This is a genomic window from Azospirillum sp. B2RO_4 (assembly GCF_051124815.1).
GTDB lineage: Bacteria > Pseudomonadota > Alphaproteobacteria > Azospirillales > Azospirillaceae > Azospirillum.
The window spans coordinates 400,251-457,921 of sequence record NZ_CP118488.1 but is presented as its reverse complement, the minus strand read 5'-3'; the positions used below and the strand labels follow the sequence as shown (position 1 = coordinate 457,921).

General features: G+C 66.2%; 46 protein-coding genes (1 of these 46 only partly in view). 29 read left to right on the top strand and 17 right to left on the bottom strand.

Annotation, left to right across the window (positions count from 1 at the left end; translation table 11 throughout):
• Positions 1-188: 188 nt before the first annotated feature.
• Positions 189-821: an MBL fold metallo-hydrolase gene (locus PWS46_RS22700; RefSeq protein WP_434623125.1), complete on the top strand. Its 633-nt coding sequence runs from the start codon at positions 189-191 to the stop codon at positions 819-821.
• A gap of 183 nt (positions 822-1,004) precedes the next feature.
• Here the strand turns inward: PWS46_RS22700 and PWS46_RS22695 are convergent, their stop codons facing one another.
• The gene (locus PWS46_RS22695) at positions 1,005-1,826 is read right to left on the bottom strand and encodes a ParB/RepB/Spo0J family partition protein (protein WP_434623124.1); all 822 of its coding nucleotides are present in this window, start codon (positions 1,824-1,826) and stop codon (positions 1,005-1,007) included.
• 443 nt (positions 1,827-2,269) lie between these two features.
• Here PWS46_RS22695 and PWS46_RS22690 point away from each other — a divergent pair, with 443 nt between their 5' ends.
• The 3 genes from PWS46_RS22690 (at position 2,270) to PWS46_RS22680 (ending at position 5,923) form a co-directional block, all read left to right on the top strand.
• Complete coding sequence (locus PWS46_RS22690) at positions 2,270-2,746, top strand: class I SAM-dependent methyltransferase (RefSeq protein WP_434623123.1); 477 nt, start codon at positions 2,270-2,272, stop codon at positions 2,744-2,746.
• A gap of 12 nt (positions 2,747-2,758) precedes the next feature.
• Positions 2,759-4,075 carry a class I SAM-dependent methyltransferase gene (locus tag PWS46_RS22685; protein ID WP_434623122.1) on the top strand — a complete coding sequence of 439 codons (1,317 nt, stop codon included), beginning with the start codon at positions 2,759-2,761 and terminating at the stop codon, positions 4,073-4,075.
• Between the two features lie 282 nt (positions 4,076-4,357).
• Entirely contained in the window at positions 4,358-5,923 is a 1,566-nt protein-coding gene (locus PWS46_RS22680; RefSeq protein ID WP_434623121.1) for a hypothetical protein, read from the top strand.
• A 165-nt stretch (positions 5,924-6,088) separates the two neighbouring features.
• On the opposite strand, the gene PWS46_RS22675 is transcribed toward PWS46_RS22680, so the two are convergent.
• Positions 6,089-8,254 carry a malate synthase G gene (locus tag PWS46_RS22675; RefSeq protein ID WP_434623120.1) on the bottom strand — a complete coding sequence of 722 codons (2,166 nt, stop codon included), beginning with the start codon at positions 8,252-8,254 and terminating at the stop codon, positions 6,089-6,091.
• Between the two features lie 159 nt (positions 8,255-8,413).
• Positions 8,414-9,574 (bottom strand): hypothetical protein, encoded by a 1,161-nt coding sequence (locus PWS46_RS22670; RefSeq protein ID WP_434623119.1) that lies wholly within the window; start codon positions 9,572-9,574, stop codon positions 8,414-8,416.
• 207 nt (positions 9,575-9,781) lie between these two features.
• Between PWS46_RS22670 and PWS46_RS22665 the strand changes: the two genes are divergently transcribed.
• From PWS46_RS22665 to PWS46_RS22610, 12 genes are all read left to right on the top strand, one after another.
• Entirely contained in the window at positions 9,782-10,783 is a 1,002-nt protein-coding gene (locus tag PWS46_RS22665) for a hypothetical protein (RefSeq protein ID WP_434623118.1), read from the top strand.
• A complete protein-coding gene (locus PWS46_RS22660) occupies positions 10,780-11,205 on the top strand; it encodes a phage holin family protein (RefSeq protein ID WP_434623117.1) in 426 nt (141 codons plus the stop codon). The genes PWS46_RS22665 and PWS46_RS22660 overlap by 4 nt, the downstream gene beginning before the upstream one ends.
• 11 nt (positions 11,206-11,216) lie before the next feature.
• Positions 11,217-12,206, top strand: a complete 990-nt coding sequence (locus PWS46_RS22655) for a hypothetical protein (protein ID WP_434623116.1) — start codon at positions 11,217-11,219, stop codon at positions 12,204-12,206.
• Positions 12,207-12,514: 308 nt separating this feature from the next.
• Entirely contained in the window at positions 12,515-12,985 is a 471-nt protein-coding gene (locus PWS46_RS22650) for an SUF system Fe-S cluster assembly regulator (RefSeq protein WP_434623115.1), read from the top strand.
• Between the two features lie 45 nt (positions 12,986-13,030).
• Complete coding sequence (gene sufB, locus PWS46_RS22645) at positions 13,031-14,515, top strand: Fe-S cluster assembly protein SufB (protein WP_434623114.1); 1,485 nt, start codon at positions 13,031-13,033, stop codon at positions 14,513-14,515.
• Positions 14,516-14,590: 75 nt separating this feature from the next.
• Complete coding sequence (locus tag PWS46_RS22640) at positions 14,591-14,884, top strand: GIY-YIG nuclease family protein (protein WP_434623112.1); 294 nt, start codon at positions 14,591-14,593, stop codon at positions 14,882-14,884.
• 193 nt (positions 14,885-15,077) lie between these two features.
• Positions 15,078-15,830 (top strand): Fe-S cluster assembly ATPase SufC, encoded by a 753-nt coding sequence (sufC, locus tag PWS46_RS22635; protein ID WP_434623111.1) that lies wholly within the window; start codon positions 15,078-15,080, stop codon positions 15,828-15,830.
• A complete protein-coding gene (gene sufD, locus PWS46_RS22630; RefSeq protein ID WP_434623110.1) occupies positions 15,830-17,200 on the top strand; it encodes a Fe-S cluster assembly protein SufD in 1,371 nt (456 codons plus the stop codon). Before sufC ends, sufD begins: the two co-directional genes overlap by 1 nt.
• Positions 17,201-17,202: 2 nt before the next feature.
• Positions 17,203-18,465 (top strand): cysteine desulfurase, encoded by a 1,263-nt coding sequence (locus tag PWS46_RS22625; RefSeq protein ID WP_434623109.1) that lies wholly within the window; start codon positions 17,203-17,205, stop codon positions 18,463-18,465.
• Entirely contained in the window at positions 18,462-18,929 is a 468-nt protein-coding gene (sufU, locus tag PWS46_RS22620) for a Fe-S cluster assembly sulfur transfer protein SufU (RefSeq protein WP_149199056.1), read from the top strand. Before PWS46_RS22625 ends, sufU begins: the two co-directional genes overlap by 4 nt.
• 16 nt (positions 18,930-18,945) lie before the next feature.
• The gene (locus tag PWS46_RS22615; protein ID WP_434623108.1) at positions 18,946-19,410 is read left to right on the top strand and encodes an iron-sulfur cluster assembly protein; all 465 of its coding nucleotides are present in this window, start codon (positions 18,946-18,948) and stop codon (positions 19,408-19,410) included.
• A 22-nt stretch (positions 19,411-19,432) separates the two neighbouring features.
• Positions 19,433-19,777 (top strand): HesB/IscA family protein, encoded by a 345-nt coding sequence (locus PWS46_RS22610; RefSeq protein ID WP_109865217.1) that lies wholly within the window; start codon positions 19,433-19,435, stop codon positions 19,775-19,777.
• A gap of 193 nt (positions 19,778-19,970) precedes the next feature.
• Here PWS46_RS22610 and PWS46_RS22605 read toward each other — a convergent pair whose 3' ends face one another.
• Positions 19,971-20,861, bottom strand: a complete 891-nt coding sequence (locus PWS46_RS22605) for a pirin family protein (protein WP_434623107.1) — start codon at positions 20,859-20,861, stop codon at positions 19,971-19,973.
• 32 nt (positions 20,862-20,893) lie between these two features.
• Positions 20,894-21,220, bottom strand: coding sequence for an antibiotic biosynthesis monooxygenase family protein (locus PWS46_RS22600; RefSeq protein WP_434623106.1), 327 nt, complete (start codon positions 21,218-21,220; stop codon positions 20,894-20,896).
• Between the two features lie 507 nt (positions 21,221-21,727).
• Between PWS46_RS22600 and PWS46_RS22595 the strand changes: the two genes are divergently transcribed.
• Positions 21,728-24,718 carry a bifunctional diguanylate cyclase/phosphodiesterase gene (locus tag PWS46_RS22595; protein ID WP_434623105.1) on the top strand — a complete coding sequence of 997 codons (2,991 nt, stop codon included), beginning with the start codon at positions 21,728-21,730 and terminating at the stop codon, positions 24,716-24,718.
• Positions 24,719-24,742: 24 nt separating this feature from the next.
• On the opposite strand, the gene PWS46_RS22590 is transcribed toward PWS46_RS22595, so the two are convergent.
• Positions 24,743-25,852 carry a branched-chain amino acid ABC transporter substrate-binding protein gene (locus tag PWS46_RS22590; RefSeq protein WP_434623104.1) on the bottom strand — a complete coding sequence of 370 codons (1,110 nt, stop codon included), beginning with the start codon at positions 25,850-25,852 and terminating at the stop codon, positions 24,743-24,745.
• 225 nt (positions 25,853-26,077) lie between these two features.
• Here PWS46_RS22590 and PWS46_RS22585 point away from each other — a divergent pair, with 225 nt between their 5' ends.
• The 7 genes from PWS46_RS22585 to PWS46_RS22555 all read left to right on the top strand — a co-directional run bounded on the left by PWS46_RS22585 (position 26,078) and on the right by PWS46_RS22555 (position 32,622).
• Positions 26,078-26,908 carry an IclR family transcriptional regulator gene (locus PWS46_RS22585; protein ID WP_434623103.1) on the top strand — a complete coding sequence of 277 codons (831 nt, stop codon included), beginning with the start codon at positions 26,078-26,080 and terminating at the stop codon, positions 26,906-26,908.
• A complete protein-coding gene (locus tag PWS46_RS22580) occupies positions 26,893-27,942 on the top strand; it encodes a 2-dehydro-3-deoxygalactonokinase (RefSeq protein WP_434623102.1) in 1,050 nt (349 codons plus the stop codon). Before PWS46_RS22585 ends, PWS46_RS22580 begins: the two co-directional genes overlap by 16 nt.
• Positions 27,939-28,592: a 2-dehydro-3-deoxy-6-phosphogalactonate aldolase gene (locus tag PWS46_RS22575; protein WP_434623101.1), complete on the top strand. Its 654-nt coding sequence runs from the start codon at positions 27,939-27,941 to the stop codon at positions 28,590-28,592. The genes PWS46_RS22580 and PWS46_RS22575 overlap by 4 nt, the downstream gene beginning before the upstream one ends.
• A gap of 65 nt (positions 28,593-28,657) precedes the next feature.
• Positions 28,658-29,647: a tripartite tricarboxylate transporter substrate binding protein gene (locus PWS46_RS22570; protein ID WP_434623100.1), complete on the top strand. Its 990-nt coding sequence runs from the start codon at positions 28,658-28,660 to the stop codon at positions 29,645-29,647.
• A 66-nt stretch (positions 29,648-29,713) separates the two neighbouring features.
• Positions 29,714-30,250 (top strand): tripartite tricarboxylate transporter TctB family protein, encoded by a 537-nt coding sequence (locus tag PWS46_RS22565; protein ID WP_434623099.1) that lies wholly within the window; start codon positions 29,714-29,716, stop codon positions 30,248-30,250.
• 51 nt (positions 30,251-30,301) lie between these two features.
• Positions 30,302-31,828: a tripartite tricarboxylate transporter permease gene (locus tag PWS46_RS22560; protein ID WP_434623097.1), complete on the top strand. Its 1,527-nt coding sequence runs from the start codon at positions 30,302-30,304 to the stop codon at positions 31,826-31,828.
• Between the two features lie 17 nt (positions 31,829-31,845).
• Positions 31,846-32,622 (top strand): SDR family NAD(P)-dependent oxidoreductase, encoded by a 777-nt coding sequence (locus tag PWS46_RS22555; RefSeq protein WP_434623096.1) that lies wholly within the window; start codon positions 31,846-31,848, stop codon positions 32,620-32,622.
• A 91-nt stretch (positions 32,623-32,713) separates the two neighbouring features.
• Here PWS46_RS22555 and acnB read toward each other — a convergent pair whose 3' ends face one another.
• Together acnB and rraA are read right to left on the bottom strand one after the other, a co-directional pair.
• Positions 32,714-35,305 (bottom strand): bifunctional aconitate hydratase 2/2-methylisocitrate dehydratase, encoded by a 2,592-nt coding sequence (gene acnB, locus PWS46_RS22550; protein ID WP_434623095.1) that lies wholly within the window; start codon positions 35,303-35,305, stop codon positions 32,714-32,716.
• Between the two features lie 202 nt (positions 35,306-35,507).
• The gene (gene rraA / locus PWS46_RS22545) at positions 35,508-36,053 is read right to left on the bottom strand and encodes a ribonuclease E activity regulator RraA (RefSeq protein ID WP_434623094.1); all 546 of its coding nucleotides are present in this window, start codon (positions 36,051-36,053) and stop codon (positions 35,508-35,510) included.
• 204 nt (positions 36,054-36,257) lie between these two features.
• Here rraA and PWS46_RS22540 point away from each other — a divergent pair, with 204 nt between their 5' ends.
• Positions 36,258-36,635, top strand: a complete 378-nt coding sequence (locus tag PWS46_RS22540; RefSeq protein WP_434623093.1) for a hypothetical protein — start codon at positions 36,258-36,260, stop codon at positions 36,633-36,635.
• A 272-nt stretch (positions 36,636-36,907) separates the two neighbouring features.
• Here PWS46_RS22540 and PWS46_RS22535 read toward each other — a convergent pair whose 3' ends face one another.
• Positions 36,908-37,816 (bottom strand): MurR/RpiR family transcriptional regulator, encoded by a 909-nt coding sequence (locus tag PWS46_RS22535; protein ID WP_434623092.1) that lies wholly within the window; start codon positions 37,814-37,816, stop codon positions 36,908-36,910.
• A gap of 395 nt (positions 37,817-38,211) precedes the next feature.
• On the opposite strand from PWS46_RS22535, the gene pflB reads away from it, so the two are divergent.
• Both pflB and pflA read left to right on the top strand, forming a co-directional pair.
• Positions 38,212-40,497: a formate C-acetyltransferase gene (pflB, locus tag PWS46_RS22530; RefSeq protein WP_434623091.1), complete on the top strand. Its 2,286-nt coding sequence runs from the start codon at positions 38,212-38,214 to the stop codon at positions 40,495-40,497.
• A 185-nt stretch (positions 40,498-40,682) separates the two neighbouring features.
• On the top strand, positions 40,683-41,444 hold the full coding sequence (gene pflA / locus PWS46_RS22525; protein ID WP_434623090.1) for a pyruvate formate-lyase-activating protein: 762 nt from the start codon (positions 40,683-40,685) through the stop codon (positions 41,442-41,444).
• Between the two features lie 22 nt (positions 41,445-41,466).
• Here pflA and PWS46_RS22520 read toward each other — a convergent pair whose 3' ends face one another.
• The 5 genes from PWS46_RS22520 to nifJ form a co-directional block, all read right to left on the bottom strand.
• Positions 41,467-42,990, bottom strand: coding sequence for an FAD-binding oxidoreductase (locus tag PWS46_RS22520; RefSeq protein ID WP_434623089.1), 1,524 nt, complete (start codon positions 42,988-42,990; stop codon positions 41,467-41,469).
• A gap of 104 nt (positions 42,991-43,094) precedes the next feature.
• Positions 43,095-44,159, bottom strand: coding sequence for a LacI family DNA-binding transcriptional regulator (locus PWS46_RS22515; protein ID WP_434623088.1), 1,065 nt, complete (start codon positions 44,157-44,159; stop codon positions 43,095-43,097).
• A 49-nt stretch (positions 44,160-44,208) separates the two neighbouring features.
• Positions 44,209-44,505, bottom strand: coding sequence for a hypothetical protein (locus tag PWS46_RS22510; RefSeq protein ID WP_434623086.1), 297 nt, complete (start codon positions 44,503-44,505; stop codon positions 44,209-44,211).
• A gap of 65 nt (positions 44,506-44,570) precedes the next feature.
• On the bottom strand, positions 44,571-46,076 hold the full coding sequence (locus tag PWS46_RS22505) for a tagaturonate reductase (protein WP_434623085.1): 1,506 nt from the start codon (positions 46,074-46,076) through the stop codon (positions 44,571-44,573).
• A 308-nt stretch (positions 46,077-46,384) separates the two neighbouring features.
• Positions 46,385-49,918 carry a pyruvate:ferredoxin (flavodoxin) oxidoreductase gene (nifJ, locus tag PWS46_RS22500; protein WP_434623532.1) on the bottom strand — a complete coding sequence of 1,178 codons (3,534 nt, stop codon included), beginning with the start codon at positions 49,916-49,918 and terminating at the stop codon, positions 46,385-46,387.
• 826 nt (positions 49,919-50,744) lie between these two features.
• Here nifJ and PWS46_RS22495 point away from each other — a divergent pair.
• Positions 50,745-52,028, top strand: a complete 1,284-nt coding sequence (locus PWS46_RS22495; RefSeq protein WP_434623084.1) for an MFS transporter — start codon at positions 50,745-50,747, stop codon at positions 52,026-52,028.
• A 278-nt stretch (positions 52,029-52,306) separates the two neighbouring features.
• Here PWS46_RS22495 and PWS46_RS22490 read toward each other — a convergent pair whose 3' ends face one another.
• Together PWS46_RS22490 and PWS46_RS22485 are read right to left on the bottom strand one after the other, a co-directional pair.
• Positions 52,307-52,477, bottom strand: coding sequence for a hypothetical protein (locus PWS46_RS22490; RefSeq protein ID WP_434623083.1), 171 nt, complete (start codon positions 52,475-52,477; stop codon positions 52,307-52,309).
• 262 nt (positions 52,478-52,739) lie between these two features.
• On the bottom strand, positions 52,740-53,438 hold the full coding sequence (locus PWS46_RS22485) for an HAD family hydrolase (protein WP_434623082.1): 699 nt from the start codon (positions 53,436-53,438) through the stop codon (positions 52,740-52,742).
• A gap of 254 nt (positions 53,439-53,692) precedes the next feature.
• On the opposite strand from PWS46_RS22485, the gene PWS46_RS22480 reads away from it, so the two are divergent.
• The gene (locus PWS46_RS22480; RefSeq protein ID WP_434623081.1) at positions 53,693-54,169 is read left to right on the top strand and encodes a MarR family winged helix-turn-helix transcriptional regulator; all 477 of its coding nucleotides are present in this window, start codon (positions 53,693-53,695) and stop codon (positions 54,167-54,169) included.
• A gap of 37 nt (positions 54,170-54,206) precedes the next feature.
• Here PWS46_RS22480 and PWS46_RS22475 read toward each other — a convergent pair whose 3' ends face one another.
• Positions 54,207-57,671: the final stretch of a tandem-95 repeat protein gene (locus PWS46_RS22475; RefSeq protein ID WP_434623080.1), read on the bottom strand. 12,993 nt of this gene lie beyond the right edge of the window; the window shows 3,465 of its 16,458 coding nt (coding positions 12,994-16,458); its start codon lies off the right edge, out of view — the gene reads right to left on this strand; the stop codon is at positions 54,207-54,209.

The window sequence follows — 57,671 nt, the reverse complement described above, 5'->3', positions numbered from 1 at the left end:
ACATTTCGTACCGGCGCGGTATTCCACCCAAAAGCGCATTCCCGCCGGACGCCCGGACCTTAGCCAGTTTCTCCGGCCAATGCGACCGGCTTTGCGCGAATGGTTTGCGGCATCCGGCGCGGGCGCGCTAAGGTCGCCCTGCCCATGGGGTCATTTCATCATTTTCCCGCAGAGCCGAAGGTCAGGACATGCAGTACGCCATCGTTCCGGTCACCCCGTTCCAGCAGAACTGCACGGTGCTCTGGTGCCCCGAGACGATGAAGGGCGCCGCCATCGATCCGGGCGGCGACCTGGACCGCATCCTGGCCGCGGCGAAGGCGAAGGGCGTGACGCTGGAGAAGATCCTCGTCACCCACGGCCACATCGACCATGCCGGCGCCGTCGCCGATCTGGCCGACAAGCTGTCGCTGCCGATCGAGGGGCCGCACCGCGACGACCAGTTCTGGATCGACGGCATGCCGATGCAGAGCCAGATGTTCGGCTTCCCGCCGGTCCGTTCCTTCACGCCCGGCCGCTGGCTGGAGGAAGGCGACACGGTGACCGTCGGCAACCAGACGCTGGAGGTCCGCCACTGCCCCGGCCACACCCCCGGCCATGTCGTGTTCATCCACCGTCCGTCGAAGCTGGCCATCGTCGGCGACGTGCTGTTCCAGGGCTCGATCGGCCGCACCGACTTCCCCAAGGGCAACTACGCCGACCTGATCGCCTCGATCCGCGACAAGCTGTTCCCCTACGGCGACGACATCGCCTTCATCCCCGGCCATGGCCCGATGTCGAATTTCGGGGAAGAGCGGCTGTACAATCCGTTTTTGAACGATTGATTGAACTGCGTTGCCCCCTCCCCATCCCTCCCCCGCTCTCGGCCGGCCGAAGGCCGGTCCGATCGAGGGAGAGGGGGTAGGACGCTTGTCAGCGTGGCTAAATTGTCAGGACGGCGGCAGTCCCCTCTCCCGCCGAAGGCGGGGGAGGGTTAGGGAGGGGGCAAACCGCCCCAACAACTCCCCTCAATCCACCATCGGATCGTCGCCCAGCAGCAGGTCGATGCGGCGGCGCAGGCTGATGAGTTCGCGGCGCTGCATGTCGTCGACATAGGCGCGGTGCTCGCGCGGGTCGCCCAGCCGGGCGGTCGCGCGGCGCAGCGCGTCGAGAAAGCGGCCGACCGCCGACATGGTGCGCAGCGACGGTTCCTTGGCGGCGTCCTTGCGGCTGCGGGCAGCCTGCACCGTCCCATCGCCCGCCTTCACCTGCTCCCACAGCGCCATCTGCTCGTCCAGATCCTTGATCCAGGCGATCTCGATCAGGGTTGAGCGCGAGACGTCGTGATGGGCGGCCGCATATTCCTGCTTGATCGATTCCGGCAGGCTGTTCAGCCGCAGGGTATGGCTGACGTTGCTCTGGCTCTTGCCGATGATGCGGCCGAGCTGTTCCTGGGTATAGCCGAAGCGGTCGATCAGGCGGGACAGCGCTTCCGCCAATTCCAGCGCATCGAGATCGACGCGCTGCACATTCTCCACCAGCGTCAGCTCGTCCGGATTGCCGGAGGTGACCAGCGCGTAAATGGTCGCCAGCCCCAGCATTTCATGGGCCCGCAGCCGCCGTTCGCCGGCGACCAGCCGATGGCCGCCCACGACCTCCTGCACCAGGATCGGCTGCTTCAGCCCGTAATGCGCAATCGAGTCGGCGAGACTCTGCATCTCCTGCGGGTCGAAATGGCGGCGCGGCATGCCCGGATTGCGCATCACCCGTGCGACGTCGAGTTCCAGCAGCCGGGGCGGCTTGCCCGTATCGTCGAACAGATCCGAATGATCGGGTGCGAGCGTCGGCATGTCCTGTTCCGGTCCCCTGGTCCCCTGTCCGTCCGGCGTCCTTCCGGTTCCGCAACGGTGCCCGGCGGTCACGGCCCTGTCAACGGTCCAGTGGAAGAAAAGGAGAACATTGCCGCTGCGGTTCGCCGGAGCGGGCATGACCCGGTCCACTCCCACCATTCCGGCTAAGCCGTTGGGTGATGCCCAATCGAAATACTCGGTGAAAAGGATCCGTCACCGCGCCGTCACCGTTTTGTTAAACGATCATTCAAAATCCATTCGGCTGGCGCAATGAAACGTAACTCAGTAGAAAGGGTTTAAGCAGAGCCGAGGAATTGATCCGGCGTCTGTTGGGAGGTCGGTCGATGTCACTTGCTGAACGCAAGCTTTTTGTCGAGCGCTGGATTCGCTCACCCCTTAAGGTCGCGTCGGTAACTCCAAGCGGTCCTGAACTGTGCCGGGCCATGGCGAAGGCCGCCCAATGCGATCCCGGTCGCCGCGTTGTGGAATTGGGGCCGGGCACCGGTCCGGTCACCTCCGCGCTGCTGGCCAACGGCGTCACTCCCGACAATCTGCTGATGGTCGAACTCGACCCCGCCTTCGCCGACCATCTGTCGATCCTGCACCCCAACGCCACGGTTGTGCGCGGCGACGCCACGCGGGTCCACCGCATCGTCCAGGCCCATGGCTGGGAGACCTGCGACGCGGTGGTGTCGGGCCTGCCGCTGATCGCCATGCCGCTGTCGGTCCAGGCCCGGATCGTGCGCGGCGCCTTTTCTGTGCTGGCGCAGGACGGCGTTTTCGTGCAATTCACCTATGGTCCCTTCGCCCCGGTGAATCCGGAACTGATCCGGCGGCTGCGGCTGAAGCCGCGGCGCCATGCCTGGATCGCCCGGAACCTGCCGCCGGCGTCGGTCTGGACCTTCCGCCGGCTGCCCTGACGACGAGTCATTTTGACCGCTGACACTGTTTTGCATGAGGCGCGCGCCCTGATCGACGCGCGCCGTTACCGCCCCGCCCTGCGCCTGCTGCGCGGCGAGGCCCTTCCCCACGGGCTGGCCAACGGACTTGAGCAACTCCACTTGCTCGGCCTGGCCCATCTCGGCCATCGCGACGCCCCGGCGGCCATCGCCTGCCTGCGCCGCGTCCTGGCCGACCGGCCGGACGATCCGGAGCTGCTGTCGGCCCTGGCCCGGTCCCATCAGGCCGACAACGCCCCCTTTCCCGCCGTCCGCTGGTTCGAGCGCGCGGCGCGCGTCACGCCCGGCAATGCCGCCCTCACCGCATCCCTCGCCGGCGCCCTGCGCCGCGATGCCCGCTATGTCGACGCGCTGGCTCTGGCCCGGACGGCGATCCGCGGTGGCGACCTCTCGCCCGACATCCGCTATGAGGCGGCGATGGCCGCGGCCTACCTCGGCGAGGATGCGGAGTCGCTGGCCCATTTCGACGCCCTGCTCGCCGACGATCCCGAGCATGCCGCCGCCTGGTTCGGCAGCCATGCCCAGGCCCTGCACCACCATGGCCCCGAGGAAGCCCTGCGCCGCCTGCGCCGCGCCACCCGCTGCGGCGGCGCCAACGGCAAATACTGGGGCTATCTCGCCGCCACCCTGCGGCTGCTGGGCCGCAGCGCGGAGGCCGATGCCGTCGAGGATGCCGAGATCGGCGACAATCCGAAGCGCCGGCCGCTTCCCGACGGCGCCAGGGCGCTGCTGCCGAAGCTCTCCTCCGACTTCCGCCTGTTCGGCAACAGCGGCCGGCTGCTGCGCCACGCGCTGGCCTGCGCCGGGACTTCCGGTCTGGTGCTGGAATTCGGTGTGCGGCGCGGCACCTCGCTCGACCACATCGCCGATGTCGCCGGGCAGGAGGTCCACGGCTTCGATTCGTTCGAGGGCCTGCCGGAGGGCTGGGTCAACTCCCCCCGCGGCGTGCTGACCACCGGCAGCCAGCTGCCGCCGGTGCGTGACAACGCCCACCTGCATGTGGGCTGGTTCGAGGACAGCCTGCCGCCTTTCCTCGCCGCCCATCCCGGGCCGGTGCGCTTCGTCAATGTCGACAGCGACATCTACGCCTCGGCCCGCACCGTTCTGACCGCGCTGGCCGACCGGGTGCGGCCGGGGACCGTCATCGTCTTCGACGAGTATATCGGCAACCGAAGCTGGCGAGACGACGAGTACCGGGCATTCCAGGAATTCGCTGCCGAGAACACGGTAAGGTACGAGTATTTCGCGGCCAGCCCCTACACTAAACAAGTGGCGTTAATAATCATATAATTGCGTACGTGACTTTTGTCAAAGGAAGCTTTAATCATTTTCTAGTTTTGTTCTGTGCTCGGTTAATTTTTATTTAGCCGTCAATATGTTGTGCTTTATCAATCATTGACTGCAGCTAGATATTGATATATTCTTTCGGTTAGTAATAATTAAAAGTAGTTCAAGGCTTTGCGCATTTTTCGCTTTGTCCGTCCGGAGAAGTTGTCTAATCTGCCACCTATGCACTTCCGTCGTCTCGCATTCGCAACTGCCTTGAACTTTTAATTGTAATAGGACTCCGCCATGTTTGGATGGGACATTTCTAATATTGGATTCCTGCGTCCGGAGCCTCGGACGACAGGTAGAACGGAATCGGAAAGATTTCTCTCGCAAATTTGTCAGAAGACATTTTTGAGCCTTTGGAGTTTCCCGAACCCATATACTGATCGAGGAAAATCGCTAAAGAATGAAAATGGCAAGGAACTCTGCGATCTTCTTGTTGTATTTGGAAAACATGTTATAATTTTTTCGGATAAATCGTGCTCGTTTCCTGATACAGGAAACTTAGACTTGGATTGGTCGCGTTGGTTTAAGCGAGCTATAAAGAAGTCTTCCGATCAACTATATGGGGCAGAACGCTGGATATTAGATCACCCAGATAGAATTTTTTCAGATCCAAATTGCAGCAAGAGGCTTCCTCTTCAACTCCCCCCGCCAAATCAGATTATTTTCCATCGTATCGTGATTGCACTCGGAGCGAAATCCAGAGCTGAGTCCCATTTCGGAAGCGGAAGTAATGGCAGCCTTATATTAAACAACTACATCAAAGATGAAGATCACATTAAAAATGAATTTCAGCTTTATTGTCCATTCTCTGTCGGGATAATCAACAGTAAAAAAGGGTTTGTGCACGTATTTGATGATATTACAACGTCATTAATTATCAATGAACTTGATACTATCAGCGACTTTGTTGAATATCTGTCAGAAAAGGAAATGCTTTTCAAGAGAGATGTCCCTTTGTGTGTATGTGGAGAAGAAAATCTTCTGGGCTTTTACATGCGTCATAGGCATGAAGGAGGCTTTAATTCATTTTTTTCAGGAGAGCTTGGGAAGATAGCAAGAGATTGCTCGATTGTAATTCCGGAGAATGAGTGGGAAAGTTACAAAGCAACATCCATTAGCCACATAATTGACGCCTTAAAGGAAAAGAGCAAATTTTGGGATGAACTTATAGAGCATGTCACTCAATGTATATTCGATGGTTCAATTAATAATATACAAGAAGATAATCTTCAATATCATGAGCAAAACTTAAGGTTTCTTGCGCAGGAGCCCAGGTTATCTAGAGCACAATTATCCCAGGCAATACAATACAAGATCTCCACCACCCCACGTGACAAGAGATCAGGAATGGTATTGTCTTCATCAAACAAAAGCATTGGATTTGTATTTCTAGTGTGCCCGCGGATAATTAATGGTCGCTTCGTTGAAGACTATGACGAGTACAGGGAAGAAAGAAGAAAGGCCTTAGAGATATATTGCGTCGTCGCTAAATCAAAGTCCAAGATATTCAAGTATATAGTTGGAATTGCTGTTGACCCTTTGAATTCAGGAGGGCGGTCAGAGGATATAATGACCTTTGATTTCACAGACTGGAATGCGGATCAGGAAAAACAAGCTAAAAAAATTTCCAAAATCCATGGAATTCTTAGCACCCACCGAACAGTTGGTTTTGGGGACATGTACCGAAAAGAAATAGAAAAGGAATGGCAGAAATCTACGTTAGGAGAAAGTTACAACTCTATGACACGTGCGCAAAGGCGATCTCTAAAAGCTCGAGCACGCAAGAAGAAAAAATTTACTTGATCGTCGCTCCAGCATTTCTTGCAAATTATCTTTATATGCAATATCCAACTTTATTGGCAAAGACGTTTCGCAATGCGTTAGCTCAAGCCGGTCGTTGATTCACTCTAATCTTTAAGCCCCCGCCTTAATCGAAGGCGGGGGCTTAGTCCTATAAAGCTAGCCTCATCAAACTCTATCCGCCGCCTTCACCTGACGGCGGCGCGCATGCAGGACCGGCTCGGTGTAGCCGTTCGGCTGGACGCGGCCCTTGAACACCAGATCGCACGCCGCCTGGAAGGCGATGCTGCCGTCGAAGTTGCCGGCCATCGGCTTGTACAGCGGGTCGCCGGCATTCTGCTTGTCGACGACGGCGGCCATGCGCTTCATGACTTCCATCACCTGCGCCTCGGTGCAGATGCCGTGATGCAGCCAGTTGGCGATGTGCTGGCTGGAGATGCGCAGGGTGGCGCGGTCTTCCATCAGCCCAACGTCATGGATGTCCGGCACCTTGGAGCAGCCGACGCCCTGGTCGATCCAGCGCACCACATAGCCGAGGATGCCCTGGGCGTTGTTCTCCAGCTCCTGCCGGATCTCGTCCTCCGACCAGTTGGGGCGGTCGGCGAGCGGGATGGTCAGGATGTCGGACAGGGCAGCGGCCTGCCGCTTGGCAAGCTGGTCCTGCACCTCGGCCACGTTCACGGCGTGATAATGGGTGGCGTGCAGGGTGGCGGCGGTCGGCGACGGGACCCAGGCGGTGTTGGCGCCGGCCTTCGGGTGCCCGATCTTGGCGACCAGCATGTCGGCCATCAGGTCGGGCATCGCCCACATGCCCTTGCCGATCTGGGCGCGGCCCTTCAGCCCGGCGCGCAGGCCGACATCGACATTGTTGTCCTCATAGGCCGAGATCCACTTGGTGGCCTTCATCGCCGCCTTGCGGACGACCGGGCCGGCCTCCATCGAGGTGTGGATCTCGTCGCCGGTGCGGTCCAGGAAGCCGGTGTTGATGAACACCACGCGGTCCTTGGCGGCGCGGATGCACTCCTTGAGGTTGACGCTGGTGCGGCGCTCCTCGTCCATGATGCCGACCTTGAGGGTGTTGCGGGCCATGCCCAGCAGGTCCTCGACACGGCCGAACAGCTCGTCGGCGAAGGCGACCTCTTCCGGCCCGTGCATCTTCGGCTTCACGATGTAGACCGAGCCGGCGCGGCTGTTGCGCAGACCACCCTCGGCCTTCAGATCGTGCAGCGCGATCAACGAAGTGAACACGCCGTCGAGGATGCCTTCCGGCGCCTCGCTGCCGTCGGACAGCTTGACCATGTCGATGGTCATCAGGTGGCCGACGTTGCGGACCAGCAGCAGGCTGCGGCCATGCAGGGTGACGCTGCCGGTCGGCGTGGTGTAGACGCGGTCGGGGTTCAGCTTGCGGACGACGGTCTTGTCGCCCTTGGGGAAGCTGGCCTCCAGCGTGCCCTTCATCAGGCCCAGCCAGTTGCGGTAGGCGACGACCTTGTCCTCCGCATCCACGGCGGCGACGGAATCCTCGCAGTCCTGGATGGTCGACAACGCCGCTTCCAGCACCACGTCGGCGACGCCGGCCGCGTCGTCCTTGCCGATCACGCTGTTGCGGTCGATGCGGATTTCGATGTGGGTGCCGTTCTGGACCAGCAGCACCGCCGACGGCGCCGACGCCTCGCCCTGCCAGCCGACGAAGGCGGCCTTGTCCTTCAGGCCGGTCTTGCCGCCGCTCTTCAGCGTCACCGCCAGCGTGTCGCCCTCGACCGCGTAAGCAGTGGCGTCGGCATGGCTGCTCTCGGCCAGCGGAACGCTGTCGTCCAGGAACTTGCGGGCCCAGGCGATCACCTGCGCGCCGCGGGCGGCATCATAGCCGCCGGCCGCCGGGGTGCCGGGAATGGCATCGGTGCCGTACAGCGCATCGTACAGGCTGCCCCAGCGCGCGTTGGCGGCGTTCAGGGCATAGCGGGCGTTGGTGATGGGCACCACCAGCTGCGGGCCGGCGAGATAGGCGATTTCCGGATCGACATTGCCGGTGCCGACGGCGAAGTCGCCGCCCTCCGGCACCAGATAGCCGATCTCGCGCAGGAAGGATTCGTATTCGGCCTGATCGAAGACCTTGCCGCGGCGGGCGGTGTGCCACGCGTCGATCTGTTCCTGCAGGCTGTCGCGCTTGTCGAGCAGAGCCTTGTTGCGCGGCGCCAGCTCGTGCAGGAGCTGGTCGAGGCCGGTCCAGAGACGGTCGGCGTCGACACCGGTCCCCGGCAGCGCCTCGTCATTGATGAAGTCGTACAGCGGTTGGGCGATTTCGAGGCCGCCACGGCGGATCCAGTTGCTCATCTCGTTGCGTGTCCCATTCTCTTGCGCTCGGTTCGCAGACTCCTCTCCGGGAGTCTTGGTTCATCGGTTATCGCGTCTTCCGATTGACCCGGTCAACACAATGTCGCACCGCAGCGTATGGAGAAATGGTAGCAGGCGGCCTATGCCGCTCAGCCGCGGTCAGGCCAGCAGATTCAGCGCCGCGGCCGGCTGAGCGCCCGAATCGGCGGCCCCCGAACCGGCGGCCGACAACAAGACCGGCATCGCCGCGCTCTCCGCATCGCTGCCGAGCAATCCGGCCACACCAAGCTCCTTGCTGGACCCGAACGCTGCGGCGCGCAGAGCGTTGACCTCCTTCTGTGCCGCTTCCACCATCTTGTCGTCGGCCTTGAAGCCCTCCCGCCGCTCACGCCGACGCTTTTCCGACTCATCCAGCATATTGGCTGCCTTGGCCTCGCCGATGATGCGCTTGGAGGTGGCGAGCACCCCTTCCACCCGCTGGCCGAAGGCGTCCGCCTCGCGATAGCGCGACATCTTCATGGCGTTGTCGGACATCAGCTGCTGGATCATCGCGCTGCGGCCGCCGGTGCCGGCGGTGGCGTTGGATGCAGGATCGGCCGCCGCCAACCCGCCGCCGCCCAAACCGCCCCCACCCAAACCGGACAGCACATCCTCCACCAGCCGTGCGATGTCGTCGGGCAGCGTCCCGACCTGCGCCGCCATCCCGGCCGCACTGTCCGCCTCCGCTCCGGCGTCGGCCGCCATCAGATCGGCGGCACCTTCCGCCGTGGATCCATCCCCCGTCGAAATGCCGATGGTCAGCGTCACTTCGGTCTGCTGCAGGGTCAGGCTGGTGGTGCTGCGGGTGATCGTCGTCTCCGACGACAGCATTGATCCGCCGGTGGCGGCACTGGCATCACCCGGAAGCCCCATCTCGGCCGCGGCCTTGATGCCCGCGCCATATTCCTTGGCGGCACGCCCGGCCTCCCGTGCCAGCAGCGCCGCCTCCCGCGCCAGGGACGCCAGCTTCTGCGGATCGCCCTGGGCGAAGCGCATCGCCAGCTTCAGCTGTTCGATCTTGCGTTCGACCTGCTCCAGCCGGGCGGCGGCAGCCTCCTTGGGCCCGCCGACCCGCCTCGCTTCCTCCAGCGCGGCCTTGGCGGAGGCATGGTCGCTCTGCCACTTGGCGAGCGGCTGGGTCAGCGCCTGAGCCCGCTCCGCCTTTTGGGTGAGCTGCCCATGGCCGTCCTTCGCCTGAAGGTCCTTTTCCCACGGCTTCTTCGCCTGCTGCAGCCGAAAAAGTCCGGCCTGTCCGTCGGCCACCACGCTGAAAACGCTCATGCCGCCACCCTCCGGCCGGGCCGCACCAGGATATTCCCGGCAAAGTTTAGCACATTGGTGGTGACTGTCCATTTCGCGCATCGCCTGCGTGGAACCCCGAAGGCTTGGCTGGTGTTTCCCTTCCCGACACCCGATTCCGCAACGGGCGGTTTGATGCCGCTGGCGCGGAGCCGCGGAATACCGGAATTCCCGAGGAGGAAAGACAAGATGCCGAACCGCGACATGACCGGCACCGGCGGATCGAACCCGGCCGGCTCCACCACCGGAAGTTCGACTGCCGGCAGCTCCACCAACGGCAACACAATGTCGGGCGGACGCAGCGGCGTCGAGGATATCAAGCAGACCGTCAACCGCGCCGCCGACGAAGCGATGGCCACCGGTCGGGAGACGCTGGGCAATGCCCAGGGCCGCATCCGCTCGCTGCTGGAACAGCAGACCGGCCGCGCCGCCGACCAGTTGGGCGGGGTCGCCAACGCCCTGCACAAGGCCGCCGAGCAGTTGAACGAGGAGAACGGCGGCGTTGTCGCCGATTACGCCGAGCAGGCGGCCAGCCGCGTCGAGCGGGTCGCCGACATGCTGCGCGACGCCAATGTCGACGACATCGTCGGCGAGGTCGAGGGCTTCGCCCGCCGCCAGCCCGAGGTGTTCATCGGCGCTGCCTTCGCCGTCGGCTTCCTTGCCGCGCGCTTCATCAAAAGCTCCGGCGAGCGGCGGATGCATCGCGCCTCGACGTCGCTGCGCGGGAATAGCCACCCGTCGCAGTCCGTGCGCACAGCGCGCGGTTCGGCCTACGATGCCAGTCGCGGCTCCGGCCCCAGCCGCGGCATGGCCGGCGGCATCGGCGAGCCCGTCAGCCGATCCATCCCGTCGCGCAGCGCTGATACCCCGACCACCGGCACCTCCAGCGTCAACACCGGCAACCTGACCGGACGTATGGAGTCGGAGCGCGCGTCGGAGCGGCTGGGTGAGCCGAATCCGTCGGCCGGCCGCATCGGCATGCCGCTGTCCACCGCCCCGGCCTCCGTCACCGGCCGCGGCACCGGGCCCTCGCCCGACACGGCGCTCGGCACCAGCACGGTCGGTACCCCCGGCGGCACTTCCGGGACGACCGGCAGTGCCGGCAGCACGATGAACTCCGGCACCACCGGCGGCGTCGGCACGCCGGGCGGGACCTCCTCCACCTCCAAGCCGCAGGGACAGCGTCCATGAGCGCCGCCGAGAACCGCTATGACGAGCCGCGGGATCCGCGGCAGGACCGGCCGCTCGCCGGCCTGTTCGCCGATCTCGCCCGCGAATCCGCCAACCTTGCCCGATCCGAGATCGCGCTGGCGAAGGCCGAGCTGACCGACAAGGCCTCCGAGGCGGCCGGCGGCGTGGCCTTCATCGCCGTCGGCGGACTGATCGCCTTCGCCGGCGTGCTGGTCCTGCTTGCCTCCGCGGTTCTCGGCCTGTCCAACGTCCTGGCCCCGTGGCTGTCCGCGCTGATCGTCGGCGTGGTGGTTCTGCTGGTCGGCAGCATCCTGGCCTATGTCGGCAAGAACCGGCTGAGCCCCGCCAACCTGCGCCCCCGCCGCACGATCAACACGCTGGACGAGGACAAGCGCTGGGCCAAGTCCCAGCTTGCCCGCTGAGGGGCCGGCCGATGACGGACGACGTTCGTAATCCGCAGGATCTCGACGCCCTGGAGGGCGACATCCGCGCCAGCCGCGCGCGCATCGGCGGCACCGTCGAGGCGCTGCGCGACCGCAGCTCCCGTCTGCGCGACAGATTGGCTCGGTGGTCTCCCCAATCCCTGATGGAGAATTCCATGAAGCACACCTATTCGCCCTCGCAACCGTCCGACCGCTATGAGAGCGGCCAGACCGTCCATCATCGGCAGTCGCAGTCCCGCCCGTCGGGCTCGGTTCTGGACAGCATGACCAGCAATCCGATCCCGCTGGCCCTCGTCGGCATCGGGCTCGGCTGGCTCGCCCTGTCCAGCACCGGCTATGACCGCCGCATCGCCCGGTCCAGCACCGTCCGCAACGCCCGCCACCGCATGGGCGACGCCGTGGATTACGCCCGCGAATCGCTGAGCGACGCCACCGACAGCGTCCGCCACGCCGCCAGCTCCGCCTATGACAGCGCCTCGGGCGCGGTCGGCTCCGCCTACGACAGCGCGTCGGGCACCGTCAAGGGCGTGATGGGCGGTTCGCACAACGACGATGTGACTGGCGGTGGCGATATCCATACCCCGCGCCAGTCGCAGAGCTACGCCAGCCGCGGCATGTCGCGCCTGTCCTCCATGGCGCCGTCGCGCGAACACCTGCGCCACCGCGCGCATGACATGTCGACCGGCTTCTGGGACCTCGTGGAGGATCACCCCATCGTCGCCGGCGCCATGGGCGTGGCGCTGGGTGCCGCCATCGGCGCCGCCCTGCCGGGCACCCGCTACGAGAAGCAGTGGGTCGGCGACTATGCCGACGAGGCGACCGAGCGCGCCAAGACCATCGCCATGGACGCGCTGGACCGCGGCACCCGCGCCGCCCAGGCGGCCGCGGACACGGTGGTCGAGTCGGTGAAGGAAGACCTGCACGATGTCGTGTCGGACGCCACCGACGCCGCCCGCGCGGAAGTGAAGAAGCCCGGCTGACCACCAGCCCGGACTTCGCCGGACCAACCCCGCGCCCCACCGGCGCGGGGTTTTCCGCATTCGGGGCATGGCTCAATCTGCGGCAAACCGCCGCACCACCCCTCGCCGACGGCAGCTTCGCTGTAGCGTGGTGACGGGAGCGGCGCTATAACCAAGCAGCGTTGGCGGGTATTGCCGGCGCATCAGCCATGCACGCTCGCCAACCGGCAGAAACCCTGCATTTTAATCGACAAACGCCCCTTGCCCCCCGGAGCAATCAGGACTAAATTGGTCCTGTATTCGAAACCGGGGTGAAACGGGGTGCGGGCATGATCCGGCTGAGCAAGCTGACCGACTATGCCATCGTCGTGTTGAGCGAGATGGCGCGCCAGGTCGGCGCGGTCCACACCGTCGCCCATCTGGCCGACCGCACCGGCGTTCCCGCCCCCACCGTCGCCAAGCTGATGAAGGCGATGACGCCGGCGGGGCTCACTACCTCGCAACGCGGCGCCGCCGGCGGTTATGCGCTGAGCCGGGCGGCCGATGCAATCTCCATCGCGGAAATCATCACGGCGCTCGACGGTCCCATCGCGCTGACCGCCTGCGTCGACGGTGCCGACAGCCAATGCGGGGTGGAGCAACTTTGCCCCATGCGCGGCGGTTGGGAAAAGGTGAACCGCGCCATTCGCGGCGCGCTGGAGGAGGTGACGCTGGCCGACATGATGGCCCCGATCACCTTCCCGGCGCCGTCGGCCGCAACGACTTCCACAGCCGCCCAGCCGGCCCGCCCTGCGCACTGAACGGCGCGAACCGAACAGCATTCTTGAGAAGGACGAGGCAAAGCCATGGCCGCCCAACCGGAAACCGTCGAGCAGGTCCGCGCCGTCACGGAGCAGAAGTACAAGTACGGCTTCACGACCGACATCGAATCCGACGTCGCGCCCAAGGGCCTGAACGAGGACATCGTCCGCTTCATCTCCGCCAAGAAGGAGGAGCCGGAGTGGCTGCTGGAATGGCGCCTGAAGGCTTTCCGCGTCTGGCAGACGATGGAGGAGCCGCAGTGGGCCGCCGTCAGCTTCCCGCCCATCGACTATCAGGACGCGCATTACTATGCCGCGCCGAAGAAGAAGGCCGGGCCGAAGTCGCTGGACGAGGTCGATCCCGAACTGCTGAAGACCTACGAGAAGCTGGGCATCCCGCTGCGTGAGCAGGAGATCCTGGCCGGCGTCGAGGGGTCGGAGGGCAAGAGCCCGGCGATCGCCGTGGACGCCGTGTTCGACAGCGTGTCCGTCGCCACCACCTTCAAGGCGAAGCTGGAGGAGATGGGCATCATCTTCTGCGCGATCTCCGAGGCGGTGCAGAAGCACCCGGATCTCGTGAAGAAGTATCTCGGCTCGGTGGTGCCCTACACCGACAACTATTATGCGACGCTGAATTGCGCGGTCTTCACCGACGGCAGCTTCGTCTACATCCCCAAGGGCGTGCGCTGCCCGATGGAGCTGTCGACCTATTTCCGCATCAACCAGGCCAACACCGGCCAGTTCGAGCGGACGCTGATCATCGCCGACGAGGGCGCCTACGTCAGCTATCTGGAAGGCTGCACCGCGCCCCAGCGCGACGAGAACCAGCTGCACGCCGCCGTGGTCGAACTGGTGGCGCTGGACGACGCGACCATCAAGTACTCGACGGTCCAGAACTGGTATCCGGGGAATGCCGAAGGCGTCGGCGGCATCTACAACTTCGTCACCAAGCGGGGCGCCTGCCGCGGCAGGAACTCCAAAATCTCCTGGACGCAGGTCGAAACCGGCTCGGCGATCACCTGGAAGTATCCGAGCTGCATCCTGCAGGGCGACAATTCGGTGGGCGAGTTCTATTCGGTCGCCATCACCAACAACTTCCAGCAGGCCGATACCGGCACCAAGATGATCCACATTGGCAAGAACACCCGGTCGACCATCGTGTCCAAGGGCATCTCGGCCGGCAAGGCGCAGCAGACCTACCGCGGGCTGGTGAAGATCCTGCCCAGAGCGGAAGGCGCGCGCAACCACACCCAGTGCGACAGCCTGCTGATCGGCGACAAGTGCGGCGCCCACACGGTCCCCTACATCGAGAGCCGCAACCGTTCCGCCCGCATCGAGCATGAGGCGACGACGGCGAAGATCAGCGAGGACCAACTCTTCTACTGCCGCCAGCGCGGCATCTCGGAGGAGGACGCGGTGTCCCTGATCGTCAACGGCTTCTGCAAGGAGGTCCTGAAGGAACTCCCCATGGAATTCGCCGTGGAGGCGCAGAAGCTGGTGGGCATCAGCCTGGAAGGCAGCGTGGGCTAGGAAAGCTGCAGTCCATGGGAGCGTCATCCCCGCGAAGGCGGGGATGACGGGTAGTGGAGAGAAGGGGTTATCGGGATGGAGGAGCGGTTCTTCGTCTACATCCTGGCAAGCCAAAGAAATGGAACCTTGTATGTCGGTGTCACGTCGAACCTCGGACGCCGGATGATGGAACACCGGGATGGCATCATTCCGGGCTTTACGGAGCGATATGGTGTGAAGCGCCTTGTCTATCTGGAGCCCTATGCCACTGCCGAGGAGGCCATCACACGCGAGAAGAGGCTGAAGAAGTGGAACCGGGACTGGAAGATCCGTCTGATCGAGGAACACAACCCTGACTGGGCGGATCTTTATGAGAGGTTGAACGCATAGGCGAGTTCCTGATTAGGCCACGTCATCCCCGCGAAGGCGGGGATCCAGACTTGGGCCAGGATGCACTCACCGGGACGCCTGGATCCCCGCCTTCGCGGGGATGACGTCCGACCAAATGATGGTGTGGATTTAGCAAGAGAACGCTCGGAACCGGACGTGCCGGCGGCCTGAAGAAGACAACGAGGCGAAGACGATGATCGAAATCAAGAACCTGCACGCCACCGTGGACGGCAAGGAAATCCTCAAGGGCGTCGACCTGACCATCCGCCCGGGCGAAGTCCATGCCATCATGGGGCCGAACGGCGCCGGCAAGAGCACGATGTCCTACGTCCTGGCCGGCCGCGACGGCTACGAGGTCACGGAAGGCTCGGTCACCTATTACGGCAAGGACCTGCTGGCGATGGAGCCGGAAGAGCGGGCGGCGGAGGGCGTCTTCCTGGCCTTCCAGTATCCGGTCGAAATCCCCGGCGTCGGCAACACCACCTTCCTCAAGACCGCGATCAACGCCATCCGCAAATATCGCGGCGAGAAGGAGCTGGACGCCATGCAGTTCCTGAAGCTGATCCGCGAGAAGACCAAGGCGCTCGGCATGAGCGACGAGATGCTGAAGCGCGCGGTCAATGTCGGCTTCTCCGGCGGTGAGAAGAAGCGGAACGAGACGCTGCAGATGGCGGTGCTGGAGCCGAAATTCGCCATCCTCGACGAGACCGACAGCGGCCTCGACATCGACGCGCTGAAGATCGTGGCCGAGGGCGTCAATGCCCTGCGCTCGCCCGACCGCTCGATGCTGGTCATCACCCACTATCAGCGCCTGCTCGACTACATCGTTCCCGACCATGTCCATGTGCTGGCCGCCGGCCGCATCGTGAAGTCGGGCGGCAAGGAACTGGCGCTGGAGCTTGAAAAGAACGGCTACCGCGACTTCGGCGCGAGCGAGGCGGCGTGATGACGGCGCAGCACCCCTCCCCCCTTCACCCGATGACCTACTCGACGCGCGGCGCCGATCCGGCGACGGCGCCGGCCTTCCTGGCGCCGCTCGACCAGATGGGCTCCGGCCTGCCCGGCAGCGGGCTGTCCTGGCTGAACGAGCTGCGCACCGCCGGGCGTGAGCGCTTCGCCGCCGTCGGCCTGCCGACGATCAGGAACGAGAGCTGGCGCTACACCAACCTGCGCGATCTCGCCAAGCTGACCTTCCAGCCGGCCGCTCCCGCCGCCGCCGCGATCGACCTGCTGCCGACCGTGCGGGCCGAGGGGCAGGACGGCCCGCGCATGGTCTTCGTCGACGGCCGCTTCCGCGCCGACCTGTCGTCGGTCGACGGGCTGCCGCCGCGTGTCGATCTGCTGAGCCTCGACGCCGCGCTGACCACCCATTCCGGCCTGCTGGCCGACCACCTCGGCCGCCTCGCGGCGGCAGACGACCGTCCGCTGGTGGCGCTGAACAGCGCCTACCTCGCCGACGGCGCGGTCCTGCATGTGCCGGCGAACGTCCAGGTCGACCGGCCCATCGAGCTTGTCTTCGTTTCCGTCGGTTCGGAATCGCAGGCGACCACCTGCCATCCGCGCATGCTGCTGATCGCCGAGGCCGGGTCGAAGGCGGTGGTGGTCGAACACCATGTCGGCCGCGGCGCCGGCACCACGCTGTCGAACCACGTCACCGAGGTGTTCGTCGGCGAAGGCGCCACCCTGCACCATTACAAGTCGCAGCGTGAGGGCACCGGCGCCATCCACCTGTCGCACATCGCGGCGACGGTGGCGACCGGCGGCTGCTACGACAACTTCATCCTGACGACGGGCGCGAAGCTGTCGCGCAACGAAGTGGTCAGCCGCCTCGACGGCACCGAGGCGCGGACGCATGTCAGCGGCGGCTATCTGGTGCGCGGCACCCAGCATGCCGACACCACCACGCTGATCGTCCACGCCCAGCCCAACGGCACCAGCCGCGAGGTCTACAAGGGCGTCATCGACGACACGGCGCGCGCGGTGTTCCAGGGCAAGATCACCGTCTGCCCGGACGCGCAGAAGACCGACGGCTATCAGCTGAACCGCGCCCTGCTGCTGTCCGACGGCGCCGAGATCGACAGCAAGCCGGAACTGGAAATCCATGCCGACGACGTGAAGTGCAGCCACGGCTGCACGGCGGGCGAGCTGGACGACGACGCTCTTTTCTACCTGCGCGCCCGCGGCATCGACCGCGACACCGCCCAAGGTCTGCTGATCGGCGCATTCCTGTCGGAATCCCTTGAGGAGATCGCCGAGGAGTCGATCCGCGACGCCTTCCAGGGAATCATCGCCGGCTGGCTGGAGGAGCAGAAGTAACCATGTCCGATGCCATCCTGAACCAAGCCTACGACGTGCAGCGGGTGCGGGAGGATTTCCCCATCCTCGCCCGCAACGTCCACGCCAGGAAGGGAAAGCCCGGCAAGCCGCTGGTCTATCTGGACAGCGGGGCGTCCGCCCAGAAGCCGCGTCAGGTCATCCAGGCCATGACCCGCTTTCTGGAGGAGGACTATTCCAACATCCATCGCGGCGTCCATTTCCTGTCGCAGACCGCCACCGACCAGTTCGAGGCGGTACGTGCCAAGGTCGCGCGCTTCCTGAACGCGCCCAGCGACCGCTGCATCGTCTTCACCCGCAGTTCGACCGAGGCGATCAACCTCGTGGCCAGCAGCTATGGCCGGACCTTCCTCAACGAAGGCGACGAGGTCATCCTGTCGATCATGGAGCACCACGCGAACATCGTTCCGTGGCAGCTGCTCCAAGCCGAGAAGAAGATCGTCATCAAGGTCGTGCCCTGCGACGAGGACGGCGTCCTCGACATGGACGCCTACAAGGATCTGCTGTCCGACCGCACGAAGCTGGTGGCGATCACCCATTGCTCCAACGTGCTGGGAACCGTCACCCCGGCCAAGACCATTGCCAGGCTGGCGCATGAGCGCGGCGTCCCGGTGCTGTTCGACGGCAGCCAGGCGGTGGTGCATGGCACGGTGGACGTGCAGGACATCGACGCCGATTTCTACGTCTTCACCGCGCACAAGCTCTATGGACCGACCGGTCTCGGCGTGCTGTACGGCAAGTACGACCTGCTGAAGAAGATGCCCCCCTACCAGGGCGGCGGCGACATGATTGAAAGCGTCAGCTTCGAAGGCACCACCTTCAAGGCGCCGCCGTCGCGCTTCGAGGCCGGCACGCCGCCGATCACCGAGGTCATCGGTCTGGGTGCGGCCATCGACTATGTCGAGGCTCTCGGCCGCGACGCCATCGCCGCGCACGAGCACGACCTGCTGCAATACGCCACCCAGCAGCTGTCGCAGATCGACGGGCTGCGCATCGTCGGCACCGCGCCCGGCAAGGGACCGATCATCTCCTTCGCGCTGGAGGGCGTCCATCCGCACGACGTCGGCACCATCGTCGACCAGTATGGCGTCGCCGTGCGCGTCGGCCGCCATTGCGCCGAGCCGCTGGCCGAGCGGTTCGACGTCGGACCGACCGTCCGCGCCTCTTTCGGCCTGTACAACACCCGGGAGGAAGCCGACGCCCTCGTCCAGTCCCTCCAGGCGGTCAAGGAGTTCTTCGGAGCATGATGGACGATCTGCGCGAGCTGTATCAGGAAGTGATCCTGGACCACGGCAAGAATCCCCGCAACTTCCGCCATCCCGACGACGCCAATCGCGAGGCGAAGGGCGAGAACCCGATGTGCGGCGACCGCTTCATGGTCTATCTGACCCTGAAGGACGGGGTGGTGGACGACGTGGCCTTCCAGGGCCGCGGCTGCGCCATCTCCACCGCCAGCGCCTCGATGATGACGGAGCTGGTGCGCGGCAAGAGCGCGGCCGAGGCGGAAAAGCTGTTCCACGCCTTCCACGAGCTGTGCACCCAGGACGAGCCCGACATCCCCGAGGGTGTCGATGACGAGACCATGGAAAAGCTGATGGTGATGTCCGGCGTGCGCCAGTTCCCGGTGCGGGTGAAGTGCGCGACGCTGGCTTGGCACGCGATGAACGCCGCGCTCCATGGCGAGGCTGCGGCCTCCAGCGACCAGTTTTGAGGGAAGGGGGATCGAAATGCCCGATGAAACCCTGACGCAGCGCCCGATTGCCCCGAACCCGGCCGAGGCCGAGGCGCAGTTGAAGGCCCAGACCGCGAGCGAACCCCGGGCGACCGAGGACTCCGAGTCCAAGGACTTCGCGCCGATGCCGAAGCCGCCCGAGGGTTACGACCCGCGGGAGGAGATCATGGATCGCGTCGTGGCGGCCATCAAGACCTGCTACGACCCCGAAATCCCGGTCGATATCTGGGAACTGGGCCTGATCTACCGTGTGGACATGGATGGCCAGCACAATGTCGAGATTGATATGACGCTGACCAGCCCCATGTGTCCGGTGGCCGGCGAACTGCCCGAGCAGGTGCGTCAGGCCGTGCTGGGCGTCGAGGACGTCAACGAGGTCAAGATCGAGCTGGTGTGGGAGCCCCCGTGGCACCAGGGCATGATGTCCGAGGAAGCCCGCCTGCAACTGGATATGTTCTGAGCCGTATTAGGAGACCGTCACCATGGCCCGTTCCCTGCCCAAGGCGCTCACGATCACCGACGCCGCCGCGGAGCGCGTCAAGGCGCTGATGTCCAAGGCCACCGACGACATGGTCGGCCTGCGCATCGGCGTGAAGGCGCGCGGCTGCTCCGGCCTCAGCTACGACGTTCAGTATGCCAAGGAGAAGATGAAGTTCGACGAGGTGGTGGAGGACAAGGGCGTCACCATCCTGATCGACCCGGCCGCCGTTATGTTCCTGATCGGCAGCGAGATGGACTACGTCGACGACAAGTTCCAGACCGGCTTCGTCTTCAAGAACCCCAACGAGAAGGGCCGCTGCGGCTGCGGCGAGAGCTTCCACGTTTGAACAGCCTTAAGGGGACAGGAGACAGTGCCCTCTCCCCCCCGGGGAGAGGGTTAGGGTGAGGGGGGCGCGAGGCGAGGTTTTTCAAGAGTCGCTCACCGCCCGGTCCTCACAGAATCCACCCGATGCGTCCCCCTCACCCCGACCCTCTCCCCAGGGGGGAGAGGGAGAGTTGAGAGGGAAATCCAATACCCCCTCACGACATCGGATTGGCCGGCTTCGGCATCTCCGGCAGCGGGATGAACTCGCCGTCGTCCAGATCCGGCAGCTTCATCCGGCCGGCCCGCCAGTCGGCCTTGGCCTGTTCGATGCGCTCCTTCGACGACGACACGAAGTTCCAGTCGATGAAGCGCTGACCCAGCGGTTCGCCGCCGATCGCCATCACGATGGACTGCGTAACGGCGGTCAGCAGCGCCGGCTGGCCGGGGGCGAAGACGATCATCCGACCGGCTTCGACACGCTGACCCTCGGCCTCCACACTTCCCGCCACCACATAGGCCGCGCGCTCCCATTCGTCTTCCGGCAAGGACACGCGGACACCGGGGGCGAGGTCCCAGTGGATGTAGAACAGCGGCGAATGGGTCTTCACCCCCGCCTTGGCGCCGAAGGCATCGCCCGCCACCAGCCGGCCGCGGACACCGCCCTCCTCGAAGACCGGCAGGTCGCCGGTGCCGTAATGCGTGAAGGCCGGATCGGTTTCCTCGTCCGCCTCGGGCAGGGCGACCCAGGCCTGAATGCCGTGCATCCGCCCGCCTTCCATCCGGGCGCGCTCGAAGCGTTCGGAATGGGTGATGCCGCGCCCGGCGGTCATCCAGTTGACCTCCCCCGGCCGGATCGCCTGTTCCGAGCCCACGCTGTCGCGGTGCATGATCTCGCCCTCGAACAGGTAGGTGACGGTCGATAGTCCAATGTGCGGGTGGGGGCGCACGTCGACGTCGCGGGGAAGGCCCGGCTCGAAGTCGACCGGCCCCATATGGTCGAAGAAGACGAAGGGGCCGACCATCCGCCGCTGAACGAAGGGCAGGATCCGCCCCACTTCGAATCCGCCAAGGCTCTTTCGGCGCTGCTCGATCACCAGCTCCAGCATGGGTCTTCCTCCCGACGATCGGTGTTTCGTGTTCAGGCGTTCGGATCGCGCGGCACGGTCTGGATCACCTCGAACCCCTCGAATTCCGGCGGCCCGACATACAGCGGCTTGCGGGCGCCGGCATTGCCATGGGCATTGCGGAAGGCCTCCGACCGCGTCCAGTCCTGGAAGGCGGCTTCCGACTCCCACACGGTGTGGGAGGAATAGAGCCGGTACTCCTCGCGGTCGGGGCCGCGCAGCATGTGGAACTCGACGAAGCCCGGCACCTTGTGCAGATGGACCTCGCGGTTCAGCCAGACCGCCTCGAACTCCTGCTCGGCCCCGTGGCGCACCTTGAAACGGTTCATCGCGATGAACATGCGGTTTCCTTCCCGATTGCCCTTCCCAATTGGTCGACAGGCCCGACCCGGTCGAGGATAAGGGCGGAATCCTCCACCGGCAATCGGCCTGTCGCCGCTCCCCCATATGGCCGACCGGCACCGGATCGACGACATGCGGCCACCGCCGGACAAACGTCATTAATCTTTATCTTACAGTCGCTTGCAGAGGATTTTCTCTGCCGCGCCCACACGCCTTCACCGGCTGGGATAGAATGCGCTCCCCCTCCCCTACCCAGAAGGCCGCCCGCATGCACCACATCCGCCAAGACCCGACCTCCCCCGCCGATCCGGGCGGATGGAACATTGAACAGTCGCCTCAGGGATGTTTCACGGTGTTTCAAACTTCCCGAAAGGCCGAAGGCGACGGAGCATGGACTGCCAATACCGTTAAGCTCTAATATACGCAAAAGGGGTATAAGCACCGCGAGCCGGGCGACAGACCAAGCGGCCAGGGGGGACGGAATGACTTCAACAGGTCCAGCGAACATGGGGGCGCTGCAGGGTCGCACGAAGCCGCCCGGCGCCATCGCAACGCTCATCATCCTCTCCATTCCTTTCCTGCTGGTCCTGCAGGCCGCACGCCTACCCGGTGCGATGGAAATCGCGCATTACCTGCCGCTGCACAGCTTCTTCGAAACCTTCGCCATCGCCGTCGCCGCCCTGATCTTTGCCATCGGCTGGCATTCCCACACGTCCGACACCCCGCCCGCCCTGCTGGCCTTGTCCGCCGGATTCCTCGGGGTGGCGCTGCTCGATTTCGGTCATCTGCTGTCCTATGCCGGGATGCCCGATTTCGTGACGCCGTCGGGGCCGGAAAAGGCCATCGCCTTCTGGCTCGGCGCCCGGGCGATGGCGGCGGTTTCCCTGCTGATGGCGGCAACCCTGCCGTGGCGTCCGGGATCGGCGGCGCTGCGCTATCCGCTGATCGGCGGGGTGCTGCTGGCGACCGCCGCGGCGTTCGTCGCCATATTGTGGTACCCGGACCTGCTGCCGCGCACCTATCTGCCCGGCGAAGGGCTGACGCCGCTGAAGGTGGCGGCCGAATATGCGCTGGTATTTCTCTATGCCGGCGCCGCCCTGATTTTCCACCGCCGCCGGCGCGAGACACAGACGCTGGACGTCCCTCGCCTGGTCATCGCCGCCGTCGCCATCGCCATCAGCGAGATGTGCTTCACGCTCTATCTCAGCGTCTACGACCTCGCCAATGTGGCCGGACACATCTACAAGGTCATCGGCTACTGGTACCTGTACCGGGCCGTCTTCGTCACCGCCGTGCACCACCCGTATGACGCCCTGCACAGCTCCCAAAGCGAACTGTGGCGGGAGAAGGAACAGGCGCGCGTCACACTGCTGTCGATCGGCGACGGGTTGATCGCCACCGACACCGCCGGCCGCGTTTCCCTGATGAACCCGGTGGCGGAACGCCTGACCGGCTGGACGGTGGCCGAAGCGGTCGGCCGCCCGGTTGCCGAGGTGTTCGACATCGAGAATGCCGAGACGGGACAGCGGGTGCCGGTGCCGGTCCAGCAGGTGCTGGAGAACGGCCAGATGGTCGGGCTCGCCAACCACACGGTGCTGGTGGCACGCGGCGGCGTCCGCAGCCACATCGCCGACATGGCCTCTCCCATCCGCGACCGCGACGGCACGCTGCACGGCGTCGTCATGGTCTTTCAGGACGTGACCGAGACCTATGCCAGCCGAGAGGCGCTGAAGGACAGCCTGTCGCTGAACACCGGCATCCTGGAGAGCGCGGCCTGCGGCATCATCGCCACCACGCTGGACGGCGTCGTCCGCGTCTTCAACCGCGAGGCGGAGCGCATCTTCGGCTATCCGGCCGAAGAGATGGTCGGCACCACCGACCTGCCGCGCCTGTATGACCGGGACGAGCTGCGCGCCCATGCCGACGCTCTCGCCGCGGAACTCGGCCGGCCGGTGCGTGCGGGTTTCGAAGCACTGGTCGCCCGCACCTGCGACAGCGGCCGGCCCGAGCCCGGCGAATGGACCGGGCTGCGCAGGGACGGCGCCCGCATATCCGTTTCCACCCTGACCAGCATGCTGCGCGACAGCGGCGGCTCGGTACGCGGCTACCTGACCGTGGTGATGGACGTCACCGAACGGAAGCGGGCGGAGCGGCAGATCGAAAATCTCGCTTTCTACGACCCGCTGACCAACCTGCCGAACCGCCGCCTGCTGCTGGAACAGCTTGACGGCCATCTGCGGGTGGCGCGCCAGACCGGCCGCTATGGCGCGCTGATGTTCCTCGACCTCGACGACTTCAAGGGACTGAACGATGCCCGCGGCCACATCGTCGGCGACATGCTGCTGCGCGAGCTGGCGGCGCGGCTGAACGCCACCCTGCGCAAGGGCGATCTGGTCAGCCGGCTGAGCGGCGACGAGTTCGTCATCCTGCTGCCCGACCTGGGTGCGGCGGCGGACGAGGCGGCGGAGATTGCCCGGCGGGTGGCGGAAAAGCTGCGGCTGGCGGTGGCCCAGCCCTTCCAACTCGACCGCTGCGAACACAGCATCTTCGCCAGCATCGGCCTGACGGTCTTCCCCAAGACGCCGGACGAGTCGGTGGAGGACCTGCTGAAACAGGCGGACACCGCCATGTATGCCGCCAAGGACGGCGGACGGAACACCATCCGCGACTATGACCCAGCCATGCTGGTGGATGCCCAGGCCCGTCTGCTGCTGCAGCAGGATCTGCGCAAGGCGGTCGATGCCGGGGAGTTCACCCTGTTCCTGCAGCCGCAGACCCGGGCCGACGGCACGCTGGTCGCGGCGGAGGCGCTGATCCGCTGGCAGCATCCGCAACGCGGCTTCGTCGCCCCCGGCGCCTTCATCGCGGTGGCGGAGGAGTCCGGCCTGATCCTGCCGCTGGGCGACTGGATCCTGATGGAGGCCTGCCACGTGCTGCGCCGGCTGGCCGATGCCGGCAGCGACTGCCACCTGTCGGTCAACATCAGCCCGCGCCAGTTCCGTCAGCAGACTTTCTGCGCCGGCGTCATCGGCGCCCTGCGCGCCACCCGCACCGATCCGCGTCGCCTGACGCTGGAGATCACCGAGGGCATCGCCGTCGGCGACTGCGCCGACACCGTCGCCAAGATGTCGGAGTTGGCAGCCTTCGGGATTTCCTTCTCGCTGGATGATTTCGGCACCGGCTTCTCGTCGCTGTCCTATCTGAAGCGGCTGCCGGTGGGAGAGATCAAGATCGACCGCTCCTTCGTTCAGGATGTCGACCGCAACAGCCACAATGCCGTTCTGGTGGAGACGATGCTGTCGATTTCCAGCCGGCTCGGCCTGAAGGCGGTGGCGGAGGGGGTGGAGACGGCAGCCGAACGGGACTTCCTGGAAGACCGCGGCTGCACGATCTTCCAGGGATATTACTTCGACCGGCCGATGCCGGTTGAAGACTTCATCCGCAAATACGTGACAACACCGGAACTCACAGGCAAAGAAGAGCCGGCCCATGCCTGAGAGCGGGCCGGCTCCAGACCATCGTTACTTCTGGGCAATCATCTTGGGCTGACCGTTGCTCCAGACATACATGACGTAGTTCGGCTTGACGATGTCACCCTTCTTGTCGAATTCGATCTGGCCGACGACGGTGTCGAAGCTGTTGGCATGCAGGGTCTTCGCCAGCTTGCCGCTGTCGGCGCTGCCGGACTTCTGCAGACCCTCGGCGATGACCTGGACCGCGGCGTAGCTGTAGAAGGCGAAGTTGCCCGGTTCCGGCAGACCAGCCTTCTTGAAGGAGGCGATCAGTTCCTGCGCCTTGGGATCGCTGGCCGCCGACGGGCTGTCGGTGTAGAGCGTGCCCTCGCCGGCCGGACCGGTGATCGACCAGTATTCCTGGTTGTTCAGGCCGTCGCCGGCGATGAACTGCGGCTTCAGCCCCTGCTCCTGCGCCTGACGGACGATCAGACCCAGTTCCGGATGGTAACCGCCGTAATAGACGGCATCGATGTTCTTGTCCTTCAGGCTGGTGATCAGCGCCGAGAAGTCCTTCTCACCGGCCGTGACCGAACCGCGATAGGCGACCTTTCCGCCGGCCTTCTCCAGTGTCTCCACCACAACGTCGGCCAGCCCCTTGCCATAGGCCTGCTTGTCGTCCAGGACCGCGATGTTCTTGCCCTTGAAGTGCTGGGCAAGATAGTTGCCGGCAACCACGCCCTGCTGGTCGTCACGACCGCAGACGCGGAAGATGGTCGGATAGCCCTTGGCGGTCAGCAGCGGGTTAGTGGCGGTTGGGCTGACCATCACCACGCCCTCCTCCTGATAGACATCGGCCGCCGGGATGCTGGCGCCGGAGCAGAGATGGCCGACCACGGCCGTGACCTGATCGCGCACGAACTGGTTGGCAACAGCCACCGCCTGCCGCGGGTCGCAGGCATCGTCGCCCACCTTCAGCACCAGCTTCTGGCCCAGCACGCCGCCCTTGGCGTTGATGTCCGCGACCGCCTGCTTGGCGCCATACACCGACTGCTCGCCCAGCGCAGCCACAGGTCCCGTGGTCGCCGTGCCGAGTCCGATCACGATGTCGGCCTGCGCCGTGCCGAAGCCGGCCAGCAGCGCCGTCGCGCTGACGAAGGAAAGGACGGTGAGACGCATGGTTGGTTCTCCCAGGATTGCTGTTTTGTAGGGGACCATGTCCGCCGGTCCCGGCATGTTTCCTTTTCTGACCGATACGACAGGATTTTGAAAGCGCGATCATGGGTTTCGCAGCGCTCCGAAGGAAGCCGCGACCGTTCGCCGCCACCACAAATGTCCCACTATTTGGAATCATACAAAATTATTTGACACACTTCGATACGTGCGCCAGCATCGGAGAAATCAATGGTAGTCAAACAAACCATGAGCACGGCGATGGCAGCGACGGAGCAGGAGGCTGACGCCGCAAAGACCCAGGGCACCGGAACGCAGACCCTGCTGCGCGGACTTGCGCTGCTGGAATGCGTGGCGGCAGGCATCGGCGATGTGAAGGGGATCGCAGCGCGGCTCGGCACCCCGCGCAGCACCACCAACCGCATGCTCTCCAGTCTGGTGGCGGAGGGGTATCTCCACCACATCCCCTACAAGGGTTATCTGCTGGGTCCCAAACTGATCCAACTCGGCATGAAGGCGCTGGAGCAGCGTCCGCTGGTCGCCATCGCCCGCCCGCACATCGAGGCCTTGGCCGAGACCACCGGCGACACCGTCCATCTCGGCGTCGAGGAGAATGGCGAGGTGTTCTACCTCGACAAGATTCCCGGTACCCGCGGGCTGGAAATGCGGTCCCGCACTGGACAGCGCATGCCGCTCGCCTCGACCGGACTGGGCAAGGCGCTGATGCTGGGGATGCCGCCGGCGCGATGGCAGGCGCTCCATGCGCTGACCTGCCCGGCAGAGTCGCCAGTCGGCCGGCCGCGTCCGGCCGACTGGCCGGTGTTCCAGGAACAGTTGACCCGATACGTCGCCCAGGGTTGGGCGATGGATCTGGAAGAGAACGAACTCGGCATCCGCTGCGTCGCCGCACCGGTGCGTGACGGCCGGAATCTGGTGGTGGCGGCGGTCAGCGTCGCCAGCGCCGTCCCCTACATGCCCGAAGTCCGCATGACGACGCTGGGACCGCTGGTCCGCGCGACGGCCGAGGCAATATCCAAGGATCTGGGATGGACCACACCGTGACCTCCTCTGCCGGAACGACCACCCACCGCCCTGCGCTGATCGCGCTGGATTGGGGCACGTCGAGCCTGCGTGGCTTCCTGCTGGACGGCTCCGCCCGCATTCTGGCGGAGCGGTCGAACGGGCACGGCATCCAGAACTTGCCGCAGCCCGGCGCCGCGGGTTTCGATGCGGCACTGACCGGACTGTGCGGCGATTGGCTGGACGCCCATCCTGCCCTGCCGGTGGTGGCCGGCGGCATGGTCGGCAGCGCCCAGGGTTGGGTCGAGGCGCCCTATGTCACCACGCCGGCCGACGCGACGACGCTGGCCGACAAGGCGGCATGGGTCGAGACGGCGGCCGGCCGCGGGATCCTGATCGCGCCGGGCGTCCTGCACGATCCCGACGGCACCGTTTCCGACAAGGCGATTCCCGACGTGATGCGGGGTGAAGAGATCCAGATCGCCGGCGCGCTGGCCGAGAATGCCGGTTGGGCACGCAATGCCTGCGTCGCAATGCCCGGCACCCATTCAAAGTGGGTCCAGGTCGCCGACGGCCGCATCGCCGGCTTTTCCACCTACATGACGGGCGAACTGTTCGCGGTCCTGAAATCCCACTCGCTGCTCGGCCGCCTGATGCCGGCCGGGGTCGACGCGACGCCGGAGGATGAGGAGGCGGCCTTCTCCATCGGCATACGGGCCGCGCAATCGGCCGGGCCGGGCGACCTGCCGCATCAGCTGTTCGCCACCCGCACGCTGGGGCTGACCAAACGCCTGCCGTCGGAAGCGCTGGCCCACTACCTGTCGGGCCTGCTGATCGGGCACGAGTTGCGCTCCGGACTGGCTCTTCTGGCGGGAATGCCGGCCGGCACGCCGCTGCTGCTGATCGGCGATCCAGCGCTTTGCCACCGCTACAGCCGCGGCCTTGCCGCCTTCGGCGCCACGCCCGCCGCACAACTTGGCAACACCGCACCTCGTGGCCTGTTCCAGTTCGCCGCCGCGGCCGGACTTCTGACCTCCGCATCCGCCACGCCCTCCAGCATCAAGAGCGCACCATGACAGAGCTTTCGCTTACCGCCCGCGCCGATGCCGCCTTCGCCGCCCTGCCGCTGGTCGCGATCCTGCGCGGCCTCACCCCGGTGGAGGCTGTGCCTGCGGCCAATGCGCTCTATGACGCCGGCTTCCGGTTGATCGAGGTGCCGCTGAACTCGCCCGATCCGTTCGACAGCATCGAGGCCATCCGCCGCGCCCTGCCGCGGGATGCTCTGGTCGGGGCCGGGACGGTCCTGGCGCTGGATCAGGTCGACCGGTTGGCCGCCATCGGCGCCGATCTGGTGGTGATGCCACACGCGGACACCGCGGTCATCCGCGCCGCCAAGTCGCGGTCGATGATCTGCGTTCCCGGCATCGCCACGGCGACGGAGGCTTTCGCGGCGCTCGCCGCCGGCGCCGATGCGTTGAAGCTGTTCCCGGCGGAGCAGATCACCCCGACGGTGGTGAAGGCTCTGCGCGCGGTGGTTCCGCACAGCGTGCGGCTGCTCCCCGTCGGCGGCATCACGCCCGATACCATGCAGCCCTATCGCGCGGCGGGTGCGGCCGGCTTCGGCCTTGGCTCCGCCCTCTACAGCCCCGGCCTGCCGGTGACGGACCTGGCCGACCGCGCCGCCCGCTTCGCCCAGGCTTGGGCGGAGGGGACCGCCGGCCGCTGACTTCGCTTTCCATTTTCACCACCCAACGACCGGCGTACACGCCGGCGCACCACAGAGGGAATCCCATGAAGGTCACCACTCGCCTTTCCCGCCGTGCACTGACGGTCGGCCTGTCCGCGGGCGTGCTGATCGCCGCCAGCGCGACCCTGCCCGGTACGGCATTTGCCGCCGACTATCCGACGAAGCCGATCGAGCTGATCGTCCCTTACGCGGCAGGCGGCGGCACCGACCTTGTCGCCCGCGCCTTCGCCGACGCGGCGAAGAAGCACCTGCCGCAACCGATCGGCGTGGTCAACAAGACCGGTGGCGGCGGTGCCGTCGGCCTAACCGAGATCATGGCCGCCCGTCCCGACGGCTATAAGATCGGCATGGGCACGGTCGAGATCACCCTGCTGCCGCATATGGGCGTCGCCCGCTTCACTGTGGACGATTTCACCCCGGTCGCCCGCCTGAACGCGGAGCCGAGCGCGATCACCGTCAAGGCCGACTCACCCTGGAAGACCTTCGAGGAGTTCCTGGACTACGCCAAGACCAACCCCGGCAAGGTGCGCATCGGCAACTCCGGGACCGGCGCCATCTGGCACCTTGCGGCCGAAGCGCTGGCGGATAAGACCGGCACCACCTTCAACCATGTGCCCTTCGACGGCGCCAATCCGGCCGTGACCTCGCTGCTGGGCGGCCATATCGAGGCAGTTTCGGTCAGCCCGGCCGAGGTGTCGAGCCAGCTCGCCGCCGGCCAGCTGCGCATGCTGGCCGTCATGGCCGACCAGCGCCAGAAGGCCTTCCCCGACGTGCCCACGCTGAAGGAGAAGGGCATCGACCTGACCGTCGCCACTTGGCGCGGCATCGTCGTGCCGAAGAAGACCCCGGCCGCGGTCGTCGAAACCCTGCGCACCGCCAGCAAGGCAGCCGCTGAGGACCAGGGCTTCCGCGACCAGCTTGCCAAGATGAACCTGACCTGGGCCTATGCCGATGGCCCCGAGTTCGGTCAGGTCATGCAGAAGGACAACGCCTTCTTCAAGGGCATGATGACCAAGCTTGGCATGGCGAAGTAACGCCTGACCGAACAGGCCCCGGCGGCGTGCCGCCGGGGTCGCCTTGTCGGTTGAGGAGACCGGACCATGAGCAACCCGCCCGCCGGGAGCGAACGCCCCGGCTCCAGCGATGAATCCAGCGACGCCATACCCTTGACGACGAAGATCGCGAATCTGGTGATCTCCGTGGTGCTGATCGCGATCGCCGCGTCGGCCATCGTCGCGACCTCCGACTTTCCGAAAAGCATGCTCGCCGCCGATGTCGGCGCCGCGCGCTTCCCGATCATTCATTCCGGCGCGCTGATCCTGCTGTGCCTGATCCTGATCGCCAATACGCTGCGCGCCCCCACCGCCCCCGCCGCCGATGGGCAGACGCGGGTCGGCATTGCCGGCTATGCCGGTGTCGCGCTGGGCATGCTGGCGACCGCCGCCTGCATCGCAGCGATGGAGCATGTCGGCTATGGCCCGGCCACCGCCGTCTACATGGCGGTCATCATGGCGTTGATGGGACAGCGCAGCCCGGTCTGGAATCCGGTGCTCGCGGTCGGAGTGACCGCGCTGATCTATGGCGTCTTCCATTATGTGCTGCAGGTGCCGCTGCCGGTGGGGAGCCTGTTCGAATGACCCCCGTTCCCCACTCCGTCGCCACCCCCTGCCCGGTGGGAGACAGCCGCCATGCATGAACTCGACCTTCTGATGGGCGGCTTCGCCACGCTGGCCTCCAACCCGCTGGCTTTGCTGCTCGCCCTCGTCGGCGTGGCGCTGGGCATCGTCATCGGTGCCCTGCCCGGCCTGACCGCGACCATGGGCGTTGCCATCCTGCTACCCTTCACCTTCGGCATGGACCCGGTATCCGGTCTGCTGATGATTTCCGGCGTCTTCTTCGGCGGCGTCTATGGCGGGTCGGTGACGGCGATCCTGCTGCGCATTCCCGGCACCCCCGCGGCGGCGGCCACGGCGATGGACGGGTTCGAACTGACCAGGAAAGGCATGGCCGGGGTGGCGCTCGGCACGGCGACGCTGTCCTCCTTCCTGGGCGGAACCGCCAGCATCATCGTGCTGATCTTCATGGCCCCGATCCTGGCCGGCTTCGCCCTTGAGTTCAGTGCGCCGGAGAGCTTCGCGCTGGCCGTCTTCGGGTTGAGCATCATCGCCAGCATCTCCGGCCGCTCGGTCATCAAGGGCCTGATCGCCGGCTTCCTGGGGCTGCTGATCGCGACCGTCGGCATGGACCCGATGGACGGATTTCCCCGCTTCACCGGTGGCTATACCGAGCTGTTCAACGTCCCCTTCATCCCCGTGATGATCGGCCTGTTCGCCGCGGCCGAAGCCTTCAAGACGCTGGAGGATCCGAAGGTCCGCCTGGGCATGGCGGCGGCGTTGGGCCGCATCCTGCCGGATTGGCCGACCTTCCGCCGGATCCTCGGCACGGTGGCGCGTTCCTCCGGCCTCGGCATCGTGATCGGCATCATTCCGGGCGCCGGCGCCGATATCGCCGCCTATGTCGCCTATAACGAGGCCAAGCGGTTCAGCCGGACGCCGGAGAATTTCGGCAAGGGCGAATTGGCCGGTGTCGCCGCGTGCGAAGCCGGTGCCAACGGCTGCACCGGCGGCGCGCTGCTGACCATGCTGACGCTGGGCATTCCGGGCGATGCGGTGACCGCGGTGATGCTCGGCGCCCTGACGCTGCAGGGATTGCAGCCTGGACCGCTGCTGTTGAAGGACCATGCGGATCTGGTGTTCACCCTGTTTGCCGGCATGCTGTTCTGTTACCTCGCCATGCTGGTGGTCGGGCTGGCCTCCCTGCGCTTCATGGGCCGGGTCCTGCAGATGCCGAAGTCGGTGCTGACGCCGGTGATCCTGGTCCTCTGCATTGTCGGCACCTATGCCATCAACAACAGCCTGTTCGACATCGGGATCATGCTGGCGGCGGGTGTTGCGGGATACTTCATGCAGAAGTGGGACTTCCCGGCGTCCCCGGTGGTGCTGGCACTGATCATGGGGCCGATGGCGGAGGCCAATTTCCGGCGGGCGCTGTCGCTGTCGGGAGGAAGCTATGACTTCCTCTACACCCGTCCGATCACCGTCGTGCTGCTGTCGGTCGCCATCCTGACCCTGCTGCTGCCGCTGGTGAAGCGCTGGCGCGCGCACCGGGTGGAGAGCCGCCGGCCCGGCGCCGCCGGTCCCCTGAATCAAGCCTGACAATAAGGAACCTTTTCATGTTCGACGATCTGAAGGGCCGCCGCGTCCTCATCACCGGCTCGACGCAGGGGATCGGGCTGGCCGCGGCCCGGGCATTCGCCCGCTGCGGCGCCAAGGTCGGCATCAACGGCCGTAAGGCGCCGGCCGATCTCGGCTCCACCCTGGCCGCGATGGAGCAGGCAGGCGGCGAGGCGGCCTTCTTCGCCGGCGACCTGAGCGACAGCGCCACCTGCAAGGCGGTGGTGGATGCCTTCGTCGAGCGGTTCGGCGGCATCGACGTGCTGATCAACAATGCCGGCGGGCTGGTTGCCCGCAAGCCGCTGGAGGAGATCGACGACGAGTTCTTCGACGCAGTGACCGACCTCAACGCCCGTTCCGCGCTGATGACCACCAAGCACGCCCTGCCCCATCTGCGGCAGTCGGCGAAGGACAGCGGGCAGACCGCATCGGTGATCCTGGTCGGATCGGTCGCCGGATACACCGGCGGCGGGCCGGGCGCCGGGCTGTATGGGGCGGCCAAGGCGTGGCTGCACAACATCCAGAAGAACTGGGTCGCCTTCCACACCAAGGAGGGCATCCGCTTCAACACGGTGTCGCCGGGTACCTTCGATACCGCTTTCCATGCCGACAAGGACGAAGCCGCCAAGGCCCGCATATCGACCGGGATCCCGATGGGCCGCTTCGGCAAGCCGGAGGAATGCGCGCCGACCTTCCTGTTCTTCGCCTCCCACGCCTGCTCGGGCTACATCACCGGGCAAATCCTGGACGTGAACGGCGGCCAGTTCATGCCGTAAGTCACACCGACGTTTCAAAAGCACTCACCAAAAGAAAACCCCGCCGGAGCGATCCGGCGGGGTTTTCTATCTTTGTCGCTCTATACGGCTATTACGCCGGCACGGCGACCTTGTCCGCGACTTCCTGGAAAGCCGGGATCTGGTCGAAGTTCATGTAGCGGTAGACGTCGGCAGCGGCCTTGTTCACCACGCCGACCTGGGCCAGATACTCCTCGTTGGTCGGGATCTTGCCCAGCAGCGCCGCGACGGCAGCCAGTTCGGCCGACGACAGGTAGACGCGGGTGTCGATGCCCAGACGGTTCGGGAAGTTGCGGGTCGAGGTCGAGATGGCGGTAGACCCCTTGCGGACCTGCGCCTGGTTGCCCATGCACAGCGAGCAGCCCGGCATCTCCATGCGGGCGCCGGCCTTGCCGAGAGTGGCGTAATAGCCTTCCTCGGTCAGCATCATCGCGTCCATCTTCGTCGGCGGGGCGATCCACAGGCGGGTCGGGATGTCCGACTTGCCGTTCAGGATCTTCCCCGCGGCGCGGAAGTGGCCGATGTTGGTCATGCAGGAACCGATGAACACCTCGTCGATCTTGTCGCCGGCGACCTCGGACAGCGTCTTCACGTCGTCCGGGTCGTTCGGGCAGGCCAGGATCGGCTCCTTGATGTCGGCCAGATCGATCTCGATCACCGCGGCATACTCGGCGTCGGCATCGGGCTTCAGCAACTGCGGATCGGCGATCCACGCCTCCATCGCCTTGATGCGGCGCTCCAGGGTGCGCGCGTCGGCGTACCCGTTGGCGATCATCCACTTCATCAGCGTGATGTTGGAGGTCATGTACTCGATGATCGGCTCCTTGCTGAGCTGCACGGTGCAGCCAGCCGCCGAACGCTCGGCCGAGGCGTCGGACAGCTCGAACGCCTGCTCGACCTTCAGATCCGGCAGACCCTCGATCTCCAGAACGCGGCCGGAGAAGATGTTCTTCTTGCCCTTCTTCTCGACCGTCAGCAGGCCGGCCTTGATCGCGTAGAGCGGGATGGCGTTGACGAGGTCACGCAGGGTGACGCCCGGCTGCATTTCGCCCTTGAAACGGACCAGCACCGATTCCGGCATGTCCAGCGGCATGACGCCGGTGGCGGCGGCGAAAGCGACCAGACCGGAACCGGCCGGGAAGCTGATGCCGATCGGGAAGCGGGTGTGGCTGTCGCCGCCGGTGCCGACGGTGTCCGGCAGCAGCAGGCGGTTCAGCCAGGAGTGGATGACGCCGTCGCCCGGACGCAGCGCGACGCCGCCGCGGGTGGAGATGAAGTCCGGCAGCTCGTGGTGCATCTTCACGTCCACCAGCTTCGGATAAGCGGCGGTGTGGCAGAAGGACTGCATCACGAGGTCGGCCGAGAAGCCCAGGCAGGCCAGGTCCTTCAGCTCGTCGCGGGTCATCGGGCCGGTGGTGTCCTGCGACCCGACCGTGGTCATCTTCGGCTCGCAATAGGTGCCCGGACGGACGCCCTTGCCTTCCGGCAGGCCACAGGCGCGGCCGACCATCTTCTGGGCAAGCGTGAAGCCCTTGCCGGTGTCGGCCGGGGCGGCCGGCTGGCGGAACAGGGTCGACGGGGCCAGACCCAGCGCCTCGCGGGCGCGGGCGGTCAGGCCACGGCCGATGATCAGCGGGATACGGCCGCCGGCACGCACCTCGTCGAAGATCACTTCCGACTTCACGGTGAACTCGGCGATGACCTCGCCGTTCTTCAGCGCCTTGCCTTCATACGGGCGCAGCTCGATGACGTCGCCCATCTCCATCTGGTTGACGTCCAGCTCGATGGGCAGGGCGCCGGCGTCTTCCATGGTGTTGTAGAAGATCGGGGCGATCTTGGTGCCCAGGCAGACGCCGCCGAAGCGCTTGTTCGGAACGAACGGAATGTCCTCGCCCGTGAACCACAGCACCGAGTTGGTGGCGGACTTGCGCGAGGAGCCGGTGCCGACCACGTCGCCGACATAGGCGATCAGGTTGCCCTTCTGCTTCAGCGCTTCCAACTGCTTGGTCGGGCCGCGCTGGCCCGGCTCGTCGGCCTCGATGCCCGGACGCGGGTTCTTCAGCATCGCCAGCGCGTGCAGCGGGATGTCCGGGCGGCTCCAGGCATCGGGGGCCGGCGACAGGTCGTCGGTGTTGGTCTCGCCCGACACCTTGAAGACGGTCAGGGTCATCGACGCCGGGACTTCCGGACGCGAGGTGAACCACTCGGCATCGGCCCAGGACTGCAGCACCGCCTTGGCGTTGGCGTTGCCCTTGTCGGCCAGCTCCTTGACGTCGTGGAAGAAGTCGAAGACCAGCAGGGTCTTCTTCAGGCCTTCCGCGGCGGCGGCGCCGCATTCGGCGTCCGACAGCAGGTCGATCAGCGGCTGGACGTTGAAGCCGCCGAGCATGGTGCCCAGCAGTTCGGTGGCCTTGACCTTGGAGATCAGCGGCGAGCTGTCGTTGCCCTTGGCGACGGCGGCCAGGAAGCCGGCCTTGACGCGGGCGGCATCGTCGACGCCGGCCGGAACGCGGTGGGTGATGAGGTCGAGGAGGAAGGCCTCCTCGCCCGCCGGCGGGGCCTTCAGCAGGTCGATCAGCTCCGACGTCTGCTTCGCGGTGAGGGGCAGGGCCGGGATTCCGAGGGCGGCGCGTTCGGCCGCGTGCTGGCGATAGGCTTCGAGCACGGCAGGGTTCCTCATAAATGAAAGGCCGGCCCTTGGATGGGAACCGTGAGACGGCCCGCTTGAACTCAGGTCGGGTTTATATGCCCGCTTAAATGAAAGTGCAAGGGGGCGCCCCGCTTACGTGAAGCGGGCAGGTCGAAGCAGCCATTCTTTTTGCACTGGTATTACCGGCGCTTGGTATGACCACTTTGCCAACCCCGCTTTACTTCAACGCGGCGGCCTGCTCCGGCGTCAGCAGGACGATGCCGTCCTCGTCGGCGAACAGGATGTCGCCGGGGCGGACCGCCGCACCGGGCAGTTCGACCGGCACATCGACCAGCCCCTGGTCGCGGCGGGTGGAGGCGCGCGGGATCGACGCCAGCGCCTTGATGCCGAGCGGCAGGGTCGCCAGTTCGGCCACGTCGCGGACGCAGCCCCAGATCACCACACCGGCCCAGCCGTTCTTGACGGCCGATGCGGCGATCATGTCGCCCATCAGGGCACAGCGCAGGCTGCCGGCGCCATCGACCACCAGGACGCGGCCGGCGCCGGGGGTGGCGAGCAGTTCCTTCACGCGGGAATTGTCCTCCAGGCACTTCACGGTGACGACCTCGCCGGTGAAGCGGGTGACGGCGCCGAAGTCGCGGAAGCCCGGCAGGACATAGCGGGCATCGTCCTTGAAACGGTCGAACAGGTCGCAGGTCGGGGTGAAGGCGGTGGCGGTCTGATCGGTGCTCATCTGATCGGTGCTTATCTGATCGGTGCTCATGGGGGCTTGCTCCGCAGCGTGAACGGTGCAGGGACTTTCTCCCGTCACCTCTTGCGCCAAAGGCGGGCGGGAGGCAAGGGCGGCGCACCGCGACGGCGGCAGGTCGGCGAACATGACGCAGGAGGCTTGCCGAACGTGCAGTCGACGCCACCCTGGCCGGCGCCCATATTTCCGGAAAGACGAATAGAAACCGTGGTGTCCTCCATGAACACGCCGAAGATTGCCGCCGCTGGCGCGGCCGGTGCGCTGACCCTTCTGGTCTCGGCCTGCGCCGCCGTCATCTCCCCCCCGCCGGTGGCGCAGCCCGACCCGGCGGTGCTGAGCGCGCTGGAACGCTACTCCGCGGGCGAGTGCAACCCGCAGACCGCGGCGGTGCTGACGGGGATGCATGTTCCGGCCGGCGATATCCGCGGCCTGAGTTACGGCCTCTACCGCGACGAATTCCGCGACGCCATCGTCCGCTGGGACGCCTGGGTCTATCTGAAGGACCAGCCCGGCTCCCTGGTGGTCACGCTGGACGAGGATTGCCGTCCGATCCAGGTCTACGCCCGCGGCGGGGCGACGCTGCCGGGCAGCCGGTGAGGCTACCACTCGACAGGGTGGACGGCCGGGCGGATGGAACAGCGTGGAACAGGATCCCGGCTGTCGTTCCATGTTGCAACGCTCCGCCCTTCCGATGGGAAGAACGTCGGGTGGATGGAACGTCGTGAAACATGATTCCTGCCGCTGTTCCATCTGACCGGCCTCCGCATGCGGGTGGGAACCGCCGGATTTTACAGGACTTTCGTCCTTTCTGGCGTATTTGTTGAAAGGGACGCTGCCTGCGGCCCTGCCCCATGAACCTCTGACCTGTCTTAACTATCGCCGGTCCGTGCCGACACCGTTTCAGACACGGCCTCCGAAACATGGGCGTCCACGGCGCGGTCGTGGCGTTTCAGCCGTTCCTGCAACGTGTCGCCCATGCGCAGGGCCACGGCGATCGACAGGATGTCGCCCAGCACCAGATGGGCGATGCGGACGGTCATCGGCGAATGGATGTCGAAATCGTCGGCGATGTCGGCGACCAGGCTGACCGTCGCCATCTCCGCCAGCGGCGAGCCGGAGCGGGTCAGCGCCACAACGTCGGCGCCGGCCTTGCGGGCGTTCCGCACCGCGTCGAGGATGTCGCGGGTGCGGCCGGTGCTGGACACCGCGATCACCGCATCGCCCTTCGCCAGCGTCAGGGCGGAGGCGAAATAGACGTGGGAGTCGGTGTAGGCGACCGTCGGCATGCCCAGCCGGAAGAACTTGCGCTGGATATCCTCCGCCACCGTGCCGGAATTGCCGGAGCCGTAGAACTCGATACGCCGCGCCGCGGCCAGGACATCGGCGGCGCGGTCCACCGCCTCGGCCGGCAGATTGTTGCGCACCTGCATCAGCGTGGCGATGGTGCGGTCGAACAGCTTGCCGGCCAGAACCGACCCCGGCACCGTCCCGGCTATCCCGCCGTCGGCCTCCAGTCCCAGACCCGCGGACAGGTCCTGGTGCAGGAAGGGCATGCCGCCGGCGATGTCCTGCGCCAGCTTGATCTTGAACTCCCGGAAGCCGCGGCAGCCGAGAGCCGCGCAGAAACGCGCCACCGTCGGCTCGCTCACCCCGACCCGGTCGGCCAGTTCGGCCATCGACAGGTTGATGACGTCGCCGGGATGGGCCATCGCATAGTCGGCAAGCTTGCGTTCCGAAGGCCGGATCTGGTCGCGGACGGCGGCGATTCTCGCCAGCATTTGGGGGCTCTCCCTTCTGATTGCGGGTCAGCCTAGCACATGTAGCAAAGCTACATATACAGCGCTGCGAACGACCGATTCCGTCGCCCGGCAGCGGCGTCCTTTCCGAGCCTTTCCAACCCGCTGAGCCTTGCCCTGCGACAAAATGTCGAGCCGGTTTGCCTTGTCCGGATGCCCGTCCGAGAGTATGTAGTAAAACTACAGAACGGGCGCAAACCACGGCATCCATCCTTGGCATCCGCCGTCCACCGCCCGGCCTGAAAATATGACGTGTATCAACGAATCCGGCGCCCATTGCGCCTATGCTTCCAATCGCCCCGCCGGTTCGCGGGCACCACGAGACTGCCGACACGGCCTATGATCCGCGCCGACGTCTGAATCTCTGAGGAGTCATCATGGACACCCTGCTGATGGACGGACTTGCCCAGACTACGGAGCAGCAGTCCGCCGCCGACCCCTGGCGCGGTTTCGCCCCGGGCGTCTGGCGCCGCTCGGTCGACGTCCGCGATTTCATCCAGCGCAACCTGTGCCCCTATGAAGGCGACGCCGGCTTCGTCGCCGGTCCCACCGCCCGCACCACCGCGCTGTTCGCCAAGGTCACCGACCTGCTGAAGCAGGAACGCGCCGCCAAGGGCGGCGTTCTGGACGCCGACACCGAAGTCTTCGCCTCCATCACCTCACATGCCGCCGGCTATATCGACCGCGAGCTTGAGGTCATCGTCGGCCTGCAGACCGACAAGCCGCTGAAGCGCGCGATCATGCCGTTCGGCGGCTGGCGCATGGTCAAGACCGGGCTGGAGGCCTACGGCTACACCCCGTCGCCCAAGCTGGAGGAGGTGTTCCCGTCGCTGCGCAAGACGCACAATGACGGCGTGTTCGATGTCTACACGCCCGAGATGCTGCGCTGCCGCAAGTCCGGTGTCATCACCGGCCTGCCCGACGCCTATGGCCGTGGCCGCATCATCGGCGACTATCGCCGGCTGGCGCTCTACGGCGCCGATTTCCTGATCAAGGACAAGAAGACCCAGCTCGCCTCGCTGGAGGTCAGCCGGATCGACGAGGACGTCCTGCGCCTGCGCGAGGAGATCTCCGAACAGATCCGCGCGCTGAAGGAGTTGGTCGAGATGGCCGCCTCCTACGGCTTCGACGTCAAGCGGCCGGCCGCGACGGCGCGGGAAGCGGTGCAGTGGACCTATCTGGCCTATCTCGCCGCGGTGAAGGAAGCCAACGGTGCGGCGATGTCGCTGGGCCGCGTGTCCAGCTTCCTCGACATCTACATCGAGCGGGATCTGCGCGACGGCGTCATCACCGAGGCGGAAGCCCAGGAGATGATCGACCATTTCGTGATGAAGCTGCGCATGGTCCGTTTCCTGCGCACGCCGGAATATGACCAGCTGTTCTCGGGCGACCCGACCTGGGTCACGGAATGCCTGGGCGGCATGGGGCTGGACGGCCGGACGCTGGTCAGCAAGACCAACTTCCGCATGCTGCAGACCCTGCACAACCTGGGTCCGGCGCCGGAACCGAACCTGACGGTCCTGTGGTCGGAGAAGCTGCCGGACGGCTTCAAGCGCTTCTGCGCCGACACCTCGATCAAGACCTGCTCGGTCCAGTACGAGAACGACGACCTGATGCGCGGCTATTGGGGCGACGATTACGGCATCGCCTGCTGCGTGTCGGCGATGCGCATCGGCAAGCAGATGCAGTTCTTCGGTGCCCGCGCCAATCTGGCCAAGACGCTGATGTACGCCATCAACGGCGGCAAGGACGAGGTTTCGGGCGAGCAGATCGGCCCTGCCTTCGCCCCGATCACCGGCGACGTGCTGGACTATGACGAAGTCATGGCCCGCTTCGAGCCGATGATGGAGTGGCTGGCCAAGGTCTATATGAACGCGCTGAACGCCATCCACTACATGCACGACAAGTACATGTACGAGCGGATGGAGATGGCGCTGCACGACCGCGACATCCTGCGCACCATGGCCTGCGGCATCGCCGGCCTGAGCGTGGTGGCGGACAGCCTGTCGGCGATCAAGCATGCCAAGGTGAAGGTCATCCGCGACGCCAGCGGCCTCGCCACCGACTTCGAGATCGAAGGCGACTATCCGGCCTTCGGCAACAACGACGCCCGGGTGGATGACATCGCGGTGTGGGCGGTCGAGCGCTTCATGACGGCGCTGCGCAAGCAGAAGCCCTACCGGAACGCGATGCCGACGCAATCGGTGCTGACGATCACGTCGAACGTCGTCTACGGCAAGAAGACCGGCAACACGCCGGACGGCCGCAAGGCCGGCCAGCCCTTTGCGCCGGGTGCCAACCCGATGCATGGGCGGGACCGGAAGGGCGCCATCGCGTCGATGGCCAGCGTGGCGAAGCTGCCCTATTCGCACGCGCAGGACGGCATCAGCTACACCTTCACCATCGTCCCCGGCGCTCTCGGCCGGACGGAAGACGAGCGGGTGAGCAATCTGGTCGGCATGCTGGACGGCTATGCCCACCAGGGCGGCCACCACATCAACGTCAACGTCTTCGACCGCGAAACGCTGCTGCACGCCATGGACCATCCGGAGCTGTATCCGCAGCTGACCATCCGGGTGTCCGGTTACGCGGTGAACTTCATCAAGCTGACGCGCGAGCAGCAGCTGGATGTCATCAGCCGGACGTTCCACGACAAGCATTGAGGGGGTTCCCTCCTGCCCCCAGGCGAAAATCCCCTCTCCCCGGGGGGAGAGGGTTAGGGTGAGGGGGGCGCGCGGCGAGGATTCTCAAGAAAGTACGGCATGTGCATCCCCCTCACCCCGGCCCTCTCCCCGGGGGGGAGAGGGGGATTCTGTGCGCAAAGAGTTTTGAAATCGGACCCTGACTTATGACACCCCCCCTCCCCCAAGCACGCCCCGGCCCGGTTTCCGGCTGGATCCATTCGGTCGAGACCGGCGGCACGGTGGATGGGCCGGGAATCCGCTATGTGCTGTTCATGTCGGGTTGCCCGCTGCGCTGCCTGTACTGCCACAATCCCGACACCCAGCACATGCATGACGGGACGCGGACGACCTCGACCGAAGTCCTCGAAGACATCGCGCTCTATGCGGAATTTCTGAAACGCGCCCATGGTGGGCTGACGCTGAGCGGCGGCGAACCGCTGGTGCAGCCGGAATTCGCCGCCGCCATCCTGCGCGGGGCGAAGGCGCTGGGCATGCACACCGCGCTCGACACCTCCGGCTTCCTCGGCAACCATGCCGACGACCATCTGCTGGAGGACGTCGATCTCGTCCTTCTCGACATCAAGGCGTTTTCCGAAAAGACCTACCGCCACCTGACCGGCGTTCCGCTGCGCCCGACGCTGGAGTTCGCCGAACGGCTGGCCGGAATGAACAAGCGCATCTGGCTGCGCTATGTGCTGGTCCCCAACCTGACCGACGACGCGGCCGAGATCGACGGGCTGGCGGAGTTCGTCGCCGGGCTGGGCGTGGTCGACCGGGTCGACGTGCTGCCCTTCCACAAGATGGGCGAGCATAAGTGGAAGGCATTGGGGCGCAAATACACGCTGACCGACACCGAACCGCCCTCGCGCGAACTGGTGGAGCGGGTGCGGGGGCAGTTCCAGGCGCGGGGGCTGCGGGCGGATTGAACCCGCAGCCGTCCTGCCGTGATTACGCCGGGCGGATCGCCTGGGCGAAGGTGAAGAGCATGGTCGGATCGACCGCCTTCTTCACCTGGGACAGCTTGGCGAGGTTCTCGCCGTAATAGGCCCGCTGCCAGTCGGCCAGCGACGGGTCGGGAAAGTTCTGGAAGGCGCCCTGCGCCCTGGTGCGGCGGTTGACGTCGTCATAGAAGCGCTGCTGCCACTCCAGCGCCTGCTCGATCAGCAGGACGGAATCCGTCGGCCGCCACCAGTTGGCCTCGACCGTGAACAGCCAGTCATAGCCGCGGTGGACATAGGCGGTCTCGGTCGGGCCGACGCGGTTGATGGCGCCGCCGACCTGGAAGAACTTGAAAGACACCGGCATTGATGTGGCAGGCATCTTCGCCGCCCAGTCGAACATCGCGGCGATCGCCTCGTCGCCGATGTCCGCCGCCTTCATGTAGCTGGATTTTTCCTGGTAGTAGTAGGGGAAGGTCGTTTCGGTCAGGAAGTCCTGACCCGTCCAGTAGGGAACATTTTCTTCGATCTGCGACTGGCTCTTGTCGATCAATTCCCAGGTGGATTTGAAGATGTCTTTCAGCGTCAGGTTGGATTTGTGCAGCTGGCCGAGGATCGACAGCTTGAGCGGCGCGTTCGCGCAACGCTGCTGCCAGCTGGGAATGGTGACGCTGATCTTGCTGCCGAACTCGTCGGGGGCCGCCGCCAGTTCGGTCAGCAGGAGCTTCAGAACCTTCGGCAGATCCTTGGACCAGACCAGATTGAACACCGTCACCGGCTCCGCCGGGCGGGTCTCCAGGGTGAAGGAGGTGTTGATGCCGAAATTGCCGCCGGCACCGCCGCGGCAGGCCCAATAGAGCGCGGATTCGGTGGTGGCATCGGCCTTGACGTGGCTGCCGTCGGCCGTCACCAACTCCGTCGCGCGCAGCAGGTCGGACGCCATGCCGAACTTGCGCATGTTGAAACCGATGCCGCCGCCGAGCAGGAAGCCGGCCGCACCGACCGAATCGCAGCGCCCGTGCGTGATGGTGCGGCCCAGCCGCTCCATCTGCTTGTAGACGTTGGAGTTCAGCGTGCCGCCCAGCACCCGGACCAGCCCGTCGGAGCCCGCCACCGGCTCAGCCCCCGCCATCAGCGTCATGTCGACCAGCAGGCCGGGCGTGGTGGAGAAGCCGGCGTAATTGTGCCCGCCGGAGCGCACGGCGAAGGGCATGGCCTGCTCCTTCACCCACTTGATGCAGGCCTGGACGTCGGTCGCGCTGGCGCAGCGGGCGATGCCGGCCGGCAGGGTGGCGCCGTAGCGCAGGTTGTTGGGGCGGCAGACATCGGCGAAGAACGGATCCTCCGGCCGCAGCACCCCGCCCTTCACCGCCTTCGCCAGATCGGACCAGGCCGACGGCGGCGGGCAAAGCCCCCCGCCCGCCTCCGCCGCCAGCGCGGAGCCCGGCATCAGCCGGACCGCGGCGGCCGCACCGGCGAAACGGCCGGCACCGACAAGGAAATTGCGGCGGGATGACTGCAGTCCGAGCAGCATGAGCCTGTCCACCCTGGGTCAATGGTTGTGTTTGTTGATGGTCATTATCCGAATGATAACAAACATCGTCAACCAAACACGCCCATGGGGTGAACTGACCTTCTCTACCCGTTCCTGAGCGGACGGGTGCTGCCGCGGATCACCAGCTCGCAGTCCAGGTTGTGGTGCTTCGGCGTCACGCGGACTCCATCCAATGCCGCCAGGATCTGGGTGGCGCTGAGCCGGCCGATCTCGCGCTGGGGCGGGCGGACGGTGGTCAGCGGCGGCGGGCAGGAGTTGCTGAAGGGCAGATCGCCGAAGCCCACCACCGCCAGATCGTCGGGCACGCGCAGGTCGCGGCGGGTGACCTCGAACAGCACGCCCAGCGCCAGCGCGTCGTTGGAACACACCACGCCGTCGATGTCGGGATGGCGGGTCAGGATCTCGTCGATCAGCCAACGGCCGACCTCCGTCGTCGCGGCGTCGGGGACGGTGAAGTCGATGGGTTCGTGCAGGCCGCGGCGCATCACCTCCGCCTCATAGCCGTCGGTGCGGCTGCGCACGCGCAGGTCCTGGCTGGCGGCGGCGCCGATATAGGCGACCTTGCGGCTGCCCTGGTCGTAGAGGTGGCTGGTCTGCAGGCGGCCGACCTCGAAATGCGAGAAGCCGACGCTGATGTTGACCGCTTCGCCGGGATGGCCGGGCATGTCCCACATCTCCACCACCGGCACGCCGCAGGAGGCCAGCATGGCGCGGGTCCGTTCGGTGTGGTGGAAACCGGTCACCACCATCGCCGCCGGCGACCAGGCGAGGAAGGCGCGGATCAGGCTTTCCTCCTCCTCCGGACTGAACTCGCTGACGCCCAGCAGGGTCTGGTAATGCGCGGCCTGGAACATGCCCTGGAGCGTGTTGTAGGTCTCGGCGAAGAAGGAGTTCAGGATCGACGGCAGGATGACGCCGACGGTGCGGCTGCGCGCGGCGGCGAGGCTACCAGCGACCAGATTGGGCACATAACCCATCTCGTCGATCACCCGCGCGATGCGTTCGGCGAGGTGGCGCGACACCGATTCCGGCCGGCGGAGAAAGAGCGAGACGGTGCTGGGCGACACGTCGGCGGCGGCGGCCACGTCGGTCATCGTCACCCGCTGGGTGCCGCGGCGCGTCCGCTTCCGTGTTTCGATCGTCTGCATCGTCGGTCTTCCTCACGCATCAGGGGGCCTTGCGCTTCCCGGGGGCCGGTCAGTGCCGCGTCGGCAACTCGGCGAGCGCAAGGACGGCCAGGGACTCGATCGCGTCGTGAACGAGCTGGTAGGCGGCCTCGATCCGGCAGAGCGCACGGTCGCATTCGTCGTCATCGTCGCGCGTCTCCTGCCGGACGGCCCGGAACAGGGTCAGCGCTTCGCGGCCGATGATCCTATGGCAGGCCTGCAGACCGCAATCCTCTTGCAGCGCGAGCGGGATATGCAGCAGGCGATGGCGCAGCACGGCCGCATCAAGTTCCAGTTCGGCGATCCGCCGGGTCAGAATGGGTGTCATCGATGTCATGCCCGGCGGGGCGCATCCGGATGGACACGCCCCGCCTCCCTGTCACGGCAGCCGGATCAGCCGGCAACCAGTTCCGCCATGGCGGCCTTCATGCCCTTCGCCTCGATGGCGGCGAGGCTGTCGGCCACCCGCGCGGCAAGGCCGGGGATGGCGGTCAGGTCCTCCTTCCACAGGCGCGCGTCGGACAGGACGGCGTCGACCAGGGCCTTTGGATCATCTGCGTTGGCGGCCCAGGCGGCGCTCATGGCGGCGACCACGTCGGCATTGTCGCTGATCGGGTAGGACCCGGCCGCGCGTTCGCCGGTATAGGCGCCGTCGATGATAAAGCCGCGGTAGAAGCGCAGCAATGCCGCCAGCGAGAAGGACAGGCCGGCCGGGGCCGAGCCGTTGCGGACGACCGCATCCTTCAGGCTGGGCAGGACGCGCACCTGCCACTTCGACACCGAGTTCAGCGTGATCGAGATCAACTCATGCCGGATATAGGGGTTGCCGAACCGCTCCATGATGGTGCGGGCGTAGTCCTGGCGCTCCGCCTCCGGCAGCGGGACGTAGGGGACGATCTCCTCGAACATGACTTTGTTCAGGTAGGCGGAGACGGTCGGGTCGTCCATCATCGACTTGACGGTGTCGAGACCGGCGCAATAGGCGGCCAGCGCGCTGGCGGTGTGGGCGCCGTTCAGGATGCGGACCTTGCGGGTGCGGTAGGGCTGCAGGTCGTCGGTCCACACCACGTTGAGGCCGGCCTTGTGCAGCGGCAGTTCGTCGGCCAGATGGGCCGGACCTTCGATCACCCAGACATGGAAGGGCTCGGCGGCGACGGCCAGCTTGTCCTCGTAGCCCCACTTGGCGCCGAGGGCGGCTGCCTCGTCCTTCGGATAGCCGGGGACGATGCGGTCGACCAGCGTGTTCAGGAAGTGATTGTGCGTCTCCACCCAGTCGGCGAAGCCGGGTTCCAGGCCCCAGCGCTTGGCGTGGGCCAGCACGATGCGCTTCAGGTTGGTGCCGTTGGCCTCGATCAGCTCGCAGGGCAGGAAGACCAGACCGCTGTCGGCGGTGCCGCCCAACGCCGTGTAACGGGCGTGCAGCAGGGCCGCGACCTTGGCCGGGAAGCTGTCCGGACAGGCGCCGGGGGCATAGGCCTCCTCGCGGTCGGCGATGCCGGCCTCGGTGGTGTTGGAGACGAAGAAGCGGAGCGCCGGGGACGAGGCCAACTCGACCATGCGCGCCCAGTCGGCGTAGGGGTTCAGCGCTTCCGAGACGCAGGAGACGACCCGGCGGGATTCGACCTCCCGCCCGTTCTCGATGCCGCGCAGCAGGACGGTGTAGAGGTTGTCCTGCGCCTTCAGCAGCGGGGCGATGCCCTGGTCCAGCGGCTGGGCGATGGCGACACCGGCTTTGGTCAGCCCCTGGCCGTTGGCGACATCGACCATCCAATCGACGAAGCCGCGCAGGAAATTGCCGTCGCCGACCTGGAGGATGGTCACGGGCAGGGTCGGAGCGCCATCGGTGTGGGCGACGTCGAACGCGCCACCGGCAAGCTGGTCACGGGTCAGGGAACGCATGACTTGGCATCCTTACGGGAGCTGAAGATCGGGGCCCGGTGCATCGGAGGCAGGCGCGGGCGGTGGGTTAAATATACTAATATATTAATGAGTGGGGCAAGGGGAAAAGGTTGCGGCATTGTGGTTGGAGGTGGTTGAGCGGATGCCCCCTCCCCATCCCTCCCCCGCCCTCGGCCGGCCAGGGGCCGGTCCGATCGCGGGAGAGGGGGTTAGGACGCTTGGCGGAGAGGTTTCTGCGCGAAGCTGCTGCAGTCCCCTCTCCCTCGAAGAGGGGGAGGGTTAGGGAGGGGGCAATCGAAGCCGACGCCCTACTCCTTGAACCCCGCCATATGCTCGAACAGGTGGCGCTTGCGGCGGATCTCCGCCTCGGCCTCGTCCAGCAGCGCGTGGTAGCGCTCGGGGTTGGCACGCTCCACCGCGCTGAAGCGGGACTCGCCGGCCATGAAGGCGGCGAGGCCGGCGGAGGGGGCGCCGCTGTCCAGTTGCAGGGCGGTCTTGCCGTCGGCAAGCCGGCGAGGGTCGCGGCGGTAGAGCGACCAGTGGCCGCTCTCCACCGCCAGCTTCTGGTGCTCCAGCCCGTGCGACAGCTCGTAGCCATGGGCGACGCAATGGCTATAGGCGAGGACCAGCGACGGGCCGTGGTAGGACTCGGCCTCCATCAGGGCGTTCAGCGTGTGGCTGTCGCGGGCGCCGAAGGCGGTGCGGGCGACATAGACATGGTCGTAGGCCATCGCCATCAGCCCCAGATCCTTCTTGGCCGCCGACCGGCCGGCGGTGGCGAACTTGGCCGAGGCGCCGATGGGGGTGGCCTTGGACTGCTGACCGCCGGTGTTGGAATAGACCTCCGTGTCCATCACCAGGATGTTCACGTCGCGGCCCGAGGCCAGCGCGTGGTCCAGCCCGCCATAGCCGATGTCGTAGGCCCAGCCGTCGCCGCCGATGATCCACACGCATTTGCGGACCAGATAGTCGGCCAGCCGTTCCAGCCGGCGGGCGAGCGGGTCCTTCAGCGACGCGAGTTGCGCCATCAGGGTGGCAACGCGGGTCCGCTGGGCGGCGATGCCGGCGGAGTCATGCTGGTCGGCCTCCAGCAATGCGGTCACCAGTCCGGGTTCCAGTTGGGCCGACAGCAGCGCCAGCGTGTCGCGCGCCTGTTCGGCCATGCCGTCGATGGCGACGCGCAGGCCGAGACCGAACTCCGCATTGTCCTCGAACAGCGAGTTTGCCCAGGCCGGGCCGTGGCCGCTGGCGTCGGTGGTGTAGGGGGTGGTCGGCAGATTGCCGCCGAAGATCGACGAGCAGCCGGTGGCGTTCGCCATCACCATGCGGTCGCCGAACAGCTGGGTCAGCATCTTGATGTAGGGCGTCTCACCACAGCCGGCGCAGGCGCCGGAGAACTCGAACAGGGGTTCGAGAAGCTGGCTGTGCTTGACGGTGACCGGCACCGACTCGCGCGGGATGGCAGGCAGGCTGCGGAAGAAGTCGAAGGCCTCCTGCTGGCCGGCCAGCGCCTGGACCGGGCGCATCTCCAGCGCCTTGCGGCCGCCCTTTTCCTTTTCTGGGCCATCTTTCTCTTCCGCCGGACAGACGGCGACGCAGAGCGTGCAGCCGGTGCAGTCGGCGGGCGAGGCCTGCAAGCGATAACGCCCGCCGGGGAATTCGCGACCCTTGTAGGGGATGGTCTCGAAGCCGGCGGGCGCATCGGCCAGCGCCGATTCCGGTACCACGGTGGCGCGGATGGCGGCATGCGGGCAGACCAGCACGCACTTGTTGCATTCGATGCAGAGGTCGGCGTTCCAGCCCGGCGCCTCCGCCGCGATGTTGCGGTGCTCATATTTGGAGGTGCCGGTCGGCCATGTGCCGTCCACCGGGAAAGCGGACACCGGCAGCCGGTCGCCATGGCCGGCGATCATCATGCCGGTGACGCGCTTGACGAAATCGGGAGCCGTTTCGGGAACGGGGGCCGGGCGGTCGTGGTCGGCGGTGACATGGTCGGGCACCGGAATGGCGCGCAGATGGGTCAGCGCCTGATCGACGGCGGCGATGTTGCGCGCCACCACCTCCCCGCCACGGCGGGCGTAGGTCTTGGCGATGGCCGCCTTGATCTCGGCGATGGCGTCCTCGACCGGCATCACGCCGGACAGTTTGAAGAAGCAGGTCTGCATGATGGTGTTGACGCGGCGGCCGAGCCCGACCTCGCGCGCCACCGCGCCGGCGTCGATGGCGTGCAGCGACAGCCTGCGTTCAATGCAGAGGCGCTGCACCTCCGCCGGCAGGGCATCCCACACCTGCTGCGGCGTGCCGGGGGCGTTCAGCAGGATGGTGGCGCCGGGGGCGGCCATCTCCACCACCTCCACCCGCTCCATCAGCGGAAGATGGTGGCAGGCGACGAACTGGGCCCGGCCGATCAGGTAGGGCGCGCGGATCGGGTCCTTGGAGAAGCGCAGGTGCGAGACGGTGGTCGAGCCTGACTTGCGGCTGTCATAGACGAAATAGGCCTGGGCGTGGCCGCCGGTTCGGGACTGGATGATCTTGAGCGAGTTCTTGTTGGCGCCCACCGTGCCGTCGGCGCCGAGGCCGAAGAAGACGGCGCGGGACACGCCCGGCTCCTCCACGCCCCAACTCGCATCCCAGGGGATCGAGTGGTGCGTGACGTCGTCGGTGATGCCGATGGTGAAGCGACGCTTCGGACGGTCGCGGCCAAGTTCGTCGAACACCGCCTTCGCCATGGCGGGGGTGAATTCCTTGGACGACAGGCCGTAGCGGCCGGCGATCACCACGGGGTCAATGGCGGACGGGTCGGCGGCGCGGGCCTCCGCCAGGGCGGCGACCACGTCGAGATAGAGCGGGTCGGCGACCGCCCCCGGCTCCTTGGTGCGGTCGAGCACGGCGATGCGGCGCACGGTCGGCGGCAGGGCGGCGACGAAATCGGCGATGGCGAAGGGGCGGAACAGGCGGACGGTCAGGCAGCCGACGCGTTCCCCCTCCCCCACCAGCCGGTCGACCGCGCCGTTGCAGGTCTCGGCCCCAGACCCCATGACGATGACCACCCGCTCCGCCTGCGGATGGCCGTGATAGTCGAACAGGTGGTAGACGCGGCCGGTGCGGGCGGCGAGCTGGTCCATCATTTCCTGCACGATGGCCGGACAGGACTCGTACCAGGGGTTGGCGGCCTCGCGGGCCTGGAAGAAGACGTCGGGATTCTGCGCCGTGCCGCGGACGACGGGATGGTCGGGCGTCAGGCCGCGGCGGCGGTGGGCGTCGACGCAAGCATCCTCGATCAGGGCGCGCAGATCCTCGTCGGCAAGAGGCTCGACGCAGTTGAATTCATGCGAGGTGCGGAAACCGTCGAAGAAATGCAGGAAGGGCACGCGCGCCCGCAGGGTGGCGGCATGGGCGACCAGCGCCAGATCGTGGGCCTCCTGCACATTGGCCGAGGCCAGCATGGCGAAACCGGTCTGGCGGCAGGCCATCACGTCGGAATGGTCGCCGAAGATCGACAGCGCATGAGTCGCCAGCGTGCGCGCCGCGACATGCATGCAGAAGGGCGTCAGCTCTCCGGCGATCTTGTACATGTTGGGAATCATCAGCAGCAGGCCCTGCGACGCGGTGAAGGTCGTCGCCAGCGCGCCCGCCTGCAACGCGCCGTGGACCGCACCGGCGGCACCGCCCTCCGACTGCATCTCCACTACCTGGGGCACGGCACCCCACAGATTGGGCCGGCGCGCCGAGGACCATTCGTCGGCGAATTCCCCCATCGGCGAACTGGGCGTTATGGGGTAGATCGCGATGACGTCGCTGGCTCGGTAAGCCACCGAGGCCGCCGCCTCGTTGCCGTCCATGATGCGGATGGCGGCGGCCGGCCGGGATGAGGCGGTGGAGGTTGGGCTCTGGGTCATGCCGGAAAAATCCTCTCTGCTGGCGACGGTCGTCTCCATGGCCACGTCTTCGATGACGGGACGGCTCTTTGAAAAGCCGGCGGAAAACGGCTGTCGACCAGGGGGAATGGTCCATCCGGAGCGGGCCGGACACATTGACCCGCGTCAGTCGGACCCGGAATTTCCGGGCGACGCCGTTCTGCGCTGCACAAGCGTCTGATATATTACTTTTGCAAGGAAGAGCCCACATTGTCGCAGTGCAGCATTTGGTGAAAGCTCAGCGTTGCCGCGCGATGGCGGGCGGTCGATGGGGGTAAACAGGCCGCAGGGAACGGCGCAAGGCGGACGCAGCCCGTTGATCCAGGTCATTTATCGCAATCCGGCGCTGTGGCTTCCTACATGCGGATGCGCCGGGCCGAACGGCTTGGCCTTAAGAATTCGAACAGAAGAACAGGCATCTCAACCCGTAATTTGGTTGCATCGCAGCAAGGAAGCGCCGGCCGACAACCGGCGTGATTATGCTGCAAATGCGAAGAAATCAGCGCACCGCACCATCGCCCTGCGACATTTTCGCAAGGGCAGACGGCGGACCCGGAAAACCACTTGCGACGCACACTGATATATTAATATAACTCCACCAGCGATGCTCCCGCGCCTCTTGAAACGGAGCGGAAGCGACCCCGTCGCCCGGCACCGAGCACCCGCCGGCAAGGCATCCCGCCCGAGGATCGCCGCCTTAGGGCCCGTACGTGCGCACCGGCGCCTGCCGTGGCAGGCATGTGAGGAAAACATGAACAAGATCCGTGGTTTGCGGTGGCAAATCCTTGCCCTGATGATGCTCGGCACCGTGGTCAACTACATCGACCGCAACACGCTGGGCATCCTGGCGCCGACCCTGAAAGAACAGCTCCACTTCTCGACCGAGCAGTACTCCTTCATCGTCAGCGCCTTTCAGCTCTGTTACAGCCTGATGCAGCCGGTCGCCGGTTACATCACCGATCTGGTCGGACTGAAGCTCGGCTATGCGATGTTCGCCGGCATCTGGGGCCTCGCCGCCGCCGCGCATGCACTGGCCGGCAGTTGGCAGTCGATGGCCTTCTTCCGCGGCCTGCTGGGCGTCAGCGAGGCGGCGGCGATGCCGTCGGGCGTGAAGACCTCCACCCTGTGGTTCCCGGCCAAGGAGCGCTCCATCGCCACCGGCTGGTTCAACACCGGCAGCTCGATCGGCGCGATGATCGCCCCGCCCTTCGTCATCTGGCTGTCGCTGACCTATGGCTGGCAGGAGGCCTTCCTCGTCACCGGTCTGCTGGGCGTCGGCATGTCGGCCCTGTGGTACACGCTGTACCGCAACCCGGAGAACCATCCGCGCCTGACCAGGGAAGAGCACGACTATATCCTGGAAGGCCAGGCGCATGTCGAGCTGCCGAAGCCGTCGGTGAAGCGCGTGCTGGGCAAGGGCAAGTTCTGGAGCATCGCCGCCGCCCGTTTCCTGACCGAGCCGGCCTGGCAGACCTTCAGCTTCTGGATCCCGTTGTACATGGTCTCCACCCGCGGCATGGACATCAAGCAGTTCGCCCTGTTCGCCTGGCTGCCCTTCCTGGCCGGTGACATCGGCTGCATCCTCAGCGGTTACCTGTCGCCCTTCTTCGTCAAGCGCTTCCGGATGTCGCTGGTCAATTCCCGCATCGCCGGCGTCGGCGTGGGGGCGGTGTGCATGGTCGGCCCGGCCCTGATCAGCTTCACCGTCAGCCCGATCGCCGCCATCTTCCTGTTCTCGCTCGGCGCCTTCGCCCACCAGATGCTGTCCAGCCTGCTCTATGCCCTGGTCACCGACACCTTCGAGAAGCAGGACGTCGCCACGGCGACCGGTTTCGGCGGCATGGCCGGCTATATGGGCGGCATGATCTTCTCGCTGATCATCGGCCAGCTCGCCACCACCATCGGGTACGAGCCGCTGTTCGCCTGTCTGACCGTGTTCGACCTGACCGCCTTCGCCATCATCGCCCTGGTGCTGGGCCAGCGCGGGGGCAAGCCCGCCGCCGCCATGCCGAACGCCACGGCCGGCGCCGATTGACGACCCATCCGGTTCCGATCTTCGCATTCACCGCGATCGAGACGCCCTCCGGCACTGCGCCGGGGGGCGTCTCGCATTTGACCAAACCGAAGGAGCCGATGGACAGAAAAGCTGACCGCGATGCGGCGAAGTCGCTTGCCACGCGGATGAGATATTAGTATATTAGAGCCGTACCGCTGGATGCGCCGTGGGTTGACCCGGCACAACTTGTTGGACGTTCCTCTCGGACTTCAGAGCCGCCGGTGTTGCCGACGGCTCTTTTTTTGTCCGCATGCCGCTCAGTTGAACAGGAAGGACTGGCTGTCGATCTCGAACGCGGGGGCGGCGCGGTCAGGCTGGGCGGAGACGGCGGCGGCAGCGGCAACCGACAGCAACGAGGCCAGCGCGAAGGCCGAAGCGATCAGGGCGCGGGCGATGGTGTGGTGCGCGGCGGGCTTATGGGAGGACATGCGACGGCTCCTTTTTTGGGATTGCAATGCCTGGGATTGCGATGATCTCGCGTCGGGGAGCGGCGTCGGCGTCATCGGCAAACCCATGCTGCCACCGTCGCGCCCCAGTGATACGCGCCGATCCCGCATGTCCTTCATGATGATGCTGCACTGCATTATAGCGCTGTGACTGTGCATGATGCAGACTGCGGAAGATGATCGCAGCGCTCCGATCCCGTCTGCAAGCAGTGCACTGCTCGGCTACTAGACGCAGGCCGGAGTTTTACTGAGCAAGTCCGCGGCGCCCGCCGACTTCGTCCAGATGAGTCAGCATGTCGGCCGGATCCTCATAGACGCGCAACGCGCCTGACCGTTCAAGTTCCTCCCGGCCATAGCCGCCGGACAGCAGGCCGATGCCGAGCGCGCGCGCCCGCTTGGCGGCGATCATATCCCAGATGCTGTCGCCGACCACGAAGGCGCTGGTGATGTCGACGCCGATGCGCGCGGCGGCGGCCAGGAACAGGTCGGGGTCGGGCTTGGCATATTCGACCTCGTCGCGGGTAATGACCGCGGCCTTCGACGGATCGACGCCCAGCTTTTCCAGCGCCGGCCGCGCCGTCTCCATCCGGCCGCTGGTGGCGATGGCCCAGGGGATGTTCAGCTCCGTCAGAGTGTCCAGCAGACCGCGCGCGCCGGGCAGCGGCACGACACCGGAGGCCAGCCGCTTGTAGGCCTGGGTATGACGATGGCGCAGCCGGTCGAGCAGACCCTGGTCGATGGCGAGGCCGGTCTCGCGCAGCAGCATGTTGGTGAACAGCCCGCCGCTCATGCCGATCTTGCGGTGGATGCGCCAGACCGACAGGGCGATGCCCTCCTCGTCCAGCGCCTCCTTCCAGGCCAGCACATGCTGGTACACCGTATCGGTCAGCGTGCCGTCCAGGTCGAACAGGAAGGCGTTGGTCACGTGGGGATAGCCGGTCATGGGCCTGGTCCGCAGGTTGTGGGGGCGGGTCGATTTCGACAGGACCAGACGTGGGGCCGACCGACGCGTTTCGCCAAGGATTTGCGGAGGACGGCGATGGATTTTCCTCAACGATAATCCACGCGAACTTTGACCATAGTTCCACCACGCGCACGCGAAGACTGGCGCTTCCGCTGGCGCGTTGACTTCGCTACAGTCCACGCCCAAGCTTGCCGCCGGTATGTTCGGCGCAATGCCGGTAGGGAGAGAACAGCGTGGCGGAGAGGCCGGAGCATGGCGACGCTTGGTCGACGGACGACGATCTGATCACATTGCTGGATCAGGTCAGCCGGCTTGTCTATGGCATCAGCTTCACCGAAGGGCTTTTCCCGGCGCAATGGGTGGCGCTGCGCTATTTCCATGACGCGCCGGAGCCGGCGCGCACCCTGACCGCGCTGGCCCGGTTCCAGCGGATCCATCTGGCACCGGTGTCGCGCACCGTCTCCACCCTGGTGGACAAAGGGTTTCTGGCCCGCCGTCCACATCCCGGATTCAAGCGCGGCTGGCTGTTCGACCTGACGGACGAGGGACGGGCCCTGCTGGACCGCGATCCCCTGCGCCAGTCGCTGACCCCGCCGCTCGCCGCCATGGCGGAGGATGAACGGGCGATGCTGGGCCGCCTGATGAAGCGGATCATCACCCACATGCAGGCGGGCACCGCGACCGCGGAGGACGGCGCGCCGGTCGCCTGACCGCCCCGCCCCACTCCGCTGTCCCCCATCTCTCCGGTCAGAACGTCAGCCGTTCGATGTTCTGCATCACCAGCTGGTGATGGTTCTGGTCCTCCAGCGTGACGGTCGTTTCCTGGGTGAAGGTCAGGCCGTGGCCCGACGGGTCCATGGTGAAGGCGTGCCCGTCCAACTGCTGGAGCCAGTTGGTGCCGGCATTGGCGACGAAGGCGCCGACCTCCACCACATCGGTCCAGCCCACACCGCCGTCGATGGTCAGGTTGCCGTCGCGCGGGGCGAAGATGAACAGGTCGTCGCCGGCCCCGCCGGACATGCCGGTCGTGCCGCTTCCGGCATGCAGGATGTCGGCACCGCTGCTGCCGGTCATCGTCGCATCGGCCGAGACCAACACCTGCACCGCCAGCGGATCGCTGGACAGCCCCTGATCGTCGCTGACCGTGACCTCCAGCGTCCGGGCGCCGCCGCCATTCGGGCTGAGCGCCAGATGCTGGAGGATGTCGGTGTAGGTCGCGGTGGAGGCGTTGCCCGACAGGGACAGCTGATGGGTGCTGTCGTCCCAGCTGACCTCGATCCCCGTGCCCGACACCGTCCTGCGGCCGGTCGACGGGTCGGTGTCGATGGTGAGGCTGTCGAGGTTCAGCGCGTCGCCAGTCTGCGATCCGGCGGCGATGCGGATCGACATGCCGGACATGACGCTGCTGTCCACATCGGCAATCGTCGCGTCGGCGGCAACCGCCGGATGGTCGGTCGCGTCCGCGGCGATGACGGTGGTGGCGTGGGCGGCGGCCAGGGTCGGCTTGTCGTTCACCGGATCGACGGTGACGCTGAGCGTCTGCGTCACCGCAGCGGTGTCGGTGCCGTCCTGGGCGGTCACGGTGACCGACAGGTCGACCGTGCCATGGGCGTTGGCCGGCGGGGTGTAGGTCAGGCCGGCCAGATCCGACGTGGCGAGTGTCCAGCTGCCGTCGCCGTTGTGGGTGCCGTGGTTCAGGCTGGCGCCGTCGGGCATTCCGGTGATCCGCACCGACAGCGTCTCCGACCCGTCGCTGTCGGTGGAGGCGGCGGTGATCGTCAGCGCGATCGCCGTGTCCTCGTTGCCGTGCACGGCGGGGGTGTCCAGCGTCGGCGTGTCGGCGACCGGGGTCACCGTCACCGCCAGCGCGCGGTTGGTGGTCGCCGGCGTGGCGGCGCCGTCCGTCGAGGTGGCGGTGACCGACAGGGTGAAGCTGCTGCCGCTGTCGTGGGCCGGCGTGATCGCAAGGCCCGCCAACTGGGCCGGCGTCAGCGTGATCGAGCCGTTGACGATTGTCAGAGTGTCGCCCGCCGTGTTCGACAGGGTGGCACCGGTCGGGATGTCGGCGATGGTGACGGTCAGCGTCTCCGACGCATCGGTCAGGGCCGGGGTGATCGACAGGGCGACCGTGCCGTCTTCCGCCACCGACGCCGGATCGACATGCAAGGTCGGCGCGTCGGACAGGGCGCGGACGGTGACCGGCAGTTGCGCCGTGACGGAGGCCGGGGCGGCGGAACCGTCGGTCGAGGTCGCGGTGACGGTCAGGGTGAAGTCACCGTCATCGTTCGACGGCGGCGTGATCGTCAGGCCGGCAAGCTGGGCCTGGGTCAGCGTCCAGGTCCCGTCGCTGTTGTGCGTCCCGGCGCTGAGCGTCGCACCGGCCGGAACGCCGGCGATGGTGATGCTCAGCAGCTCCGAGCTGTCGGTCAGGGCCGATGTGATGGTCAGCGGGATCGCCGCATCCTCGTCGCCGGTCGCAGCGGACACGGTCAGGGTCGGGGCGTCGGACACCGGGTTGACCGTCACCGGCAGGGTCGAGGTGACCGAAACCGGGCTGGCGCTGCCGTCCCTGGCGGTGGCGGTGACGGTCAGGCTGAAATCACCGTCGTCGTTCGACGGCGGCGTGATCGCCAGACCGGCGAGCTGGCCGGGATTGAGGGTGATGGACCCGCCCGTGACGGTCAGCGTGTCGCCCGCCGTGTTGGACAGATGGGCGCCGGCCGGAATGCCGGCGATGGTGACGGTCAGCGTCTCCGACCCGTCGAGGTCGGTCAGGGCCGGGGTGATCGTCAGCGCGATGGCGCTGTCCTCGTCGCCGGTCGCGGCGGTGACGGACAGGGTCGGCGTGTCGGTGACCGGAGTGACCGTGACGGGCAGCGACGCGCTGGTGCTGACCGGCGTGGCGGTGCCGTCGGTGGCGGTCGCCGTTACGGTCAGGGTGAAGTCGTCGCCCTTGTTGGGCGGCGGCGTGATCGCCAGTCCGGTCCATTGACCGGCGTTCAGCGTGATCGACCCGGCCGTGACCGTCAGCACGTCGCCCGCCGCGTTGGACAGGTGCGCGCCGTCCGGAATGCCGGCGATGGTGACCGTCAGCGTCTCCGACCCGTCGAGATCGGTCAGGGCCGGATTGATCGCCAGCGAGATAGCCGTGTCCTCGTTGCCGCCGGCGGCGGTGACGGACAGGGTCGGCATGTCCGACACGGCGTTCAGCGTGATCGGCACGGTGACGACGGTGGTCGCCGTGCTGCCGTTGGATTCGATGCTGATGGCGGTGACGGTCAGGCTGATCGGCGCATCGCTGTTGGCCGGCGGCGTCAGGCTCAGGCCGTTGAGCTGGGCCGGAGTCAGGGTCCAGCTGCCGTCGGCGTTGTGGGTGCCGGCCGACAGCAGCGCGCCGGTCGGCACGCCGGTGATGGTCAGCAGCCCCAGCCGCTCCGACCCGTCGGTGTCGGCCAGCGCCACGGCGAGGTTCAGCGGGACGGCGGTGTCCTCGGTGCCGGTGATCGGCGCCCAGGTCAGGATGGGCTGGTCGGCGACCGGATCGACGCTGACCCGGAACAGCTGGCTGGTGGTGGCCGTGGCACCGCCGACGGTTTCCGTCGTCGTCGCGGTCAGCGTGAGGTTGAAGTCGGTGCCGGCATTGGCGGGCGGCTGAAGCTTCAGGCCCGACAACTGCGCCGCGGTCAGGCTGACCGAACCGGCGGTCGGCGTCAGGTGATTGCCGTTGGCATCGACCAGATAGGCGCCGGTCGGCAGGCCGGACAGGGTGACGGCCATCGTCTCCGACCCGTCGGTGTCGACCAGCGCCGCCGTCAGGTTCAGCGCGATCAGCGAATCCTCGCTGCCGGACGCGTTGGCGACGATGACGGTGGGGGCGTCGGTGACCGGCGTTACAGTGACATGGATGTTGGCGGTGGTGCTCGCCGTGTCCTTGTTGGAGCTTTCCAGGCTGGTGGCGGTCAGCGTCAGGTCCATGCCGCCCGAATAGTTGCGCGGCGGCGTGACGGTCAGGCCGGCCAGCTCCGACGGCTTCAGGGTCCAGGACCCGTCGCCGTTGTTGGAGCCGTGGTTCAGCACCGCGCCCTCGGGCAGGCCAGACAGGATGACGGCCATCGTCTCCGACCCGTCGGTGTCGACGAGGCTGGCCGACACGTCCAGGGCGATGGGCGTGTCCTCCGCGCCGGTCGCGTCATGGACGGTGACGTCGGGGGC

Excerpts from the sequence above, each read along its gene's own strand:
- PWS46_RS22700 (WP_434623125.1), top strand. The coding sequence starts at position 189 with ATGCAGTACGCCATCGTTCCGGTCACCCCGTTCCAGCAGAACTGCACG.
- PWS46_RS22695 (WP_434623124.1), bottom strand. The coding sequence starts at position 1,826 with ATGCCGACGCTCGCACCCGATCATTCGGATCTGTTCGACGATACGGGC.
- PWS46_RS22690 (WP_434623123.1), top strand. The coding sequence starts at position 2,270 with ATGGCGAAGGCCGCCCAATGCGATCCCGGTCGCCGCGTTGTGGAATTG.
- PWS46_RS22680 (WP_434623121.1), top strand. The coding sequence starts at position 4,358 with ATGTTTGGATGGGACATTTCTAATATTGGATTCCTGCGTCCGGAGCCT.
- PWS46_RS22675 (WP_434623120.1), bottom strand. The coding sequence starts at position 8,254 with ATGAGCAACTGGATCCGCCGTGGCGGCCTCGAAATCGCCCAACCGCTG.
- PWS46_RS22670 (WP_434623119.1), bottom strand. The coding sequence starts at position 9,574 with ATGAGCGTTTTCAGCGTGGTGGCCGACGGACAGGCCGGACTTTTTCGG.
- PWS46_RS22665 (WP_434623118.1), top strand. The coding sequence starts at position 9,782 with ATGCCGAACCGCGACATGACCGGCACCGGCGGATCGAACCCGGCCGGC.
- PWS46_RS22660 (WP_434623117.1), top strand. The coding sequence starts at position 10,780 with ATGAGCGCCGCCGAGAACCGCTATGACGAGCCGCGGGATCCGCGGCAG.
- PWS46_RS22655 (WP_434623116.1), top strand. The coding sequence starts at position 11,217 with ATGACGGACGACGTTCGTAATCCGCAGGATCTCGACGCCCTGGAGGGC.
- PWS46_RS22650 (WP_434623115.1), top strand. The coding sequence starts at position 12,515 with ATGATCCGGCTGAGCAAGCTGACCGACTATGCCATCGTCGTGTTGAGC.
- sufB (WP_434623114.1), top strand. The coding sequence starts at position 13,031 with ATGGCCGCCCAACCGGAAACCGTCGAGCAGGTCCGCGCCGTCACGGAG.
- PWS46_RS22640 (WP_434623112.1), top strand. The coding sequence starts at position 14,591 with ATGGAGGAGCGGTTCTTCGTCTACATCCTGGCAAGCCAAAGAAATGGA.
- sufC (WP_434623111.1), top strand. The coding sequence starts at position 15,078 with ATGATCGAAATCAAGAACCTGCACGCCACCGTGGACGGCAAGGAAATC.
- sufD (WP_434623110.1), top strand. The coding sequence starts at position 15,830 with ATGACGGCGCAGCACCCCTCCCCCCTTCACCCGATGACCTACTCGACG.
- PWS46_RS22625 (WP_434623109.1), top strand. The coding sequence starts at position 17,203 with ATGTCCGATGCCATCCTGAACCAAGCCTACGACGTGCAGCGGGTGCGG.
- sufU (WP_149199056.1), top strand. The coding sequence starts at position 18,462 with ATGATGGACGATCTGCGCGAGCTGTATCAGGAAGTGATCCTGGACCAC.
- PWS46_RS22615 (WP_434623108.1), top strand. The coding sequence starts at position 18,946 with ATGCCCGATGAAACCCTGACGCAGCGCCCGATTGCCCCGAACCCGGCC.
- PWS46_RS22610 (WP_109865217.1), top strand. The coding sequence starts at position 19,433 with ATGGCCCGTTCCCTGCCCAAGGCGCTCACGATCACCGACGCCGCCGCG.
- PWS46_RS22605 (WP_434623107.1), bottom strand. The coding sequence starts at position 20,861 with ATGCTGGAGCTGGTGATCGAGCAGCGCCGAAAGAGCCTTGGCGGATTC.
- PWS46_RS22600 (WP_434623106.1), bottom strand. The coding sequence starts at position 21,220 with ATGTTCATCGCGATGAACCGTTTCAAGGTGCGCCACGGGGCCGAGCAG.
- PWS46_RS22595 (WP_434623105.1), top strand. The coding sequence starts at position 21,728 with ATGGGGGCGCTGCAGGGTCGCACGAAGCCGCCCGGCGCCATCGCAACG.
- PWS46_RS22590 (WP_434623104.1), bottom strand. The coding sequence starts at position 25,852 with ATGCGTCTCACCGTCCTTTCCTTCGTCAGCGCGACGGCGCTGCTGGCC.
- PWS46_RS22585 (WP_434623103.1), top strand. The coding sequence starts at position 26,078 with ATGGTAGTCAAACAAACCATGAGCACGGCGATGGCAGCGACGGAGCAG.
- PWS46_RS22580 (WP_434623102.1), top strand. The coding sequence starts at position 26,893 with ATGGACCACACCGTGACCTCCTCTGCCGGAACGACCACCCACCGCCCT.
- PWS46_RS22575 (WP_434623101.1), top strand. The coding sequence starts at position 27,939 with ATGACAGAGCTTTCGCTTACCGCCCGCGCCGATGCCGCCTTCGCCGCC.
- PWS46_RS22570 (WP_434623100.1), top strand. The coding sequence starts at position 28,658 with ATGAAGGTCACCACTCGCCTTTCCCGCCGTGCACTGACGGTCGGCCTG.
- PWS46_RS22565 (WP_434623099.1), top strand. The coding sequence starts at position 29,714 with ATGAGCAACCCGCCCGCCGGGAGCGAACGCCCCGGCTCCAGCGATGAA.
- PWS46_RS22560 (WP_434623097.1), top strand. The coding sequence starts at position 30,302 with ATGCATGAACTCGACCTTCTGATGGGCGGCTTCGCCACGCTGGCCTCC.
- PWS46_RS22555 (WP_434623096.1), top strand. The coding sequence starts at position 31,846 with ATGTTCGACGATCTGAAGGGCCGCCGCGTCCTCATCACCGGCTCGACG.
- rraA (WP_434623094.1), bottom strand. The coding sequence starts at position 36,053 with ATGAGCACCGATCAGATAAGCACCGATCAGATGAGCACCGATCAGACC.
- PWS46_RS22540 (WP_434623093.1), top strand. The coding sequence starts at position 36,258 with ATGAACACGCCGAAGATTGCCGCCGCTGGCGCGGCCGGTGCGCTGACC.
- PWS46_RS22535 (WP_434623092.1), bottom strand. The coding sequence starts at position 37,816 with ATGCTGGCGAGAATCGCCGCCGTCCGCGACCAGATCCGGCCTTCGGAA.
- pflB (WP_434623091.1), top strand. The coding sequence starts at position 38,212 with ATGGACACCCTGCTGATGGACGGACTTGCCCAGACTACGGAGCAGCAG.
- pflA (WP_434623090.1), top strand. The coding sequence starts at position 40,683 with ATGACACCCCCCCTCCCCCAAGCACGCCCCGGCCCGGTTTCCGGCTGG.
- PWS46_RS22520 (WP_434623089.1), bottom strand. The coding sequence starts at position 42,990 with ATGCTGCTCGGACTGCAGTCATCCCGCCGCAATTTCCTTGTCGGTGCC.
- PWS46_RS22515 (WP_434623088.1), bottom strand. The coding sequence starts at position 44,159 with ATGCAGACGATCGAAACACGGAAGCGGACGCGCCGCGGCACCCAGCGG.
- PWS46_RS22510 (WP_434623086.1), bottom strand. The coding sequence starts at position 44,505 with ATGACACCCATTCTGACCCGGCGGATCGCCGAACTGGAACTTGATGCG.
- PWS46_RS22505 (WP_434623085.1), bottom strand. The coding sequence starts at position 46,076 with ATGCGTTCCCTGACCCGTGACCAGCTTGCCGGTGGCGCGTTCGACGTC.
- nifJ (WP_434623532.1), bottom strand. The coding sequence starts at position 49,918 with ATGGACGGCAACGAGGCGGCGGCCTCGGTGGCTTACCGAGCCAGCGAC.
- PWS46_RS22495 (WP_434623084.1), top strand. The coding sequence starts at position 50,745 with ATGAACAAGATCCGTGGTTTGCGGTGGCAAATCCTTGCCCTGATGATG.
- PWS46_RS22490 (WP_434623083.1), bottom strand. The coding sequence starts at position 52,477 with ATGTCCTCCCATAAGCCCGCCGCGCACCACACCATCGCCCGCGCCCTG.
- PWS46_RS22485 (WP_434623082.1), bottom strand. The coding sequence starts at position 53,438 with ATGACCGGCTATCCCCACGTGACCAACGCCTTCCTGTTCGACCTGGAC.